The organism is Microvirga sp. GCM10011540, assembly GCF_042650665.1.
Lineage (GTDB): Bacteria > Pseudomonadota > Alphaproteobacteria > Rhizobiales > Beijerinckiaceae > Microvirga > Microvirga lenta.
Genome location: NZ_JBHSBQ010000135.1, coordinates 1 through 57,547, shown reverse-complemented (window position 1 = coordinate 57,547; position 57,547 = coordinate 1). Strand labels below are relative to the sequence as shown.

General features: G+C 67.1%; 47 protein-coding genes (1 of these 47 cut by a window edge). 32 read left to right on the top strand and 15 right to left on the bottom strand.

The window, feature by feature from the left end:
- The 4 genes from ACFOYU_RS20575 to pdeM form a co-directional block, all read left to right on the top strand.
- Positions 1-74, top strand: part of the annotated coding region (locus ACFOYU_RS20575; protein ID WP_377035048.1) for a hypothetical protein (this coding region is incomplete at its 5' end). The annotated region extends 117 nt beyond the left edge of the window; 74 of its 191 annotated nt are in view.
- A 49-nt stretch (positions 75-123) separates the two neighbouring features.
- A complete protein-coding gene (locus ACFOYU_RS20570) occupies positions 124-1,089 on the top strand; it encodes a methyltransferase domain-containing protein (RefSeq protein WP_377035047.1) in 966 nt (321 codons plus the stop codon).
- 66 nt (positions 1,090-1,155) lie between these two features.
- Positions 1,156-3,660 carry a ligase-associated DNA damage response DEXH box helicase gene (locus tag ACFOYU_RS20565; protein WP_377035046.1) on the top strand — a complete coding sequence of 835 codons (2,505 nt, stop codon included), beginning with the start codon at positions 1,156-1,158 and terminating at the stop codon, positions 3,658-3,660.
- Positions 3,657-4,358 (top strand): ligase-associated DNA damage response endonuclease PdeM, encoded by a 702-nt coding sequence (pdeM, locus tag ACFOYU_RS20560; RefSeq protein ID WP_226740103.1) that lies wholly within the window; start codon positions 3,657-3,659, stop codon positions 4,356-4,358. Before ACFOYU_RS20565 ends, pdeM begins: the two co-directional genes overlap by 4 nt.
- Positions 4,359-4,367: 9 nt before the next feature.
- Here pdeM and ACFOYU_RS20555 read toward each other — a convergent pair whose 3' ends face one another.
- The 4 genes from ACFOYU_RS20555 to ACFOYU_RS20540 all read right to left on the bottom strand — a co-directional run bounded on the left by ACFOYU_RS20555 (position 4,368) and on the right by ACFOYU_RS20540 (position 10,435).
- Positions 4,368-5,348 (bottom strand): nitrilase family protein, encoded by a 981-nt coding sequence (locus ACFOYU_RS20555; protein WP_377035045.1) that lies wholly within the window; start codon positions 5,346-5,348, stop codon positions 4,368-4,370.
- A 100-nt stretch (positions 5,349-5,448) separates the two neighbouring features.
- Positions 5,449-6,210, bottom strand: coding sequence for a TIGR02186 family protein (locus ACFOYU_RS20550; RefSeq protein ID WP_226740099.1), 762 nt, complete (start codon positions 6,208-6,210; stop codon positions 5,449-5,451).
- A complete protein-coding gene (locus ACFOYU_RS20545) occupies positions 6,207-7,136 on the bottom strand; it encodes a sulfite exporter TauE/SafE family protein (RefSeq protein ID WP_226740097.1) in 930 nt (309 codons plus the stop codon). Before ACFOYU_RS20545 ends, ACFOYU_RS20550 begins: the two co-directional genes overlap by 4 nt.
- Positions 7,137-7,240: 104 nt before the next feature.
- Positions 7,241-10,435 (bottom strand): hypothetical protein, encoded by a 3,195-nt coding sequence (locus tag ACFOYU_RS20540; protein ID WP_377035044.1) that lies wholly within the window; start codon positions 10,433-10,435, stop codon positions 7,241-7,243.
- Positions 10,436-10,816: 381 nt separating this feature from the next.
- Here ACFOYU_RS20540 and ACFOYU_RS20535 point away from each other — a divergent pair, with 381 nt between their 5' ends.
- The 7 genes from ACFOYU_RS20535 to ACFOYU_RS20505 all read left to right on the top strand — a co-directional run bounded on the left by ACFOYU_RS20535 (position 10,817) and on the right by ACFOYU_RS20505 (position 19,060).
- A complete protein-coding gene (locus ACFOYU_RS20535; protein ID WP_377035043.1) occupies positions 10,817-11,242 on the top strand; it encodes a MerR family DNA-binding transcriptional regulator in 426 nt (141 codons plus the stop codon).
- Positions 11,243-11,681: 439 nt separating this feature from the next.
- Positions 11,682-13,475, top strand: a complete 1,794-nt coding sequence (locus tag ACFOYU_RS20530; protein ID WP_377035042.1) for an acyl-CoA dehydrogenase C-terminal domain-containing protein — start codon at positions 11,682-11,684, stop codon at positions 13,473-13,475.
- Positions 13,476-13,602: 127 nt separating this feature from the next.
- Positions 13,603-14,811 (top strand): acetyl-CoA C-acetyltransferase, encoded by a 1,209-nt coding sequence (locus ACFOYU_RS20525; RefSeq protein ID WP_226740091.1) that lies wholly within the window; start codon positions 13,603-13,605, stop codon positions 14,809-14,811.
- A gap of 146 nt (positions 14,812-14,957) precedes the next feature.
- Entirely contained in the window at positions 14,958-17,165 is a 2,208-nt protein-coding gene (locus ACFOYU_RS20520) for an FAD-dependent oxidoreductase (RefSeq protein ID WP_377035041.1), read from the top strand.
- Positions 17,166-17,325: 160 nt separating this feature from the next.
- A complete protein-coding gene (locus tag ACFOYU_RS20515; RefSeq protein WP_377035040.1) occupies positions 17,326-17,835 on the top strand; it encodes a DinB family protein in 510 nt (169 codons plus the stop codon).
- Positions 17,832-18,380: a thioesterase family protein gene (locus tag ACFOYU_RS20510; protein WP_377035039.1), complete on the top strand. Its 549-nt coding sequence runs from the start codon at positions 17,832-17,834 to the stop codon at positions 18,378-18,380. The genes ACFOYU_RS20515 and ACFOYU_RS20510 overlap by 4 nt, the downstream gene beginning before the upstream one ends.
- Before the next feature lie 56 nt (positions 18,381-18,436).
- Positions 18,437-19,060 (top strand): 2-hydroxychromene-2-carboxylate isomerase, encoded by a 624-nt coding sequence (locus ACFOYU_RS20505; RefSeq protein WP_226740083.1) that lies wholly within the window; start codon positions 18,437-18,439, stop codon positions 19,058-19,060.
- A 3-nt stretch (positions 19,061-19,063) separates the two neighbouring features.
- Here ACFOYU_RS20505 and ACFOYU_RS20500 read toward each other — a convergent pair whose 3' ends face one another.
- Together ACFOYU_RS20500 and ACFOYU_RS20495 are read right to left on the bottom strand one after the other, a co-directional pair.
- On the bottom strand, positions 19,064-22,573 hold the full coding sequence (locus tag ACFOYU_RS20500; RefSeq protein ID WP_226740081.1) for a NahK/ErcS family hybrid sensor histidine kinase/response regulator: 3,510 nt from the start codon (positions 22,571-22,573) through the stop codon (positions 19,064-19,066).
- A gap of 75 nt (positions 22,574-22,648) precedes the next feature.
- A complete protein-coding gene (locus ACFOYU_RS20495) occupies positions 22,649-23,563 on the bottom strand; it encodes a LysR substrate-binding domain-containing protein (RefSeq protein ID WP_226740079.1) in 915 nt (304 codons plus the stop codon).
- Between the two features lie 105 nt (positions 23,564-23,668).
- Here ACFOYU_RS20495 and ACFOYU_RS20490 point away from each other — a divergent pair, with 105 nt between their 5' ends.
- From ACFOYU_RS20490 to ACFOYU_RS20470, 5 genes are all read left to right on the top strand, one after another.
- Positions 23,669-24,103, top strand: a complete 435-nt coding sequence (locus ACFOYU_RS20490) for a DoxX family protein (protein WP_377035038.1) — start codon at positions 23,669-23,671, stop codon at positions 24,101-24,103.
- A gap of 10 nt (positions 24,104-24,113) precedes the next feature.
- A complete protein-coding gene (locus ACFOYU_RS20485; RefSeq protein WP_377035037.1) occupies positions 24,114-24,644 on the top strand; it encodes a VOC family protein in 531 nt (176 codons plus the stop codon).
- A gap of 56 nt (positions 24,645-24,700) precedes the next feature.
- A complete protein-coding gene (gene mscL / locus ACFOYU_RS20480; protein WP_377035036.1) occupies positions 24,701-25,135 on the top strand; it encodes a large conductance mechanosensitive channel protein MscL in 435 nt (144 codons plus the stop codon).
- Positions 25,136-25,246: 111 nt separating this feature from the next.
- On the top strand, positions 25,247-26,449 hold the full coding sequence (locus tag ACFOYU_RS20475; RefSeq protein ID WP_377035035.1) for a pyridoxal phosphate-dependent aminotransferase: 1,203 nt from the start codon (positions 25,247-25,249) through the stop codon (positions 26,447-26,449).
- Between the two features lie 239 nt (positions 26,450-26,688).
- Positions 26,689-27,738, top strand: a complete 1,050-nt coding sequence (locus ACFOYU_RS20470) for an AbrB family transcriptional regulator (protein ID WP_226740069.1) — start codon at positions 26,689-26,691, stop codon at positions 27,736-27,738.
- Positions 27,739-27,741: 3 nt separating this feature from the next.
- Here ACFOYU_RS20470 and ACFOYU_RS20465 read toward each other — a convergent pair whose 3' ends face one another.
- Positions 27,742-28,614 (bottom strand): MurR/RpiR family transcriptional regulator, encoded by an 873-nt coding sequence (locus ACFOYU_RS20465; RefSeq protein ID WP_377035034.1) that lies wholly within the window; start codon positions 28,612-28,614, stop codon positions 27,742-27,744.
- A gap of 157 nt (positions 28,615-28,771) precedes the next feature.
- On the opposite strand from ACFOYU_RS20465, the gene ACFOYU_RS20460 reads away from it, so the two are divergent.
- The 5 genes from ACFOYU_RS20460 (at position 28,772) to ACFOYU_RS20440 (ending at position 35,149) form a co-directional block, all read left to right on the top strand.
- Positions 28,772-29,542, top strand: coding sequence for an N-formylglutamate amidohydrolase (locus tag ACFOYU_RS20460; protein WP_377035050.1), 771 nt, complete (start codon positions 28,772-28,774; stop codon positions 29,540-29,542).
- Between the two features lie 62 nt (positions 29,543-29,604).
- Positions 29,605-31,140 (top strand): amino acid permease, encoded by a 1,536-nt coding sequence (locus ACFOYU_RS20455; RefSeq protein ID WP_226740063.1) that lies wholly within the window; start codon positions 29,605-29,607, stop codon positions 31,138-31,140.
- Between the two features lie 62 nt (positions 31,141-31,202).
- Positions 31,203-32,573, top strand: a complete 1,371-nt coding sequence (locus tag ACFOYU_RS20450) for a glutamine synthetase family protein (RefSeq protein WP_377035033.1) — start codon at positions 31,203-31,205, stop codon at positions 32,571-32,573.
- A 9-nt stretch (positions 32,574-32,582) separates the two neighbouring features.
- Complete coding sequence (locus tag ACFOYU_RS20445; protein ID WP_377035032.1) at positions 32,583-33,977, top strand: aldehyde dehydrogenase family protein; 1,395 nt, start codon at positions 32,583-32,585, stop codon at positions 33,975-33,977.
- Positions 33,978-33,985: 8 nt separating this feature from the next.
- Positions 33,986-35,149: an iron-containing alcohol dehydrogenase gene (locus ACFOYU_RS20440; RefSeq protein ID WP_226740057.1), complete on the top strand. Its 1,164-nt coding sequence runs from the start codon at positions 33,986-33,988 to the stop codon at positions 35,147-35,149.
- Positions 35,150-35,216: 67 nt separating this feature from the next.
- Here the strand turns inward: ACFOYU_RS20440 and ACFOYU_RS20435 are convergent, their stop codons facing one another.
- Both ACFOYU_RS20435 and ACFOYU_RS20430 read right to left on the bottom strand, forming a co-directional pair.
- Positions 35,217-35,783, bottom strand: coding sequence for an NADPH-dependent FMN reductase (locus ACFOYU_RS20435; protein ID WP_377035031.1), 567 nt, complete (start codon positions 35,781-35,783; stop codon positions 35,217-35,219).
- Between the two features lie 244 nt (positions 35,784-36,027).
- Positions 36,028-36,687 carry an HAD family hydrolase gene (locus tag ACFOYU_RS20430; RefSeq protein WP_377035030.1) on the bottom strand — a complete coding sequence of 220 codons (660 nt, stop codon included), beginning with the start codon at positions 36,685-36,687 and terminating at the stop codon, positions 36,028-36,030.
- A 174-nt stretch (positions 36,688-36,861) separates the two neighbouring features.
- Here ACFOYU_RS20430 and ACFOYU_RS20425 point away from each other — a divergent pair, with 174 nt between their 5' ends.
- On the top strand, positions 36,862-37,629 hold the full coding sequence (locus ACFOYU_RS20425; RefSeq protein WP_226740050.1) for an ion transporter: 768 nt from the start codon (positions 36,862-36,864) through the stop codon (positions 37,627-37,629).
- Between the two features lie 3 nt (positions 37,630-37,632).
- Here the strand turns inward: ACFOYU_RS20425 and ACFOYU_RS20420 are convergent, their stop codons facing one another.
- From ACFOYU_RS20420 to ACFOYU_RS20405, 4 genes are all read right to left on the bottom strand, one after another.
- Positions 37,633-38,739 carry an ABC transporter ATP-binding protein gene (locus ACFOYU_RS20420; RefSeq protein ID WP_377035049.1) on the bottom strand — a complete coding sequence of 369 codons (1,107 nt, stop codon included), beginning with the start codon at positions 38,737-38,739 and terminating at the stop codon, positions 37,633-37,635.
- 5 nt (positions 38,740-38,744) lie between these two features.
- Positions 38,745-40,931, bottom strand: a complete 2,187-nt coding sequence (locus ACFOYU_RS20415) for an ABC transporter permease (protein WP_377035029.1) — start codon at positions 40,929-40,931, stop codon at positions 38,745-38,747.
- Positions 40,932-41,050: 119 nt separating this feature from the next.
- Positions 41,051-42,097 (bottom strand): ABC transporter substrate-binding protein, encoded by a 1,047-nt coding sequence (locus tag ACFOYU_RS20410; protein ID WP_377035028.1) that lies wholly within the window; start codon positions 42,095-42,097, stop codon positions 41,051-41,053.
- A gap of 162 nt (positions 42,098-42,259) precedes the next feature.
- Entirely contained in the window at positions 42,260-43,054 is a 795-nt protein-coding gene (locus ACFOYU_RS20405; RefSeq protein ID WP_377035027.1) for an inositol monophosphatase family protein, read from the bottom strand.
- A gap of 200 nt (positions 43,055-43,254) precedes the next feature.
- Here ACFOYU_RS20405 and ACFOYU_RS20400 point away from each other — a divergent pair, with 200 nt between their 5' ends.
- From ACFOYU_RS20400 to ACFOYU_RS20375, 6 genes are all read left to right on the top strand, one after another.
- Entirely contained in the window at positions 43,255-43,680 is a 426-nt protein-coding gene (locus ACFOYU_RS20400) for an NUDIX hydrolase (RefSeq protein WP_226740042.1), read from the top strand.
- 140 nt (positions 43,681-43,820) lie between these two features.
- On the top strand, positions 43,821-44,996 hold the full coding sequence (locus tag ACFOYU_RS20395) for a zinc-dependent alcohol dehydrogenase (protein WP_377035026.1): 1,176 nt from the start codon (positions 43,821-43,823) through the stop codon (positions 44,994-44,996).
- Positions 44,997-45,008: 12 nt separating this feature from the next.
- Positions 45,009-45,566, top strand: coding sequence for a cyclase dehydrase (locus ACFOYU_RS20390; protein ID WP_226740037.1), 558 nt, complete (start codon positions 45,009-45,011; stop codon positions 45,564-45,566).
- A gap of 15 nt (positions 45,567-45,581) precedes the next feature.
- Positions 45,582-46,028: a DUF488 family protein gene (locus ACFOYU_RS20385; RefSeq protein ID WP_377035025.1), complete on the top strand. Its 447-nt coding sequence runs from the start codon at positions 45,582-45,584 to the stop codon at positions 46,026-46,028.
- A gap of 67 nt (positions 46,029-46,095) precedes the next feature.
- Positions 46,096-46,638, top strand: coding sequence for an MOSC domain-containing protein (locus ACFOYU_RS20380; protein WP_377035024.1), 543 nt, complete (start codon positions 46,096-46,098; stop codon positions 46,636-46,638).
- A 280-nt stretch (positions 46,639-46,918) separates the two neighbouring features.
- The gene (locus ACFOYU_RS20375; RefSeq protein WP_226740031.1) at positions 46,919-48,730 is read left to right on the top strand and encodes an ABC transporter ATP-binding protein; all 1,812 of its coding nucleotides are present in this window, start codon (positions 46,919-46,921) and stop codon (positions 48,728-48,730) included.
- 54 nt (positions 48,731-48,784) lie between these two features.
- On the opposite strand, the gene hemN is transcribed toward ACFOYU_RS20375, so the two are convergent.
- Positions 48,785-50,122, bottom strand: a complete 1,338-nt coding sequence (hemN, locus tag ACFOYU_RS20370) for an oxygen-independent coproporphyrinogen III oxidase (RefSeq protein ID WP_377035023.1) — start codon at positions 50,120-50,122, stop codon at positions 48,785-48,787.
- Between the two features lie 141 nt (positions 50,123-50,263).
- On the opposite strand from hemN, the gene ACFOYU_RS20365 reads away from it, so the two are divergent.
- From ACFOYU_RS20365 to ACFOYU_RS20355, 3 genes are all read left to right on the top strand, one after another.
- Positions 50,264-50,776, top strand: a complete 513-nt coding sequence (locus tag ACFOYU_RS20365) for a GAF domain-containing protein (RefSeq protein WP_377035022.1) — start codon at positions 50,264-50,266, stop codon at positions 50,774-50,776.
- An 88-nt stretch (positions 50,777-50,864) separates the two neighbouring features.
- Positions 50,865-52,985, top strand: a complete 2,121-nt coding sequence (locus tag ACFOYU_RS20360) for an adenylate/guanylate cyclase domain-containing protein (protein WP_377035021.1) — start codon at positions 50,865-50,867, stop codon at positions 52,983-52,985.
- Positions 52,986-53,057: 72 nt separating this feature from the next.
- Entirely contained in the window at positions 53,058-54,356 is a 1,299-nt protein-coding gene (locus tag ACFOYU_RS20355) for an NAD(P)/FAD-dependent oxidoreductase (RefSeq protein WP_377035020.1), read from the top strand.
- A gap of 266 nt (positions 54,357-54,622) precedes the next feature.
- On the opposite strand, the gene ACFOYU_RS20350 is transcribed toward ACFOYU_RS20355, so the two are convergent.
- Positions 54,623-54,931: a hypothetical protein gene (locus ACFOYU_RS20350; protein ID WP_226740020.1), complete on the bottom strand. Its 309-nt coding sequence runs from the start codon at positions 54,929-54,931 to the stop codon at positions 54,623-54,625.
- A 704-nt stretch (positions 54,932-55,635) separates the two neighbouring features.
- On the opposite strand from ACFOYU_RS20350, the gene ACFOYU_RS20345 reads away from it, so the two are divergent.
- Positions 55,636-57,318, top strand: a complete 1,683-nt coding sequence (locus ACFOYU_RS20345) for a methyl-accepting chemotaxis protein (protein ID WP_377035019.1) — start codon at positions 55,636-55,638, stop codon at positions 57,316-57,318.
- The last annotated feature ends 229 nt before the right edge of the window (positions 57,319-57,547 follow it).

The window sequence follows — 57,547 nt, the reverse complement described above, 5'->3', positions numbered from 1 at the left end:
GGCGTCAGGCGGCGCAGCCGGGACAGGGGCCATACGGCGGCGGACAAGGACGCCAGCGGCGAATGGCGGGGTAGGGGCGGGGACCTGTGGGTTCCGCTCGCCCCGCATGGCGCGGAGACGTCATTGACAGCCCTGTCTCTCTCCCCCAATGGCAAGGCCATGCCGCTGACCTCGACCCACCGCTCCTCAGGCGATCTTCGCGCCGACCGCCGTTACGAATATGCCCGCGCCGCCTTCGACGAGAAGGATTTCGAGGCCGCGGCCGATCTGGCGCGGCAGGTGCTGGAGATCGCCCCGGACTTCGCGGCGGCCCACGCCCTGCTGGGGCGGGCAGCGGCCGCGCTGAGGCAGGACGGGGAGGCGGTCGCCGCCTTGCGCAGGGCGCTGGAACTGGAACCCGACGATGCCCTCGGCGTGCGCCTCGATCTCGCGAGGCTCGGAGCCCTGCCGCCCGACGAGGCGATCTCCGACGGCTACGTGCGGGCGCTCTTCGACGAATACGCCCCGAACTTCGACCGGCACCTGACCGGCAACCTGGCCTATCGCGGGCCGGAACTCATCGCCGATGCGCTGCGGCGGGCCTGCGCCGTGCGCACGCGGCCCTCCCGGTTCGGTCCGGCCCTCGATCTCGGCTGCGGCACCGGGCTCATGGCGCAGGCCCTGGAAGGGTCCTGCGAAAGGATCGAAGGCGTCGACCTCTCGCCTCTCATGCTGGAGAAGGCGCGCCGGACGAAGCTCTACGACGGCCTGCACGAGGGCGAGCTCGTGGCCTTCCTGGCGGGCCGGACGGATGCCGAAGCCGATCTCGTCCTGGCGGCGGACGTGTTCGTCTACATGGCGGCGCTCGATGCGGGGTTCCGGGAGGCGCGCCGGGTTCTGCGGCCGGGGGGCCTCTTCGCCTTCACGGTCCAGGCTCACGAGGGCGAGGGCTACGTTCTGGGCGAGGACGCCCGCTATGCCCACGGCCAGGCCTATCTGCGCGGCCTCGCGGCGCGAACGGGCTTCGCGGTCGTGCTGATCGAGAGCGTCTCGACCCGGCAGGACAGGGGCCGCCCCGTTCCCGGGCTTCTGGCCGTGCTGGAGCGCTAGGGAAGCAGTCCCGGCCGATCGCAGCCACATGGCGAAATGCCGAAAGCAGCCTATGTTCTAGGACGCATGTCCAAAGCGTCCGCGTCCCTCCCTGCCGTATTCCGCCACTGGTTCGAAAGCCGTGGCTGGGCGCCGCACAAGCATCAGCTCGAACTGCTGAAGAAGGCCCGGGGCGGCACGTCCGTGCTGCTCGTCGCCCCCACGGGCGCGGGCAAGACGCTGGCGGGCTTCCTGCCGAGCCTCGTGGAGCTGGCGGAGCGGGGGGGCGGGAAGGGGCGGGAGAAACGCGCGCTCCACACCCTCTACATCTCGCCCCTCAAGGCGCTCGCCACCGACGTCGCCCGCAATCTCGAAACGCCCGTCCAGGAGATGGGGCTGCCCATCCGCGTCGAGACGCGCACGGGCGATACCCCGGCCCACAAGCGGGCGCGGCAGATCGAGCGGCCGCCCGACATCCTGCTCACCACGCCCGAGCAACTGGCCCTGCTGCTCGCCCACCGGGAGGCGCGGGAGCTGTTCAAGGATTTGCGCCGGGTGGTGCTGGACGAGCTGCATTCCCTCGTCACGTCCAAGCGCGGCGATCTGCTCTCGCTGGGGCTGGCGCGCCTCTTCGCCATGGCGCCGCAGCTCACGGCCGTGGGGCTGTCCGCCACGGTTCGGGAGCCGGACGACCTGCGGCGCTATCTGGCGCCGCAAAGGGAAGGGGCGGACAACCTCGCCGATCTCGTGGTGGTGCAGGGCGGGGCGCGGCCCGACATCCGCATGATGGAGCTCGACGAGCGCCTGCCGCTCGCCGGCCACACGGCGTCCCTGTCGATGCCGGCGATCTACGATCTCATCCGGCGGCACAGGACCACCCTGGTCTTCGTCAACACGCGCCTTCAGGCCGAGTATACGTTCCAGGAGCTGTGGAAGCTCAACGACGACAGCCTGCCCATCGCGCTCCACCACGGCTCCCTCGACGTGTCGCAGCGGCGCCGGGTCGAGGAGGCGATGATCGCCGGAAAGCTCAAGGCGGTGGTCTGCACCGCCACCCTCGATCTCGGCATCGACTGGGGCGACGTGGACCTCGTGGTGAATGTTGGCGCGCCGAAGGGAGCGTCGCGCATCATGCAGCGCATCGGCCGCTCCAACCACCGCATGGACGAGCCGTCGAAGGCCTATCTGGTCCCGGCGAACCGCTTCGAGATCCTGGAATGCCGCGCGGCGCTGGATGCGGTGCACGAGGCGGCGCAGGACACGCCCGATGCCCGCGTGGGCGCCCTCGACGTGCTGTGCCAGCACATCCTCGGCATGGCCTGCGCCGATCCCTTCCGCCTGGAGGAGCTCTACGAGGAAATCCGCTCGGCCGCCCCTTATGCGAACCTCGCCTGGGAGGATTTCGAGGCCGCCGTCGCCTTCGTGGCGACGGGCGGCTATGCGCTGCGGGCCTATGAGCGCTTCGCCAAGATCGTGAAGGGCGAGGACGGGCTCTGGCGCGTGCGCGACGCCCGGGTGGCGCAGCAATACCGCCTGAACGTGGGCACCATCGTCGAATCCACCATGATCAAGGTCCGGGTCGGCAGCAAGCCGCGTGCGAGACCGGGAACCGTGCTGCCGCGCGGGCGCATCCTGGGCGAGATCGAGGAGTACTTCGCCGAGACGCTGACGCCGGGCGACACCTTTCTCTTCGCCGGCGAGGTGCTGCGCTTCGAGGGCATCCACGAGGACGAGGTGATCGCGACCCGCACCTCCGCCGGGACCGAGCCGAAGATCCCGGCCTATGACGGCGGCAAGTTTCCGCTCTCCACCTTCCTCGCCGCGAGGGTGCGCGAGCTTCTCGCCGATCCGTTCGAATGGGACCGGCTGCCGCCGCAGATGACGGAATGGCTCCTGCAGCAGCGCCGCCGCTCGGTGGTGCCGGGGCCGCGCGATCTCCTGGTCGAGACCTTTCCCCGGCAGAACCGCTTCTACATGACCTGTTTCCCCTTCGAGGGCAGGCCCGCGCACCAGACGCTCGGGATGCTGCTGACCCGCCGCCTGGAGCGGGCCGGGCTCAAGCCCCTGGGATTCGTGGCGAACGATTACGGCCTCGCGGTCTACGCTTCCGGCGACATCGCCGCCCGCGCCGCGCGCCGCCCCGATTTCATGGACGAACTCTTCTCGGAGGACATGCTCGGCGACGACCTGGAGGACTGGCTCGCCGAGTCCGCCCTGATGAAGCGCACCTTCCGGCAATGCGCGGTCATCGCCGGTCTCATCGAGCGGCGCTTTCCGGGCCAGGAGAAGACCGGCCGCCAGGTCACGGTCTCCACCGATCTGGTCTACGACGTGCTGCGCAAGCACGAGCCGGACCATGTGCTTTTACGCGCCGCGCGGGCGGATGCGGCAACGGGACTCCTCGACGTGAGGCGCCTCGGCATGTTGCTTCAGCGCATCCGGGGGCGAATCATCCACAAGCCGCTCGACCGGGTTTCTCCTTTGAGCGTCTCCGTCATGCTGGAGATCGGCCGCGAGCGCGTCTATAGCGACAACGCGGACGAGATTCTGGCCGAGGCGGAAGCAGCGCTTCTCGACGAGGCTTTGGCGTGACGGCTTTGCTCAAGAACAAACAGACAACATGCGAAATCGGGCTCTCGGGGCTCGCGGCGGTTCTCGATCTCACGGGAGCCATGTACGTCCCCGAGCACGATGCGCTGCTGGTCGCCGACCTTCATTTCGAGAAGGGCTCCTCCTTCGCGAGGCGCGGCATGATGCTGCCGCCCTACGACACGCGGGAGACGCTGAACGCCCTGTCCGAGGCCGTCCTCCGCTACGATCCGCGCACCGTCGTCGCGCTGGGCGACAGTTTCCACGACATCGGCGGCCCCGACCGCCTGGGCGACGAGGAGCGGGCGACGCTGGCAAAGGTCCAGAGCGGCCGCGACTGGGTCTGGGTCACCGGCAACCATGACCGGATCCTGCCCGAGAGCATCGGCGGCGAGGTGGTCGAGGAGATGGAGCTCGGGCCGCTCACCCTGCGCCATGAACCGATGGAGGGAGCCCGGGCCGAGATCGCCGGCCATCTCCATCCGGTCGGCAAGGTGGTGATGCGCGGCCGCTCGACCCGGCGCCGGTGCTTCCTGACGGACGGCGCGCGCTGCGTCATGCCGGCGCTCGGCGCCTATGCGGGAGGGTTGAACGCCTGCGACGCCGCGTTCAAGCCGCTCTTCCCCAACGGCTTCACGGCCCATCTCATCGGCACCGAGCGGATCTTCGCCATCGCGAAAGCGATGCTCTGCCGGGACTGAGCCGCCGCTTCAGGCCTTCGCCGGCTTCGCGACCGGGGCTACCGAGAACCGCGCCTGCCTCGGGGCGAGTTCGTGGCCCTGCGGCTGGGTGAGGAGGCCGTAGAGGTCGGGGCGGCGCCCGCGGATCCAGCGGCGGCCCGTGGCCAGCGGCAGGAGGCCGAGGTCGAGATCGGCGACGACGAGCATGTCCTGCGCCTTCCAGGTCTCGGCCACGATCCGTCCGTAGCAGTCGATGATCATGGCGTTGCCGGTGCGGACCTCGCCGTCATCCTCGCCGACGCCGTTGCTGAACAGCAGAAAATAGCCGTTGTCGTGCGCCCGGGCCGGGAGCCAGCGCATCAGCCATTCCCGTCCTTTCGGTCCGCGGAACTCGGCCTCGATGGCCTCCGGGTCCTCGTGCCGGTTCTCCCAGAGCGCGGGGTCGATCAGCCCCATGGCCTGGGGGCTGCGGGAGTGGCAGCCGCCGGTCTGGTGCGGGGCCATGACGATGTCCGCGCCCAGGAGCGCCGTGGCGCGGGCGTTCTCCACGAGGTTGTTGTCCCAGCAGATCAGCACCCCGACCCGGACGCCCCAGGGGGTGTCGAAGACCGTGTAGCTGTCCCCGCTCGAAATGTCGTCGCTCTCGAAGGCGTGGAGCTTGCGGTGGCGGTGAACCTCGCCGTTGGGCAGGCACACCACATAGGTGTTGAAGAGCCGTCCGTCCTCCGCGCGCTCGATCAGCCCGACCCCGATGGCCATGCCGTATCGGGCCGAGAGCCTGGCGACGGCCCGGGTGGAGGGACCTGACGGCACGGGCTCGGCCAGCTCTTCCAGTTGTCCCCGGCCGAGATTGCGCACATGCCAGTAGCCGGTCAGGCACATTTCCGGAAAGGCCAGGATCTTCACGTGCTGCGCGGCCGCCTCGCCGCAGAAGCGTTCCACCACGGACAGGTTGTAGGCCTTGTCGTTCGCCCTGTGATGGAACTGCACCGTCCCGCACGTCAACGTCATCGCACCGTCTTCCGCTCGGCCGTGCCGACAGGGCGGCAACCGGCTTCCGCCGAGAGGCTACAGGCGTTCGCGGCCGCCGTGAAGAGCGGCCGTCCGCGCCTCAATCCCTGCGGAAGATCACGTTCGCGCCCCATCCGAAGAACACCGCGAGGAGGGCGGTCGCGAGACCGTAGAACAGGCTCCAGTCGCGGGCGACCTCGCCGACCTGCTGCTCGAACCCGGTCTTCACCAGCTCGAAATTCGTGGTGGTGCGGGCCAGGATCACCGTATCGGCGAGGAGAAGGACCTCGACCTCGTAGTTGCCGGGCGGGGCCGTCGCGGGCAGGGGGATGCTGGCGCGGAAGATGCTCGGCGTCATGAAGGTCACGCCGCGCTCGTCCTCCAGATAAAGCCCTTCCTCCTCCTTGAGGCGGTAGAGCGCCTCGCGGAACGGCCGGTCCGCTCCTTCCCGGGTGTTGGTGAAGTCCGGCGCGCCGATGATGGCGTCCAGGCCGACCTTCTGGCGCTGGCGCAATTGCGGGCTCGTGATCTCCTCCACCGGCCGGGAGGTGAGGACGCTCAGATAGGACGGCGCCGTGGGAAACTTCTGCTGTTCCTGGTTGATCCAGACCGGCCCGATCGGCTCCTTTTCGCGGACGACGAGATACTGGCTCGGGCCGCGCACCGTCACCACCACGTCGTAGGGCGTGGCGCGGGCGACGGTCTGCGCATCGCGCTCGATCGCGCCGAACACGGCGATGGAGGTGCCGGTGTAGTTGGAATTGATCAGCACCCGGTGGTTGGACAGGGACGTGATCAGGGTCTCGGCCGAAGCGGGACCGAGGCCGAGGACGAGGAGCAGGAGACCGAGAAGCGCCCTCATTCGCGCGCCTCCTGCACGGCGATGGAGAAGAGCTCGTCGGGCTCGACCACCAGCTCCATGGCGAAGCGCAATCCCACCGCGAGGAGCAGCAGGGCGAGGAGGAAGCGGAACAGCTCGGCCCGCAGGTAGCGGCCCGCCCGCGCGCCGAACTGCGCGCCGAAGACGCCGCCCACGATGAGCAGGATCGCCAGGACGATGTCCACGGCCTGGTTGGCCACCGCGTGGAGGATGAGCGAGACGAGGGTCGTGCAGACGATCTGGAACTGGGACGTGCCGACGACGACACCGGTCGGCACGCGGAAGACGTAGAGCAGCGCGGGCACCAGGATGAAGCCGCCGCCGATGCCGAGCAGGGCTCCGGCGAAGCCGATGAACAGGGCCAGTCCCAGGATCGGGATCACGCTGGCATAGAGCTTCGAGCGGTAGAAGCGGATGCGCAGCGGCAAGCCGAGATAGGAGGCGTGTTCGCCCGCCTTGCGCCGCAGGCGCACGGACCCGCCCTTGCGCTTCGTCCAGAACTCCCTGACGCTCTCCTTCAGCATCAGGCTTCCGACCACGGTGAACAACGTCACGTAGGAGATGACGATGACGAGGTCGAGCTGGCCCGCCCGGCGGGCGGCCGCGAAGGACCAGACGCCCAGCGCCGAGCCGACGAGGCCCCCGGCCACCAGGATCCCTCCCAGCTTGAAGTCGAGGGCCTTGCGGCGCAGGGCCCCGAGCGCGCTGGTGGTGGAGGAGGCGACGATCTGCGCCGACTGGGTCGCCACGGCCACCGCCGGCGGGATCCCGAGAAAGATCAGGAGCGGCGTCATGAGAAAGCCGCCCCCGATTCCGAACAGGCCCGAGATGAAGCCGACCGCCGCACCCATACCTAGAATCAGGAGAACGCTCACGGGCATTTCGGCGATAGGCAAATAAATTTGCACCCCGGTTCCCCTATGGCCGGTGCAGCCGGTTCGTGTTCAGGACATCGTGTGACGCGACTTTAGAAATCGTGTCTGAATGAATGCTGACAACCTGTCCCACGTCGTCAGCTCTTGCTGCCGACGGCCGGGTCCAGCGCTGCCGTCTGCCCTCCGGCCGCAACGCTGCCGTTGGCGGAGGGGTCGACGAACCGGGGCTGCCAGCCTTCCAACGCGGCGGTGCCGGCGGCCAGCTCCTTGGGGTTCAGGCTCACGGCGATGCCGTCGCGCTTCTTTGCGGCCTCCGTGTCGCTCTGCGCGGCCGCGAGGGAAAACCACTTGAAGGCGCCCACGAGATCCGTCGAGGTCCCGATGCCGCGGGCGAGGAGGACGCCGAGATTGAACTGGCTGTCCCGGACCCCGGATTCGGCCGCCTCGCGGTACCAGCGCAGGGCAGCCGGGTAGTCGGGCCTTCCGTTGGCGCCGGAGGCGAGCAGGGTCGCCAGGTTGTGCATGGCCCGGACATTGCCGCCCTGGGCGGCGCGCTCGTACCATGTCGCGGCGAGCTTCGTGTCGCGCAGGACGCCCACGCCCTTCTCGTACAGCATCGCCAGCCGCTCCTGCGCCGGGGCGTAGCCCGCCTGCGCCGACCGCTCGAACAGGTGGGCCGCCAGGATCGGATCGTGGCTCAGGCCGCGGCCCTCCGAGGCCTGGGAGGCGATCTCGTAGATCGCCGCGGCGTCGCCCGCCAGGGCCGCCTCGCGCAAGATTGTCGGCACCTGCGCCGGGAGTTCCCCGACGGTGCTCGGATCGACGAGGAACTTCGCCGGCGTCAGCGTCGTCGCGGCGAGGCTGGTCGGCTGGAACAGGCTGTTCTCCACCTGGGGCGCAGGGGCGCTGGCGACGCTTGCCGCCGTCTGCTCCCGCGGCGCCTCGACGGCCGCCTGGCGGACCGCAGGCGGAGTCTCCTCGCCCGGTCCAACCGACAGGATCTGCGCCGCTCCGGCGGCCAGGACCAGGAAGGCGAGGCTGAAGAGGAGCGGACGGCGATGGGAATCGAAGCTGCGGCGGAGCCGTTCGATCAGGGACGGGGCCGACAGGGCCCCCGTCTCCGGCGGGAGGCTTTCGGGAGCCTCCGGTGCTGCGGCAGCCTCCTCGGCGGGCAGGGGATCTGCGGGAACGGCCTTGTCGGGGGCGCTCGTCTGCGCCGCGCGCCGGGCGGCGGCGATGAAGCTCGCACGCACGCTGCCGAGGTCCGTCTCCTGCGGAGAGAAGGACGCGGCGACGCTGCGCGCGGGTTCCTGCTCCGCCGGAGCCTTGAGCGGTTCCGCCTTGAGCGATGCCTCGGACGGGGCGCCCGACACCTCGGCGATCTGGGACAGGGCCGCGGCGTGGAGCCGGCGCACGGCCGCTTCCAGCCGGTCGGCCGAGGGCATCTCGCCCGGGGCTCTTCCGGCGGCGGGAGCCTGAATCTCTACGGATGGCGGTGTCAGGATGCCCCGCTCGGGATGGCGGGACACGAGCATTTCGAGGGCGTCGCGGACGGAGCGCAGGGTCTCCTGCGTTTTCCTGTCGGCTCGCGTCTGGAGCGCCTTCAGCTCGACGAAGCCCTGCTTCAGCGCATCGATGTCGTCGCTTGCGGGAGCGCTCGAACCGACGTCCTTCAGGGCGGTCCTGGCGGCGCGCTCGGCGATGAGGGCCGTCTCGTCCTGAAGCTTCCTGAGGTGACTCGTCGCCTCCTCGAAGGCCTGCCGGAACGGCTCGGCGGGCGTGCGGGCGAGCTGCTCGGTCATGGCCGCGATCTTCTGCTCCAGCCCGTCCAGGGCGGAGGGAGCGGCGGGCCGCTCGAACTTCTCGCTCAAGGTCTGCAGCATCTGCGCGACCCCCGAGGTATCGGCCTGCCGGCCCACCTGGCGCAGCTCCTCCTCGATCCGGTCGAACCGTTCCAGCAGGGGCTCCGGCGCGACCGGCGATCTTTCGGCCACCGACTGGACCTGCGCCGACAGGCGCTCCATCAGGGCCGCCAGGGTGTCGGTCTGCTCCAGGCGGGTGCCGGAGATCGAGGCCATGCGATCGGTCAGGACGGAAAGCTGCTCGGCGATGGGGTCGAGGTTGGCCGGTTCCGGATCCGGCCGGCTGGCGAGAACGTCCAGCCGCCTGCTCAGGCTTTCGAGCTGCTCCGGCACCGTGCTCGCCTCCTGGGCGGAGACGGTGCGGTTCAGGGCGTGGCAGACGTTTTCGAGCGAGGTCTTCAGGGCGGCGAAATCGCCGCGCCCCACCTGGTTGGAGCGCAGTTCGGCGACCTGCCGGCTGAGCGTGCCGACCTCGCCCGAAAGGCGCTCGATCTGCTGCGGCTCGGCCCTGTGCGCCAGGTCGTGGCGCAGATCTACGATCTGGCCGGCGAGGAAGTCGATGACGGAGCGGTCGATGCCCGAGCGGGCCGCGCTGTCGATCTTGCCCTTGATCTCGTCGATCTCGGAGGACAGGCGCCGGTGCACCCCGTCGGCGAGGTCGCCCGAGAGCGTCTGAACCTGTTGGTGAACGGCGGCCACCGATTGGGCCAGCGTCAGAATGTCCTTGTTGGGGCGGCCCTGTTCGATGTCCTTGGACAGGTCGCGCACGGCGCGGTCCAGGGCGGCGATCTCGTCGCGGGTCGCCAAGCCCTCCACGCTGGTCCGCAGGCGCTCGATCTCGTCCCGGATGCCGTCGATGGCGGGCGGCAGAACCGCGTTGATCGGCTGCTCCAGCCGCTCGGTCAGGCGCGACATGTCCGTGCGCAGGCCGCTCAGGGTGTCCGACAGGGGGGTGAGGGCCTTGATGGCGTCCTGGACCGGGAACTCGATGCGTGCCGGCACGGCGCGTTCCGACACCACCTGGCGCTCGACCTCGTCGAGGCGGTTCTTCAGCGTCGCGAGGGCCTGCGAGAGGGCGGACGCCATCCGGTCCTGCTGGTCGGCGGAGAGGCGGGCGCTCTCGTTCAGGCGCTCCTCCGCATGTTCGATCCAGCTCGCCATGGATTCGAGGGCGATCGCGGTGCGCGAGGCCTCGTCGCGGGCGTCCGGCTCGACGGGCCGCGGCTCGCCGCCGCTTCCGGCGGGGCGCTTGCGGGACGTCTCCATCATGCGGGCGATGATGCCGTCGAGCTCGTCGCCGGCGCGCCGGCGCTCCGGCTTGGCACGCGGCCCCTGGGTTCCGGCCCGTTCGGCGAGGGCTGTCGCCAGCCACTCCTCGAGGCTCAGACCGGACCGCCGCGCCATGGCTTCGGCGATGTCGCGTGCGTCGATGTCCAAGTCTTCCAGTGTCGGGAGAGCGTTTCGTCTCATGGCCGGACTCAGGGGGAACTGGGAACTCACCCGACCGGCCCGCCCCTTTATCGAGCCCCGTCGCGACGGTCCGGGAACCCGGTTCTGGCGAATCATGAAGCCATGCCGAATCCTCGTGCCGATGGCGAAGCTTTTGAGGAACGTAGTAAAAAACCCGTTAAGGACGTGGGATTTAGCTGGGGCCGGCCGAAGACGGGCGGCGCGCTTCCTTTCCGTCGCCTCCCGAAGGAGAGGGGCTTCTGACCCTCGGGCACACGCCTGTGTTGCAAAACACTTGCGATCGCTGTATCTTATGTTTTGTTATTTCATTACACGTGAATCGTGGTTCCCCCATGGGAGTTCGATTACGCAAGCAATTTGGAAAAATTAACGGGGCACGGCATGGATAAAGAAGCACTAGGATATTATTCGGTTGTTTCGGATGCAGGAGCGGTCGGCGAAGGCGGCAAGTCCTACACTATCGGTGACCTGGCCCGCGAGTTCGGCGTGACCCTGAGAACGCTCCGCTTCTACGAGGATCGGGGACTTCTCTCGCCCCGCCGCGACGGCACGGCCCGCATTTACGACGCCCGCGACCGGGATCGGCTCTCCGTCATCCTCAAGGGCAAGCAGCTCGGCTTCACCCTCACCGAGATCCGCGCCATGCTGGCGGAGGAGCGGATGGGCGACGGGCCGTCGGCCAAGCTCAAGCTGTCCCTGGACCAGATCGACGATCAGATCACCCATCTGGAGCAGCAGAAGGCCGAGATCGAAGAGGCTCTCGTCGAGCTCAGGACCCGCCGCGCCGGCATGGCGGTCGCGGCCTGATCCAACAAGATCCTGCCGCAGAGCAGGTTTGCCTGTCGAGCAGGCGGTCGAGGCTGCGCCCGGGGCATCTGGAGGGCGGCGCCCTCCAGCCTCTCGACAGGCTTTTCATTTCGGCGCGAGGCGCGTGACCGCGCGCTTTTTCCGTTCAGGCGCCCTCGTCGGCGGATGTCCCGTCCCTGAAAAGACCGGCATCTCCCTGGTCCGACGGCCCCTTCCGGCCCGGAAACCGCGGCCGCGCATGGGCTTTTAGCGTCAGCCCCGCCGCAGGCTGCTGCGGGCAGGATCCGCTCTCCCATCGCTCTCCGACCGGTACCGGAGGACTTTTCGCGCCCTACCTCTTCCCGATCGCGACCAGATAGTTTATATGTGAACTATCTTGATGCCGGCGCCGCGGTCCCGGACCGCCCCGCTGCCGGCTTTCCGATCTGGGAGGAGCTCCATGCCGGTTTACAAGGCCCCCGTCGAAGACGTGATGTTCCTGCTGAACGACGTCTTCCCCATCGAACGCTACAACAACCTGCCGGGCTTCGCCGAGGCGACGCCGGACATGGTGGAGGCGATCCTGGGCGAGGGCGCCAAGCTGTGCGAGGAGGTCTTCGCGCCCCTGAACCTCACCGGCGACCAGGAGGGCTGCAAGCGCAACCCGGATGGCTCCGTGACCACGCCGAAGGGCTTCAAGGAGGCCTACGAGGCCTATGCGGCCGGCGGCTGGATGGGCCTCGCCGCGCCGGAGGAATACGGCGGCCAGGGGCTGCCCTCGGCCCTCAACACCATCATGCAGGAATTCGTCTCCTCGGCGAACCTGGCGCTGGGCATGTATCCCGGCCTGACCCAGGGAGCCATCGCGGCGCTGCTGGTCCACGGCTCCGAGGAGATCAAGAAGACCTACCTGCCGAAGATGGTCGAGGGCGTCTGGACCGGCACCATGAACCTGACCGAGCCCCATTGCGGCACGGATCTGGGCCTGCTCAAGACCAAGGCCGTGCCCAACGGCGACGGCTCCTACGCCATCAGCGGCACCAAGATCTTCATCTCGGCCGGCGAGCACGACATGGCCGAGAACATCGTCCACCTGGTTCTCGCCCGCATCGAAGGCGCGCCCGCCGGCACCAAGGGCATTTCGCTCTTCGTCGTGCCGAAGATCCTCGTGAACGGGGACGGCTCCCTCGGCGAGGGCAACGGCGTCTCCTGCGGCTCCCTGGAGCACAAGATGGGCATCCACGGCAACGCCACCTGCGTCATGAACTACGACGGCGCCAGGGGCTGGCTCATCGGCCAGGAGAACCGCGGCCTCGCGGCCATGTTCGTGATGATGAACGAGGCGCGCCTGGCCGTGGGCGTGCAGGGCCTCGCCCAGTCCGAGGTCGCCTACCAGAACGCCGTCGCCTATGCCAAGGACCGCCTGCAGGGCCGCTCGCTCACGGGCGCGAAGTTTCCCGACAGGCCGGCCGATCCGATCATCGTCCACCCGGACGTGCGCCGGACGCTCATGTCCATCCGGGCCTTCAACGAGGCCGCCCGCGCGCTCGTGATCTGGACGGCGCTGAACAGCGACATCGCCCACCGCTCCTCCGACGAGGCGCAGCGTCAGTCGGCGGACGACCACATGGGCCTCATGACCCCGGTGGTGAAGGGCGTGCTCACCGATCTCGGCTTCGAGATGGCCGTGAAGGCCCAGCAGATGTTCGGCGGCCACGGCTATATCGAGGAATGGGGCATGTCGCAGTTCGTGCGCGACGCCCGCATCACCATGATCTACGAGGGCGCCAACGGCATCCAGGCCATGGACCTCGTCGGCCGCAAGCTCGGCAAGGACGGCGGCCGCGCCGTCATGGCGTTCTTCAACGAGGTCGCCGCCTTCTGCCAGGAGAATGCCGGCGACGAGAACCTGAAGGGCTTCATCGCCCCGCTCGAGCAGGGCCTCAACCATCTGCAGCAGGGGACCATGTGGTTCATGCAGAACGCCATGGCCAGGCCCGACAATGCGGGCGCGGGCGCCACGGACTACATGCACCTCTTCGGCCTCGTGGCCATGGGCTACATGTGGGCCAAGATGGCGAAGGCCGCCCATGCCAGGAAGGCTGAAGGAAACGGCGTCGCGGAGAGGATGGACGCGAAGCTGACGACGGGTCGCTTCTTCATGGAGCGCATGATGCCGGAGACCGCCGCGCGCCTCGCCTGCATCTCGGCCGGCGCCGACACGACCATGGCCCTGCCGGCCGAGGCTTTCTGATCGACGGACGCGATCCCGGCCCGAGCATGGCGACGGCCGGGATCGAACGACGCGTTGAGTGCCCTATTCTGACAACGATCCCGGTTCGCTCCGCGTCCGGGATCACGACACGCCCGGGAGGTTCTTCATGCCTGAAGCTTATATCTACGACGCCGTCCGCACTCCGCGCGGACGCGGCAAGCCGGACGGTTCGCTGCATGAGGTGCCGGCGGTCGACCTCGCGGTGACGGCGCTCGACGCCATCCGCCAGCGCAACGACCTCGATCCGGTGCTCGTCGAGGACGTGGTGCTCGGCTGCGTCGATCCGGTCGGCGAGGCGGGCGGCGACATCGCCCGCGCGGCGGCCCTCAAGGCGGGCTTCGGCAAGGAGGTGCCGGGCGTGCAGATCAACCGGTTCTGCGCCTCGGGCCTGGACGCCGTGAACCTCGCCGCCGCGCAGGTGATGGCGGGTATGAAGGATCTGACCATCGGCGGCGGCGTCGAGTCCATGAGCCGCGTCGGCATGGGCGCGTCCGGCGGCGCATGGCCGGTCGATCCCGGCATCGCCATCGCCAACTACTTCCTGCCGCAGGGCATCTCGGCCGACCTGATCGCCACGAAATACGGCTTCTCCCGCGACGATGTGGACGCCTATGCGGTGGAATCGCAGAAGCGCGCCGCCAAGGCCTGGGAGGAGGGGCGCTTCAAGAACTCCGTCGTGCCCGTGAAGGACATCAACGGCCTGACGATCCTGGCCAAGGACGAGCACATGCGGCCGCAGACCGACATGCAGTCGCTGGGCCAGCTCAAGGCCGCCTTCGTGCAGATGGGCGAGATGGGCGGGTTCGACGCGGTGGCGGTCGCGGCCCATCCGGACGTGGAATACGTCAACCACGTCCACCATGCGGGCAATTCCTCCGGCATCGTGGACGGCGCCTCCGCCGTGCTCGTCGGCTCGAAGGAGGGCGGCGCCAAGGCCGGCCTGAAGCCGCGGGCGCGGCTCAAGGGCTTCGCCTCCATCGGCTCCGACCTCGCGCTCATGCTCACCGGCCCCATCGACGTGTCGGAGCTCGCGCTACGCAAGGCCGGCATGACGAAGGACGACATCGACCTCTTCGAGATCAACGAGGCCTTCTCGGCCGTGGTGCTGCGCTACATCCAGGCCATGGATCTCGACCCGGCCAAGGTCAACGTGAACGGCGGCGCCATCGCCATGGGCCATCCGCTGGGAGCGACCGGCGCCATGATCCTGGGCACGGTGCTCGACGAACTGGAGCGCACCAACAAGCAGACGGCGCTGATCACCCTCTGCGTCGCGGCCGGCATGGGCACCGCCGCGATCATCGAGCGGGTCTGAGGGGAACGCAACGCGAGCATTCTCACCCTGAGGAGGCGCGAAGCGCCGTCTCGAAGGACGAGGATGCGGTTCAAGGGAACACTGGACCATCCTTCGAGACGCCCGCCATGCGGGCTCCTCAGGATGAGGCCTTCGGGAGAGTCACAATGACGAACTTCACCAATTTCCGCTTCGAGGTCGACGGCGACGGCATCGCGCTCGCCACCTGGGACATGCCGGAGCGCTCCATGAACGTCATCACCCCCGAGGTGATGCAGGAGCTGAGCGCGATCATCGACACGGTCACGGGCGACGAGGCCATCAAGGGCTGCGTCATCGCCTCCGGCAAGGAAGCGTTTTCCGGCGGCGCGGATCTCACGATGCTGCAGGGCCTCAGCGCCGAATATGCCCGGCTCGCGAAGGAGAAGGGCGAGGAGGAGGCCATGAGCTTCTTCTTCGAGGAATCGCGCCGGCTCTCGCTGCTCTACCGCCGCATGGAGACCTGCGGAAAGCCCTTCGCGGCCGCCGTGCACGGCGTGTGCCTCGGCGGCGCGTTCGAGCTGGCGCTGGCCTGTCACTTCCGCGTGCTCTCCGACTCGGACGCCACCCGCGTGGGCCTGCCAGAGATCAAGGTCGGCCTCTTTCCCGGCGCGGGCGGCACCCAGCGCGTGGCGCGCCTGATGCAGACCGGCGACGCCCTGCAGATGCTGTTCAAGGGCGAGCAGATCCGCGCGCTCATGGCGCGCAACATGGGCCTCGCCCATGCGGTCGCTCCCCGCGACCAGATCGTGCAGGCCGCGAAGGACTGGATCAAGCAGGGCGGCTCGGCCGTCGCGCCCTGGGACCAGAAGGGCTTCAAGCTTCCCTCCAACAAGGTCTATTCGGCGGCCGGAATGCAGATCTGGCCCGCCGCGAACGCCATCTACCGCCGCGAGACGCAGGACAACTACCCGGCGGCCTACGCCATCCTCGAATCCGTCTATCAGGGCCTGCAGCTTCCGATGGACCTGGCGCTGAAGATCGAGTCGCGCTGGTTCGCCAAGATCCTGCGCTCGAAGGAGGCGGCGGCGATGATCCGCACCCTGTTCATCTCCATGCAGGAGCTGAACAAGGGCGCGCGGCGGCCCAAGAACGTGCCGCCGACGACGCTGAAGAAGGTCGGCGTCGTCGGCGCCGGTTTCATGGGCGCGAGCGTGGCCTATGTCACGGCCAATGCAGGGCTCGAGGTCGTGCTGATCGACCGCGACCTCGAAGCGGCCGAGAAGGGCAAGGCCCATTCCCACAAGCTCATGTCCGACCAGATCATGAAGGGCCGCGCCAAGACGGCGGACCGCGACGCCCTGCTCGGGCGCATCACCGCATCGGACGACTATGCCTCCCTGGCCGATTGCGACCTCGTCATCGAGGCCGTGTTCGAGGATCCCAAGGTGAAGGCCGAAGTGATCCAGAAGGTCGAGGCCGCGATCGGCTCCGACTGCATCTTCGCGTCGAACACCTCGACCCTGCCGATCTCCGGACTGGCGAAGAATTCGAGAAATGCCGGCCAGTTCATCGGCATCCACTTCTTCTCGCCGGTCGAGAAGATGATGCTGGTGGAGATCATCATGGGCAAGGAGACGGGCGACAAGGCGCTCGCCACCGCCCTCGACTACGTGCGGGCGATCAAGAAGACGCCGATCGTCGTCAACGATTCCCGCGGCTTCTTCGCCAATCGCTGCGTGCTGGCCTACATCCTCGAAGGCCATCTCATGCTCACCGAAGGCGTGCCGCCGGCGATGATTGAGAATGCGGGCAAGCAGGCGGGCATGCCCGTGGGACCGCTCTCCCTCAACGACGAGGTCGGCGTCGATCTCGGCCTCAAGATCCTCCGGGCCACCAAGGCGCAGCTCGGGGACGCGGCGATCGTGCCCGAGCAGGAGCAGCTCCTGACCCGCCTCGTCGAGCAGGAAGGCCGTCTCGGCCGCAAGAACCGGAAGGGCTTCTACGACTATCCGGAGAACGGCCCGAAGCGGCTCTGGCCGGGGCTGACCGATCTGCAGCCGAAGCACCTGGAAGCCGAGTTCCTCGACATGCAGGAGCTCAAGCAGCGGCTGCTCGTGACGCAGGCCCTGGAGGCCGCCCGCACGGTGGAGGAGGGCGTCATCACCGATCCGCGCGAGGCGGATGTGGGCTCGATCCTCGGCTTCGGCTTCGCGCCCTTCACGGGCGGCGCCCTGTCCTACATCGACTTCATGGGCGCCAAGGCCTTCGTGGCTTTGTGCAAGGAGTTGCAGGGCAGCCACGGCGACCGCTTCGCGCCGCCGAAGATCCTGCTCGACATGGCCGCGTCCGGCGAGACGTTCTACGGGCGCGCCAAGGAGAAGAAGGCGGCTTGAGGCCGCTCGTGACCTGATAACCGATGGGTTCCCTTCCCCTCCGCTTCGCTCCGGCCGGGAATGACGACAGGGGTGCACCGCCCGCCCTTGTCATCCCCGGCGGCTCGGAGAGCCGGGGAGGGGATCCATCCTCGTCTTCCGACATTCGCAGGAGCCGATCATGAAGCCTCACTTCGCCATGCTGGCGGCCTACAATGCCTGGTGCAACCGGCGGCTCTACGATGCGGCGGCAACGCTGTCAGACGAGGAATACCGCGCCGATCGCGGCGCCTTCTTCAAATCCCTGCACGGCACCCTGAACCACATCCTCGTGGCCGACCGGATCTGGATGCGGCGTTTCACCGGCGAGGGCGAGGCGCCGAACCGCCTCGACGCCATTCTCTACGACGGCTTCGACGACCTGCGCGCCGCGCGCGAGGCCGAGGACGCGCGGATCGTGCGCTATCTGGATGCCGTGTCGGAAGAGACTCTGGCCGGACGGTTCCGTTACCGCACCATCGTGAATCCGGCGGATGTCGAGCAGCCGCTCGCACCCGCCCTCACTCACTTCTTCAACCACCAGACCCATCACCGGGGTCAGGCCCATTGCCTCCTGACCGGCTTCAGGCGCGATGCTCCGTCCTTCGATCTCGTGCTGTTTCAGCGCGAGACGCGCATGGGCCTGTCATGAATCTCTGGCTGCGCGTCCTGCACCTCATCGTCGCCTCGTTCTTCCGCGCAAAGCTCGATCCCGTGAAGGACGTGTCGCGCCTGTCGTTCCGGGTGTGGCCGCACGACCTCGACACCTCCCTGCACCTGAACAACGGGCGCTACTGGACCCTGATGGATCTGGGGCGGACCGACATCATGCTCCGCTCGGGCCTGTGGAGGCCCATCTTCAGGAACGGCTGGGTGCCCGTGGTGAGCGCGGGCCAGATCCGCTTCCGGCGCGAGCTGAAGCTCTTTCAGGCCTTCACGCTGGAGACCCGGATCGTCACCTGGTTCGAGGGCCAGGTGGTGATGGAGCACCGGCTGATTTCCAGGACACGGGACGGCAAGCCCGTCCTCAACGCCATCGCGCTGGTGCGGGCCGGGCTCTACGACTGCAAGGCGAGGGAGTTCGTGCCCATGAACCGGCTGCTCCAGGAACTGGGCACCCATGCCGACGCGCCGCAGGCCACGGCGGAGGTCGAGGCTTTCCTGGCCTCCGAGGAGGTCATGAAGCGGGCGGCTTGATCATTTCCGGTCGCGCGATACCTTCCTGACGCCCGTTCCAACCGCGAAAGCGATCCATGCCCCGCGTCATCGACTACTATTTCTCCCTCGTCAGCCCCTGGGCCTATATCGGCCATGCTTCCTTCATCGAGATCGCACGGCGACATGGGGTGGAGATCAACTACAAGCCCGTCTTCCTCGGCCGCGTCTTCGCCGAGACGGGCGGTCTGCCGCTGCCTCAGCGCCACCCGGTGCGCCAGCGCTACCGGATGCTCGAGCTGCAGCGCTGGCGCGAGAAGCGCGGGCTCTCGTTCAATCTCCAGCCGAAACACTGGCCCTTCGACGTCAATCTCGCAGACCGGCTCGTCATCGCGGTGACGGTCGGCGGCAAGGATCCGGACCCCTTCCTGCGCCGGGCCTACGCGGCGATCTGGGAGGAGGAGCGCGATCTCGCCAACCCGATCGTCCTCACCGAGCTGGCCGAGCAGGCGGGCCTCGACTCCACCTCCCTGATGGATGTCGCCACCGGCACCACCACGGAGGCGATCTATGCGCTCAACCTGGAGAACGCCATCGCCGGAGGCGTCTTCGGCTCCCCGGCCTATGTGCTCGACGGCGAGGTCTTCTGGGGGCAGGACCGGCTCGACCTGCTCGACGATGCGCTGACGAGCGGGCGCGCGCCCTACACTCCCGACGTATAGGGCTTACTCCGCCGCCACGCGCGTGGCGCGCCACTGGGTCAGGAGCGCGCGCAGGGCCGCCGGCTTCACCGGCTTGTTGAGAACGTGGACGTTCATCGCCGCCGCCGCTTCGCGCACGGCCGGCGTGCGGTCGGCGGTCACGAGAACGGCGGGCGTGTTGACCTGAGTCCTCCAGCGCAGGGCCTTGATGAGGTCCAGGCCGTCGCCCTCGTCCAGGTGGTAATCGGCGATGATCACGTCCGGCAGAACCTTGTGCGCCTTCAGGGTCTGCTGCGCGCTCTCCAGATCGGAGGCCGTCCAGACGTCGCAGCCCCACCCTGCGAGCAGGAGGCGCATTCCCTCCAGGATCGCAGGCTCGTTGTCGATCACGATCACATGCAGGCCCGACAGAACCGTCACGGGCGGCTGAGGCGGCTGAGGCGGCTCCGCACTGGCCGGAAGCGCCGCCACGACGGGCACGTCGACCCGGAAGACGGAGCCGCGCCCCGATTCCGATTTCAGCGTGACCGCATGGCCGAGAACGCGGCCGATGCGCTCCACGATGGATAGGCCGAGGCCGAGGCCGCGCGCGGCTTTCGCGCCCTGGTCCAGGCGCTGGAATTCCCGGAACACGATCCGCTGCTTCGACGGGGGGATGCCGAGGCCCGTGTCCCACACCTCGAGGACGAGATGCGTGCCCTTCCGCCGGGCGCCGACGACCACCCGGCCCGCGGGCGTGTACTTGATGGCGTTGGAAATGAGGTTCTGCAGCAGGCGGCGCAGCAGGCGACGGTCCGAGCGCACCGTGAGCGAGGAGGGCACGAAGGTGAGCTTCAGGTCCTTGTTCCGGGCGATGGGATCGAACTCGCGCTGGAGCTGGCGGAACAGCTCGTCGATGCGGAAGCTCGACCATTGCGGCTTCATGGCGCCGGTATCGAGGCGCGAGATGTCGAGAAGCGCGGTGAGGATCTCCTCGACGGCGTCGAGGGAGGCGTCGATGTTCTCGGCCAGCGTCACATCGCCGGCCTCCCGGTCGCGCTCCACGAGGGAGGTGACGTAGAGGCGGGCCGCGTTGAGGGGCTGCAGGATGTCGTGGGACGCGGCGGCGAGGAAGCGCGTCTTGGAGATGTTCGCCTCGTCGGCTTCCGCCTTGGCGCTGGTGAGCGCCTCGTTCAGGCGGGTCAGCTCCTCGGTGCGCTCCCTGACGCGCTGCTCCAGGGTCTCGTTCGCACGGCGGCTCTCCTCCTCGGCCAGGACGGTTTCCGTCACGTCCGTATAGGTCGTGACGATGCCGCCGTCGGGCAGCGGGTTCGAGCGGATCTCGATCACCTTGCCCGACGGATAGAGCCTCAGGCGCACCGGCTCCAGATCGTGCTGGAAGGAGTGGATGCGCGCGGCGATCAGCTCGTCCAGGTCTCCGGGGCCGTAGGAGCCGCGCTCGGCATTGAAGGCGACGATGTTGTCCATGCCGACGCCGACCCGCACGAGGTTCGGCGGCAGGTCATAGAGATCCACGAAGGCCTGGTTCCAGGCGAGCAGCCTCAGGTCCCGGTCGAGCACGGTGATGCCCTGCTTGGCGTAATTTATCGCGTGCTGGAGCAGGTCGCGGCTCTGCTGGATCGCGGCGGAAGCATCGTCGAGGAGCTTGAGGGCGGCCTTCGTCGACACGGTGCGCCGCCGCAGCAGGAGCGACAGGGCAAGGCGCGAGGAGGCCGTGCCGATGGCGGAGGCGAGCAGGTGCTCCGCATAGCGCAGGAGATGGATGTCGGCTTCCGCGCGCGCCTCCAGATGCTGGCCGCGGCTGTGGGCGAAGCCCTCGAAGGAGCGGGTGGTGCGCTCCTCGCCGAGATAGCGCGCCACCGTGGCGCGCAGCTCGTCCACGGTCACGCTGGCGCGGAACAGCCGGAAGTTCGGCGCGACGGAGACGGGCGTTTCGCCCACGAACACGTTGGCCTGGAGCTGCTCCATGGCGGTCGTCGGCCGCCAGAGGGAGAAGCCGATATAGGCGAGGATGTTCAGGGTCAGGCTCCAGACCACGCCGTGGGTCAGCTGAGGCAGGTCGACCCCGAAGAGGGAGGTGGGCTTGAGCGCCGTGATGCCGAAGGGGCCGGTGACGACCACGTCGGACCAGAACACGCCGTCCCAGATGAGGCTGGGCAGGAGCAGGGTATAGGCCCAGGTGAGGAAGCCGACCACGAGGCCGACGCTGGCGCCGAGCGCGGTGCCCCGCGACCAGATGAGCCCTCCGAGGAAGGCCGGCGCGACCTGCGCGATGGCGGCGAAGGACAAGAGGCCGATGGCCGCGAGGGCGGCCTCGCCGGACACCCGGTAATACGCATAGGCGAGAAGGATCACCACCACGATAGAGACCCGGCGGATGCCGATCACGAAGCCGCCGAGGTCGCCGCCCGCGAAGGCGCGGCGGCGCAGGACGATGGGCATCACGAGGTGGTTCGAGATCATGATCGCGACGGCGACGGAATCGATGATGACCATCGCCGTTGCGGCCGAGAAGCCGCCGAGGAACGCGATGACCGCGATCACGCCCGCATTGTCGACGAGCGGCAGGGCCAGGACGAGCATGTCCCGGTCGACGGTGCCCTCGGGAAAGACCGCCATGCCGGCGAGGGCGATGGGAACGACGAAGATGTTGATGAGCACCAGATAGAGCGGGAACAGCCAGGCCGCCTGCTTCACGTCGTCCATGGACCGGTTCTCGACCACGGTCATGTGGAACTGGCGGGGCAGGAGCAGGGCGGCGCAGGTGGAGAGCAGGATGAGCGTGATGTAGCTGCCGAAGCCGGAGGTGCGGCCCAGCATGCTCGTGCTGATGCCCTGGTCCTGGAGGCGTTCGACGATGGCGCCGTAGCCGTCGAACATGATGAACGTCACGTAGATGCCGACCACCAGGAAGGCGACCAGCTTCACCACGGACTCGACCGAGATCGCCATGATCAGGCCGTCCTGGTGTTCGGTGGCGTCCGTGTGGCGCGTGCCGAAGGCAACCGCGAAGCCGGCGAGCACGAGGGCGACGACGAGGGACAGATCCCCGAGGAACGGCACCTGCAGCGGAGCCGTCCCGTTGGCGGCCGTGAGGAAGACGTCCAGGGAGGACGAGACGGCCTTCAGCTGCAGCGCGATATAGGGGATGGAGCCGACGAGGGCGATCAGGCTGACGATGGCGGCGACCCGCTCGCTCTTGCCGTAGCGGGCGGCGACGAAGTCGGCGATGGAGGAGATGTTCTGGGTCTTGGCCACCCGGACGACCCGGGCGACGAGGACATGGCCGAGGCCGATCACGAGGATCGGCCCGATATAGATGCTGAGGAAGTCGAGCCCGGACCGGCTGGCGAGGCCCACCGACCCGTAGAAGGTCCAGGACGTGCAGTAGACCGCGAGGGACAGGGCCGCGATGGTCGAGCGTGCGCGCCCCTGAAGGAACCGCCGTCCGCCGTTGTCGCCCCAATGGGCCACCATGAACAGAAGGCAGAGATAGACCAGGGCCGATAGGATAACCGCCCAGCTGGCGACCATGTGCAATCCTCGCGCGAGAGCCGGATCAGATTTACCCGCTCGGCGCCGGGAATGCCACTCTTCCACCCCCGGCGGCTAGAGCCCCCGGTCCCATTCCGGCTCGGGGCCGAAGCGCTCGGCCAGGAACTCCACGAAGGCGCGAACCTTCGCCGGCGCCTGGCGGCCCGAGGGGAGCATGGCGTGAACGCCGAGTTCCAGGGTGGGAAGCCCGGGCAGGACGCGCACCAGGCTCCCGTCGCGCAGGGCATCGCCCACCAGGAAGGTCGGCTGGTAGATCAGCCCCTGTCCCGCGACCGCCGCCGCCAGCAGGGCATCGCCGTTATTGGCGCGCAGGTTGCCTCTGACCGGGACGACGCGATCCCCCTCGGCGCCGAAGGCCCAGCGGTTCGCCCCGATGGCGCTCGGCAGGGTGTAGCCGAGGCAGTTGTGCCCGGCCAGATCGTCCAGGCTGCGGGGGACGCCGCGGGCTTCCAGATAGGACGGCGCGGCGCAGACGATGGTCCGGCAGGGGGCGAGCCGTCTCGCCACGAGGCTCGAATCCTTGAGCCGGCCGATCCGGATCGCCAGGTCCCAGCCCTCCTCGATCAGGTCCACGTACCGGTCGGCGAGGCCGAGATCGACCTCCACGGCCGGGTAGAGGCGGCTGAACGTGGCAAGGGCCGGGACGATCCGGCGAAAGCCGAAGGTCAGGGGCACGTTGAGGCGCAGGGTCCCGCGGGGCTCGACCCTGTCGAGGCTGGCCGAGGCTTCCGCCTCCTCGATATCGGCCAGGATGCGCTCGCAGGAGGCGAGGTAGCTGCGCCCCGCCTCCGTGAGGACGAGCCTGCGGGTCGAGCGGTGTAGCAGCTTCACGCCGAGCCGGCTCTCCAGGGCGACCACATGCTTCGTGACCATGGTCTGGGACAGGTCGAGGGAGCGCGCCGCAGCCGAGAAGCTCCCCAGCGCGGCAACCCGAACGAAAACCTGCATGCCGGTGACGCGGTCGAGCACGGGTGCCTCACTCCCTGGGTGTGAATTGATATTCCAATTGGCGGGATTATCCCATTGATCGAAGGAGGCCACAATACGGGACATTGCTCACACAGGAGATCTTCCATGATCGACACCCGCACCGCTCCCTATGCCGCCCTGATCCTGCGCCTCGCGCTCGGCGGCCTCTTCCTGGCCCATGCCGGGCTCAAGCTCTTCGTCTTCACGCCCGCCGGCACGGCGCAGTTCTTCGGCAGCCTCGGCCTGCCTCCGGCCCTGGCCTACCTGACCATCCTCGCCGAGGTCGTCGGCGGCGTCGCGCTCATCGTCGGCTTCCATGCCCGCTGGGCCGCGCTGGCCCTCGTCCCGGTCCTCGTCGGAGCCATCGTCCTGGTGCACGGCCCCGCCGGCTTCTTCTTTTCCAATCCCAACGGCGGCTGGGAATTCCTGGCGTTCTGGATCGTGGCCCTTCTGGCCCAGGCCCTTCTGGGCGATGGGGCCTATGCCCTGCGCGGCGGATCGGCGACAGTGCCTGGCCGGCTTGCAGCCCGCTCAGCCTGATGGAACAGCCATGACCTCACCTGTCACTCCCCTGGATCCGCCCGTCACCCTGGCGGCGAGGCCCATCGATCCCGGCGTTCGGATCGGGCACGTCCATCTCAAGGTCGCGGATCTCGACCGGGCCCTCGGGTTCTATTGCGGCGTGCTCGGCTTCGAGCTGATGCAGCGCTACGGGACCCAGGCCGCCTTCGTCGCGGCGGGCGGGTATCACCACCATATCGGCCTGAACACCTGGGAGAGCCAGGGCGGCTCCCCGCCGCCTCCCGGCACCACCGGCCTCTACCACGTGGCGATCCTCTACCCCACCCGGGCGGCGCTCGCCGATGCGCTCGTCCGGCTGGCCGAGGCGCGCATCCCCCTCGACGGGGCGAGCGACCACGGGGTGAGCGAGGCGCTCTACCTGCGCGATCCGGACGGGAACGGCGTCGAGCTCTACTGGGACCGGCCCCGGGATCTCTGGCCGAAATCGCCGGACGGGCACCTGCAGATGGTCACCCGCCGCCTCGACCTGCAGGACCTGCTGGCCGCCCGCGAAGCTTGACGGAACATCCCGGCCGGACACATTTCGCTTATCGAAAGAGCAAAAGGTGTCCGGTCATGTTGAACGAGTTCAAGCAATTCGCCCTGCGCGGCAATGTGGTCGATCTGGCCATCGGCGTCATCATCGGCGCCGCCTTCAGCAAGATCGTCGATTCCCTGGTCGGCGACATCTTCATGCCCATCATCGGGGCGATCACCGGCGGGCTCGACTTCTCGAACTACTTCACGCCCCTGGCCGAAGGCGTCACGTCCCAGACGCTGGAGCAGGCCAAGACGCAAGGGGCGGTCCTCGCCTGGGGCAGCTTTCTCACCGTCACGCTCAATTTCGTCGTCGTGGCCTGGATCCTGTTCCTCGTCGTGAAGGGCATGAACAGGCTGCGGCGGTCCGAGGACGCCAAGACCGGAACCGCCGACAAGCCCCCGGAGGTTCCGGCGGACGTGAAGCTCCTGTCCGAGATCCGCGATCTCCTGAAGCAGGGGCGGACGGCGTGATCCATCACCGGATTCGATGGGTCGTTTCGTTTCTTTTCATGGAACCTGGGTTAGCGCTTGCCTTGGCCCGGCGGGCGCGCCATGCCTGTTCGCCGGCTTGAGGAATTTTCCATGAACGCATCCGTTTCGATCCCGTCCCTTCTGAACCTTCGCCCGGAGGCCGAGCAGGCCCCGACGAGCGGGATCGTCGATGTGGCGAATTACGGCCGCAACCGCGAGGGCATCATTCCGCTCTGGGTCGGGGAGGGCCACCTGCCGACCCCGTCCTTCATCTGCGATGCGGCCACGCGCTCCCTCGCGGCCGGTGAGACCTTCTACACCTATCAGCGCGGCATCCCGGATCTGCGCCAGGCCATCGCCCGGTACCACGAGCGGGTCTACCGCAAGCCCTTCGACCCCGAGCGCTTCTTCGTCACCTCCGGCGGCATGCCGGCGATCCAGATCGCCATCCGCATGCTCACCGGAACGGGCGACGAGGTGCTGATTCCGACCCCGGCCTGGCCCAACTTCGCGGGTGCGATCACGATCGCCGGCGCCCGTCCGGTCGGCGTTCCGATGAACATCGACGAGCACGGCTGGAGCCTCGATTTCGAGCGGCTCGAGAAGGCCATCACGCCCAACACCCGGGTCATCGTCATCAATTCGCCGGCCAACCCGACGGGCTGGACCGCGAGCCACGACGACCTGCGGACCGTGCTCGACATCGCCCGCCGGCACGGGCTCTGGATCATCGCCGACGAGATCTACAGCCGCTTCGTCTACGATCCGGCCCTGACGGTGGACGGGCGCACGCCCTCCTTCCGGGACGTGATGACGGAGGAGGACCGCATCCTCTTCGTGCAGACCTTCTCGAAGAACTGGGCCATGACCGGCTGGCGCCTGGGCTGGATCGAAGCCTCGCCGGCCCTCGGCCAGATCATCGAGAACCTGGTCCAGTATCAGACCTCCGGAACTCCGGTCTTCGTCCAGCGCGCCGGCGTCGCCGCCATCGAGCAGGGCGAGGATTTCCTGGCCTACCAGATCGAGAACGCGCGGGCGGGGCGGGACATCGTGGACCGCCTGGCGGAGACCGGGCTCGTGGAGCTGCCGCCGCCGAGCGGGGCCTTCTATGCCTTCTTCAAGATCAAGGGCGCGACGAACTCGAAGGAGCTCGCCTTCCGGCTCATCGACGAGGCCAATGTGGGCCTTGCGCCCGGTTCCGCCTTCGGCGAGGCCGGGGAGGGATACCTTCGGCTGTGCTACGCCCGCAAGGCCGAGGATCTGGAGGAGGCCGTCCGCCGCATCTCGGCCGCCCTGCCGAAGCTGGTCGCGTAAGCGATGCCAGCCGCGGGCTTCTTCCCCCGACCTCGGGTCGAGGGAAGGGGCCATAGGTTGATATCTTGATTCAAGATTGACCGTTCGGCGGTCCCGACGTGAAGCTCCCGCCGTGCAGAGGGAGCGTCATGCAAAGCGGGCTCGATCATGCTGGAGCGGTCGGAACGATCTCGAGACCTGTGGGCGATGGGCCGGACCGCCCAACCGTTCGCGGCTTTCGGCCCTGCTCAGTTGCCATCATGCGTCTCATCCTCGCTCACCTCGCCCAGATCCTCGTTGCCTGCCTCGGCGGTCTGGCCCTCCACTGGCTCGGAGTTCCGGCCGCCTGGCTGTCGGGCGCCGCGGTTGCGACCACGCTCTGGGGGCTGACCGGCTGGGCCGTCTCCATGCCTCGCGCCCTGGCCGATGCGGCCATGCTGGTCTCGGGCGCCGCCATGGGGGCTGCGGTCACGCCGGCCGCGATCGCCGCCATGGGGCGCTATCCGGGCAGCCTCGTCCTGCTGGTCGTCGCCGTCTTCGCGATCTGCGCCGCCTCCACGCTCTGGCTGACCCGGGTCTCCGGCTGGCGCCGGGCGGATGCGGTGCTTGCCTCCGTTCCGGGGGCGCTCTCGACGGTGCTTGCGGTCGCGGCCGACCGCAAGGCGGACGTGGCCTCCATCGCCATTGCGCAGAACCTGCGTCTCTTCGTGCTGATTGCGCTGCTGCCGAGCCTCGTCGTCTTCACCGGAGGAGGAGAGAATATCGGCGCCCTGATCGGCGAGGGGCAGCCGGTCGCGTCGCCTGCCGGCATGGCTGCGGTCCTGTTCGGAGGCCTCGCCCTGGGGGCGGTGTTCAAGGTCCTGAAGGTTGCCGCGCCGGTGCTGCTGGGCGCCACGGTCGTGAGCACCCTGAGCCACGCCACGGAGGCGGTGACGGGGGTCATTCCCCCGGTGATCGCGACGGGAGGCCTGGTGCTCATCGGCATCTTCATCGCCGAGCGCTTCCGCACCATCCAGCGCTCGACCCTGCGGCGGGCGCTGACGGCGGCGCTCGGCTCCTTCCTGGTCGGCATGGCCGTCGCGACGCTCTTCGCCGCGCTCGCCGCCCTGCTCGCGGGCGTGAGCTTCGCCGACAGCCTCGTGGCCTTCGCGCCGGGAGGGCTCGAAGCCATGACGGTGCTGGCTCTCGTCCTGGGGCTCGATCCGCTTTACGTCGGCATCCACCACCTCGTCCGCTTCCTCGGCATCGGCCTCGTCCTGCCCTTCGTGATCTCCTGGCTGCAGAAGGGCGGCACGCCGAAGGCGCGGTAGGGCTCAGGCCTTCTCGTTGCGCAGGCGCTCGACGGCCTCCATGCGGGGCTTCGCCGTCTCCCACAGGCGCTTCGTGACGGCGGCGACGACGGCCTCGGTCAGCAGGAGAAGGCCCGCCGAGGAATCCCAGTTCGACGGCGCGACCACATGGGCGGGCAGCACGTGCCGCGCCACGCGGGCGATGGGCGACAGCCACGGATCCGTCAGCAGGACCACCGTCGCGCCCTGCTTCGCGGCTGTCTCGCACAGGGCGATCACGTCCTCCTGGTAGCGCCGGATGTCGAAGGCCACGATCACGTCCCTGCGGCCGATCTCGATCATCCGGTCGCGCCAGAGGGCCGGCTGCCCCTCGATGTAGTCCACATGGCTGCGCACGATGCGGAAATGGCTCTCCGCATAACGCGCCAGCGCTCCGGTGAAGCGCCCGCCCGTGAAATGGATGTGGCGGCGCGAATCGCTGAGCAGGGTCACGACCGCGTCGAATTCGGCGGGGGCGATGTTCTCCACCGTCGCCCGCAGGTTTCCGATCACCGCATCGGCGAACGAGGACAGGGCAGGTGCGCCCTGGCCCTTGTCGGAGGGGCTCGCCTTGGCCAGCGGGGACAGGAGCTGCGCCTCCAGCTCCTCCCGCAGGTGCTTCTGGAAGTCCGGAAAGCCCCCGAACCCGAGCCGGGTAACGAACCGAAGGACGGAGGGCGCGGAAATCCCGGCTCGGGCGGCGAATTCCGCCACCGTGTCGAGGCCCGCGAAGGGATAGTGGCTCAAGAGGAGATGGGCGGCGCGCTTCTCGCTCGGCGTGAAGGCATCCATCTCGTGCCGGATGCGCTCGGCGAGGCTCGGCTGATCGGCGGGAGAGTTGCTTCGTGACTTGCCCATTCCCGAACGATCCACAGCCCCGCCTTGACGCCCTGCGAAAGCTGTATCAGAAATTTCAGAACCGGAAAAACAAGAATGAACGTATCAAACGTTCAAGAGGGGTTACAGGCTTGCGTCCCGCAAGCGAACGGAGGACCGCATGGCGCATGCGAGCCGGATGCCCGTGGATGCAGAGCCTGAGGTCGAGGCTCAGGAGCCTGTGGCTCGCATCGAGAACGCGCAGGGCCGGTCTCCCATCCTCCTGATCTGCGAACATGCCTCCAACCATCTTCCGCAGCGTTATGGCAGTCTCGGGCTCGGACCGGCGGAGCTCGAAAGCCACATCGCCTGGGATCCGGGCGCGCTCAGCGTGGCCCGGGAGCTGTCCCGGCTCCTCGACGCCCCGCTGATCCACGCGACCGTGTCGCGCCTGGTGCTGGATCTCAACCGCGATCCCTCGGCGCCCGATTCCATCTGGACCCTGAGCGAGCGCACCACGATCCCCGGCAATCTCGATCTCGACCCCACGGAGCGGGCCCGGCGCGTCCGGGAGGTCTACGAGGCCTTCCACGGGGCGGTCGATGCTTTCGCCGATGCCCGCAAGGCGGCCGGGCAGGTGGGGGCGGTCGTGTCGATCCATTCCTTCACGCCGACCTACCGCGACGTCGAGCGGCCCTGGGAAATCGGCCTCATCTTCGACCGGGACGAGCGCTTCGCGCGCAGCGTGGAAGCCGGTCTCCGGCAGGATGAGGCGCTGATCCTGGGCATGAACCAACCCTATTCACCGGCGGACCGGGTGTTCCACACCCTCGAACGCCATGCGGAGAGGCGCGGACTCGCGCCCCTGATGATCGAGATCCGCAACGACCTGATCCGCACGGAAGACGGACAGGCGGCGTGGGCTAGACGTCTTGCACCCTTGTTGAGGGAGGGGGCGCGGACGCTGTGACGACGACCATGGCGCGAGGTGTGCCATGGCTCCAGAGGCAGACTATTCTTGGAGGAAGAGTTATGTCAGTCGGACAAGAGAGTACGGGCGTTCCCGCCCCGCCGCTCGGCACGCAGAGCGTCGCCGGCATCACCTACACCACCGTTGACCAAACCTATTTCGAGGCACGGCGTCTCAAGCGTCACGCCCGCGTCTGGTCGCTCTGGGCGCTCGGCGTCGGGGCGGTGATCTCGGGCCATTATTCCGGTTGGAATCTCGGCCTGACGCAGGGCTTCGGCTCGATGTTCTTCGCGACCATCATCATTGCGATCATGTATCTCGGCCTGACCTTCTCGCTGGCCGAGATGTCCCCGGCGCTCCCCCACACGGGCGGCGCCTATTCCTTCGCCCGGACCTCCATGGGACCCTGGGCCGGATACATCACGGGAATCGCGGAGAACATCGAGTTCGTGCTGACCCCGGCCGTGATCGTGTTCTTCATCAGCTCGTATCTCTCCGCGATCTTCGAAACGGCGCCGGCCTTCCAGCCCGTCTACTGGGTCCTGTGCTATGCGCTCTTCGTGGGGCTCAACATCGTCGGCGTCGAACTCTCGTTCAAGGTGACGGTGACGGTGACCCTGATGGCGCTCGCGGTGCTCGCGGCCTTCTACGTCTCGGTGCTGTTCTCGGGCCAGCTGGACTTCTCCCGCTGGGCGCTGAACATCGGGGCCGACGGCGCCGAGCTGCCGGAAGGAAACGGACCGTTCCTGCCGATGGGGATCGGCGGCATCTTCGCGGCGCTTCCCTTCGCGGTGTGGCTGTTCCTCGCCATCGAGCAGCTGCCCCTGGCGGCGGAGGAATCCCACGATCCGCAGCGGGACATGCCGAAGGGCATCATCGCGGGCATCCTCACGCTCATCGTCTCGGCCTTCCTCGTGGTCTTCCTGAACACGAGCATCGCGCCGGGCGCGGCGGGCCTGGCCAAATCGGGCGAGCCGCTGCTGGACGGGTTCCGCACCCTGTTCGGCTCTGACATCGCGAAGATCCTCGCCGCCATCGCGGTGATCGGCCTCATCGCCTCGTTCCACACCATCATCTTCGCCTTCGGGCGGCAGATCTACTCGCTCTCGCGGGCGGGCTACTTCCCGAGCTTCCTCTCCATCACCCACGGCGAGCGCAAGACGCCGCACGTGGCGCTGATCGCGGGCGCCGTGGTCGGCCTCCTGGTGATGCTGATCATCTGGTTCTCGGTCGGTGCCGAAGCGGGCGCGAACGTGATCGGCGGGACGCTGCTCAACATGGCGGTGGCCGGCGCGATGCTCGCCTACTTCATGCAGGGCATGTCCTACATCGTCCTGAAGAGGAAGTTCCCCGAGATCCACCGGCCCTACAAGAGCCCGTTCGGGGTCGCCGGCGCGGCGATCTGCATGATCATCGCGGCGATCACGCTCTACTTCCAGTTCGCGGATCCGGTGTTCCGGGTGGGCGTGATGGGCGTGGCGATCTACTACGCCGTCATGATGACCTACTTCCTGGTCCACGGGCGCCACAAGCTCATCCTCTCGCCGGAGGAGGAGTTCGCCCTCACCAAGGGCAGGGGCGAGTACAAGTCCTACTGACAAGATCGTGGGAGCGCGCATGTCGCGCGCTCCCTTCTCCCTCACCTTCAGGTTCTCCCCGCATGGATTCTCCCAAGATCAAGACGGCCGCCGATGCAGCGGCTTACGTGCGCAGCCGCGACCTGCCGTTCGTGAAGGTCGGCATCACCGATGTCGACGGCATCATGCGCGGCAAGTACATGGCGCGCGACAAGTTCGAATCCGCCCTCGAGAAAGGCTTCGGCTTCTGCGACGTGGTGCTGGGCTGGGACTCGAACGATCAGCTCTACGACAACACGAAGCTGACAGGCTGGCATACCGCCTATCCGGACGCGCCGGTGCGGGTGCTGCCCGAGAGCATGCGGCTCATTCCTTTCGAAAACGATCTGCCGTTCTTCCTGTCCGAGTTCGACGGCTATGCGGAGGATGCGTGCCCGCGCGGCGTGCTGCGGCGGGTTCTGAGGAAGGCGGAGGATATGGGCTTCGCCGTATCCGCGGCCGCGGAATTCGAGTTCTTCCTCTTCGAGGAGACGCCCCGTTCCGTGCGCGAGAAGAACTACCGGGACCTCAAGAACATCACGCCGGGCTTCTTCGGCTATTCCGTGCTGCGCTCCGGCGTTCACGCCGACTTCTACCATGAGCTCCTCGACCTCGCGAACAAGATGGATTTCGAGATCGAGGGCCTGCACACGGAGACCGGACCGGGCGTGTTGGAGGCCGCGATCCGCGTCGACGACGCCCTGAAGGCGGCGGACAAGGCGATCCTGTTCAAGACCTTCACCAAGATCCTGGCGCAGCGCCGCGGCTGGATGGCGACGTTCATGGCCAAGTGGTCCCGCGACTGGCCGGGCCAGTCGGGGCACCTGCATGCATCCTTGCGCGACATCGAGACCGGCAAGGGCGCCTTCTACGATGCGGATGCGCCGCATTCCATGTCGGACACCATGCGCTGGTTCGTGGGCGGCCAGCAGCAGCTGATGCCCGAGCTCCTCGCCATGGTGGCCTGCACGGTGAACAGCTACACCCGGCTCATTCCCGGCTTCTGGGCGCCGACGGATTCGGCCTGGGGCGTGGAGAACCGCACCACGGCGCTGCGCGTCATCCCGGGATCCGAGAAATCCCAGCGGGTCGAGTACCGGGTCGCCGCAGCCGACATCAACCCCTATATCGCACTCGCGGCCGCCATCGGCTCGGGGCTGTGGGGCATCGAGAACAGGATCGAGCCCGGCGAGCCGATCCAGGGCAACGCCTACGAGGTGAAGCACCCCGCGGAGCGGGCCCTGCCGCGCTCGCTGGGCGAGGCGGCCGAGCGGCTGAAAGGGTCGCAGGCGGCGCGCCAGCTCTTCGGCGATACTTTCGTTGACCATTACGCGGCAACGCGCGAATGGGAGGAGCGTGAGGCCCGCAAGGCCATCACCGACTGGCAGCTCGCCCGCTATTTCGAGATCATCTGAAGCAGGATCATGGCCGACACCGATATCGTCTGCATTTCCCCGATCGACGGGCGCGAACTCGTTCGCCGGCCGATCATGTCCGAAGCCGCCATCGGTGCCGCCGTCACCGCGGCCCGCGAGGCGCAAAGGGAGTGGCGCAACGCGCCCCTGCCGGAGCGCGCCAGGAAGGTGGAGGCCTTCCTCGATGCGCTGCTCGCCATCAACCAGGAGGTGGTGCCCGAGATCGCCCAGATGATGGGCCGTCCCGTGCGCTACGGCGGCGAGTTCCGCGGGGTCGAGGAGCGGGCGCGCTACATGATCCGCATCGCGGAACAGAGTCTCAGGCCCATTCCCGCCGACGACGAGAAGCCGGGCTTCCGCCGCATGATTAAGCGCGAGCCGGTGGGGCTCGTTCTCGTCATCGCCCCCTGGAACTATCCGTATCTCACGGCCATCAACACCATCGTGCCGGCCCTCATGGCCGGAAATGCGGTGCTCCTCAAGCACGCCTCGCAGACCCTGCTCGCGGGCGAGCGCTTCCAGATGGCGATGGACCGCGCCGGAATGCCCAAGGGCCTGTTCCAGAACCTCGTGCTGAGCCACGACCAGACGAGCCGCATCCTGGGCGCAGGACTCGTGGATCACTGCAACTTCACCGGCTCCGTCTCCGGCGGGCGCTCCATCGAGCGCGCGGCGGCGGGCACCTTCACGTCGCTCGGGCTCGAGCTCGGCGGCAAGGACCCGGCTTATGTGCGCGAGGATGCCGATATCGACCATGCCATCGAGAATCTCGTGGACGGCGCGTTCTTCAACTCGGGTCAGTGCTGCTGCGGCATCGAGCGGATCTACGTGCACGAGAAGCATTACGATCGGTTCGTGGAGGGCGCGGTCGACCTCGTGAACAAGTACGTTCTCGGCAATCCCCTGGAGGAGGCGACGACCCTGGGGCCGATGGCGCACAAGCGCTTCGCCGATCTCGTGCGCCAGCAGAATGCGGAAGCGGTGGCCAAGGGTGCGAAGGCGCATATCGACGCCAAGGCCTTCCCGGCGGATGTGGGCGATACCGCCTATCTCGCGCCGCAGGTGCTGACCGGCGTGGACCATTCCATGAGCGTGATGCGCGACGAGAGCTTCGGACCGACCGTCGGCATCATGAAGGTCGCGGGCGACCAGGAGGCGATCCGTCTCATGAACGACTCGCCCTACGGCCTGTCCGCCGCCATCTGGACCTCCGACGTCGATGCGGCTGAAGCCATCGGCGACCGGCTTGAAACCGGCACCGTGTTCATGAATCGCTGCGACTATCTCGATCCCGCTCTCGCCTGGACCGGCGTGAAGGATACCGGCCGCGGCGCGAGCCTGTCACGGCTGGCCTACGAGTCGCTCACCCGTCCCAAATCCTACCACCTGCGCCACGCGCTTTGAGTTCAACGATGACCGCTTCTCCTCGCTCGAATTGGAACTACCCGACCCCCGTGCGCTTCGGCGCCGGCCGCATCTCGGAGCTGGCCGAAGCCTGCCGCGCGGTGGGCATGTCGGCCCCGCTCGTGGTCACCGACCCGTTCCTGGCGACGCAGCCGATGACGAAGGCGGCGCTCGACCAGCTCACGGCCGCCGGCCTCAAGGCGGCGATCTTCTCGGACATCAAGCCGAACCCGGTCGAGACGAACGTCTACAAGGGGCTCGAAGCCCTCAAGGCCGGCAGCCATGACGGCGTGGTCGCCTTCGGGGGCGGCTCTGCCCTCGATGCCGGCAAGGTCATCGCGTTCATGGCGGGCCAGACCCGTCCCATGTGGGACTTCGAGGATATCGGCGATTGGTGGACCCGCGCAGATCCCAAGGGCATCCTGCCGATCATCGCGGTGCCGACCACGGCGGGCACCGGCTCGGAAGTGGGCCGTGCCGGCGTGATCACGCAGGAGGCCACGCATACCAAGAAAGTGATCTTCCATCCACTGATGATGCCGAAGATCGTGATCTGCGACCCCGAGCTCACCGTGGGGATGCCGCCCCACATCACGGCCGGCACCGGCCTCGATGCGCTCGCCCACTGCATCGAAGCCTATTGCGCGCCCGGCTACCATCCGATGGCGGACGGCATCGCGGTCGAAGGCATCCGCCTCGTGAAGGAATACCTGCCCCGCGCCTACAAGGACGGCAAGGACATCGAGGCCCGCGCCAACATGATGTCGGCCGCCGCCATGGGCGCCACCGCCTTCCAGAAGGGGCTCGGCGCCATCCACGCCCTGTCGCATCCGGCGGGCGCGCTCTACGACACCCATCACGGCCTCACCAACGCGGTCTTCATGCCCTATGTGCTGGTCTACAATCGCGAGGCCATCGAGGCGAAGATCGAGCGGCTCGCCGCCTATCTGGGGCTGGAGCCGTCGTTCCAGGCCTTCCTCGACTGGGTGTTGAAGCTGCGCAAGGATCTCGGCGTGCCGCACACGCTGGAGGGCATCAAGATCGACAGCGCCCGCTTCGACGAGATGTCCGCCATGGCTCCGGACGATCCGACGGCTGGCGGCAATCCGGTGCCGATCACGAGGGAGAGCGCCCGCAAGCTCTACGAGAACGCGCTGGCGGGACGCGTCTGACACGCTCCTGAGGCTGCATAACAGACGGCACCGTCGGCGTCGGCGGTGCCGTTTTTTTTCGAGCGGATCAGCCCCGCATCGGCTTCAGCGCCTCGGCCCAGCGGTGGAGTTCGTCCAGCATCGGCTTCACGGATCTCTCGACCAGCTCGTTGGGCCTGAAGTTCTTCTCCTCGTCGAGGAACTGGGCATAGTTCGGGATCGGAATGCCCTCCGTCATCGGCATCATCTTGAGCGCCGTCACCACCTGTTTCGACATCTGGACCGAACGAAGGCCGCCCGAGACGCCGCCATAGCTGACGAAGCCCGCAGGCTTGTAGTTCCACTCCTTGTAGACGTAGTTCAGGGCGTTCAGGAGGGACGGCGGCGAGCCGTAATTGTATTCCGGCGTCACGAACACGAAGGCATCGGCGGCGTGAACGCTGGCGCTCCAGGCCTTCGTATGGTCATGCTCGTATTTCTGCAGCCGCGGATGATGGGGCTCGTCCAGGAGCGGCAGGTCGAAATCGGCGAGGTCCACCAGCACCGGCTCGAACTTCCCATGTTCCACAGCCTTTGCATGAAACCACTCGGCGATCATGGGCCCGGCCCGGCCGGGGCGCGTGCTGCAGATGATGGTGTGAAGCTTGAGCGTCATCGGTTTTCCTGAATTTGCGTCCGAGAGGAGGAGATTCCAGGCCCGCCTTGCAACAATGCTTCGTCGAACTCGGTTTCGCCATAGGCTTCATGGGCACTTTTCAGCGCCCAGATCGTGGTCCAACTCGGAGAAGGTCCGAACCGTTTCAACGAAATCGCAAGCGTGTTGCTGACGGGTGGGCTGCAATGGCGCCCGGAAAGGCCGTGCCGGGCACGGCCACCGAGCGACAATGGATGCGTGTCGTTCAGGCTGCCACCCGGCGCTCCAGAATCTCCCAGAGGGCCGGGTCGTGGAAATCCGCGATGGACCGGTCGGCCCCGAAGCCCTTCATCTCCTCGGCCGTCAGGCCGGTGAGGACACCGAAGGAGAAGAGGCCGGCAGCCTTGGCCGCCTTCATGCCCGAAGGGGAATCCTCGAAGGCGATGGCTTCCTCCGGGCCAAGCCCCAGCCTCTGGAGGGCGGTGAGATAGGGCAGGGGGTCGGGTTTGCCGCGCTCCACCTCCTCGATGGTGATCTTGACGGAGAAGCGCTGGGCCAGCCCCAGCACGTCGAGCATGTGGGTGGCGTTGAGAACCGGGGCATTGGTGACGAGGGCGATCCCGATCCCGCGCGCCTCGGCCCAGTCGAGGAGATCGACCAAGCCGTCCAGGGGCTTGAGGTCCAGGGCCATGCGGCGGAAGGCGGCCTCCTTGCGGTCGGCGAAGACCACATGTTCCTCCACCGTCCGGTGGGGCAGCAGGGACGCGAAAATCGCCTCGTTGGTGCGGCCGATGATGGAGGAGCGGTACAGTTCCTCGTCGATCACGACGCCTTCCGGCCCCAGGATCTCGGCAAACGCCTCCAGATGCGTCGGGTCGCTGTGCACCAGAGTGCCGTCCATGTCGAAAATCAGAGCTTTGAGCATCGTCGTCCCGTCAGTCGCGTTGGGGCCATCCGTGCGGACGGCCGAGCTTGTTCGAGGCCCCTGTTGGAATCCCGCCTCTGCCTTATAGATAAATCGCCAGCCGATAAACCGTTACCGAGCGTCGCCCTTGCCTATCGCCCAGGACATTCCCCGCCCGCCACGCGAGTTCCCCCCATGCGGGTGATCGAAAAGCTGAGGGCTCTCTACGAGGGCGACACGCCCGAGGCGCATCGCTTCCGTTACGGCCTGCTGGTTTTCGACCTGACGACGATCCTCTTCATCGTCGTCTCCTCCTTCCTCCCCCGCACGATCGTGCTGGAGGTGGTCGATGTGGTCATCGGCCTCATCGTGCTGGCCGATTTCTCCGCCCGCATCGCCATCAGCCGCAACCGGTGGAAGGACTTCGCGCATCCCGTCACCCTGGCCGACGTGGCTGCCATCGTGTCGTTCCTCGCGCCCGTCGCGGGGGAGGGCATCGGATTCCTGCGCATCCTCCGCACGGTCAGGCTCCTGCGCACCTATCAGTTGCTCGTGCGCCTGCGCGCCGACAGTCCTTTCTTCCGCCGGAACGAGGACCTGATCGTCGCGACGGTCAATCTGGGGGTGTTCATCTTCATCATGACGGGCTTCGTCTATGAGACGCAGCATTGGTCGAACCCGAAGATCGGCAACTACGTCGACGCGCTTTATTTCACCATCGCGGCGCTGACCACCACCGGCTTCGGCGACATCACCCTCACCGGAACCCTCGGGCACCTGCTGTCCGTGGCCATCATGATCTTCGGCGTGACCCTGTTCCTGCGGCTGGTCCAGGTGTTGTTGCGGCCCAACAAGGTGCGCCACCCTTGCCCCGTCTGCGGATTGCTGCGGCACGACAGGGATGCGGTCCATTGCAAGGCGTGCGGAACGATCCTCAACATTCCGGACGAGGGAGCGGTCTGACCCTCACGCGCCCGGAACGATAGCGACGCCGCGCTGCCGGTCGAGGGAGATGGAAACCGCCGTTCCCGGGGCGATCGGCTCCTTGCGGCCGTACTGCACCACGAACAATTCGCCCATGGGGCTTGCAACCTCGTACTCGATCTGAGTGCCGAGATAGGAGGCTTTTTTGACCTGACCGGAGACCTCTCCCGGCCCGGCCGCCCCCTCGTTCAGCAGAACGGCATCCGGCCGCACGGCGAGCTTGACGGGGCCCTGCATTACGCCGCGGTGGGGAAGGTCGATCTTCAATCGGTCGATCTGCACATGGGCCCGGAGCCCGGCCAGCTCCACGACCGTGCCGTTCAGGATGTTGGCGTCGCCGATGAAGTCGGCCACGAAGAGATCCGCCGGTTCCTCGTAGAGTTCGCGCGGGGTGCCGGTCTGGGCGATGCGGGAATTCGACATCACGATGATCCGGTCGGAGACGGCCAGCGCCTCCTCCTGGTCATGGGTGACGTAGGCCACGGTCAGGTTGAGGTTCTGCTGGAGCTCGCGGATATCCTCGCGCACGCGCCGCCGCAGCTTGGCGTCCAGGTTCGAAAGCGGTTCGTCGAAGAGCAGGACCTGCGGTTCGAGCACGAGGGCGCGCGCCACGGCCACGCGTTGCTGCTGTCCTCCCGACAGCTCCGACGGAGCGCGCTTTTCGAGACCGGTCAGGCCCACGAGGGCGAGCTTCTCCATCGCCATCGCCTGCGCGTCCTTCCTGGATGCGCCCTGAACGGACGGACCGTAGGCGACGTTCTCCAGCACGGACATATGCGGGAAAAGGGCGTAGGACTGGAACACCATGCTCACGTCCCTGTCCGCGGCCGAGAGGTTCGTCACGTCGCGGCCGCCGATGAGGATCTGTCCGGCACTCACCATCTCGAGACCCGCGATCATGCGCAGCGTGGTGGTCTTGCCGCATCCGGACGGCCCGAGCAGCGTGACCAGCTGGCCGGGCTCGATGGTGAAGGACACGTCGTCCACGGCCGTGACGCTGCCATAGCGCTTCGTCACGTTGCGAAATTCCACCGAAGCGGCCTGCTTGCCGGAGGCGGTGGGGCGGGTCAGGGTGGAGATGGCTGTCATCTGGTTCATGGCACTGCTTGGACGGCGACGGGAGCGGCATTGGCGGCGGCGGAGCGTCGTCCGAGGCGCCTCTCGCCGACGGCGAGCTGGATCATGACGATGGCCAGCAGCATGACGAGGATGAGAACGGTGGAATAGGCGATCGCCAGGCCGAACTCACCCGCCTCGACCCGGCCGACGATATAAGTCGTGGCCATGTTGTACTCCGCCGTCACCAAGAAGATCACGGCGCTCACCGCCGTCATCGCCCGCACGAAGGAATAGACCAGGGACGCGACCACGGCAGGCCGGAGCAGGGGAAGCACCACGCGCCGCATGGTGGTGGCGGAGCGGGCTCCGAGAGTGAGCGACGCCTCATCGAGGCTCTTGTCGATCTGGCTCAGCGTCGCGATGCCCGCGCGCACGCCCACCGGCATGTTCCGGAACACGAAGCACATGACCAGGATGAAGCCTGTCCCGGTGATCTCGATGGGAGGCACGTTGAAGGCGAGAATGTAGGAGACGCCCACCACGGTGCCGGGAATGGCGAAGCTGAGCAGGGTGCCGAACTCGAAGGCGCGCTGCCCGGAGAAGCGCTGGCGGGTCAGGAGATAGGCCGTGAGCAGGCCGACCGCCGCCGTCAGCGGCGCCGCAAGCGCCGCGACCTTCACGGTGGCGAAGAACGAATCCCAGGCGGAGCCCGAGAAATGCAGGCCCCATTCCGTGTTCTCGATGCGGAAGGCGGTCAGGAGATGGTCGAGGGTGGGCGTGTAGTCGCGGCCCATGGAGCGGACGAAGCCGCCGACGACGATGATCGCATACACCACGAGCGTGAAGAGCGCCCATGGAATGGCGGTGAGATACGAGGCCGCCGCGACGCGCCGCGGCAGGGGGAGGGGGATGCCCGCATCGCCCTTGCCGGTCACGGTCGTGTAGACCTTCTTTCCGAGCCAGGCATGCTGGAGCCAGAACGCGCCGAGGGTGAAGGCCAGAAGGATGATCGAGAGCACGGCCGCGCGCCCCTGGTCCTGCTGCGCGCCGACGACGGCAAAGAAGATCTTGGTGGACAGAACCTCGTAGTTCCCGCCCAGCACCAGCGGGTTTCCGAAATCCGCGAGGCTTTCCACGAAGCCGAGGAGGAAGGCGTTGGCCAGTCCCGGCCGCATGAGCGGGAGGGTGATGGTCATGAAGGTCGTCCAGCTCTTGGCGCGCAAGGTCTGGGACGCTTCCTCGAGAGTCGGGCTGATGCCTTGCACCACCCCGATGAGAACGAGGAATGCGATCGGCGTGAAGGCCAGGAGCTGGGCGATGAAGATGCCGGGCAGCCCGTAGATCCAGCGCGAGCGCGGAATTCCGAACCAGTCCCACAGCACGGCGGACAGAGCGCCGGAGCGCCCGAACAGCAGGATGAGCGCGAGACCGATCACGAAGGGAGGCGTGATGATGGGCAGAACGCTCATCACGCGCAGCAGCTTCTTGTAGCGGAAGGCGGTACGCGTGGCGATCAGCGCGAAAGCGAGGCCCAGGGCCGTGGTCCCGAAGGCCACCAGAACCCCGAGGAACAGGGTGTTCCAGGCCACGCCGCAGCGTAGGTTGCTCGTGAGGCAGTCGAGCCCCCAGATGGACTGGTCCGTGAACTTCGCGGCGAATTCGGCGGGCGCGAAGTTGCCGTCGTTGTCGGCGAAGGCGCTGGCGAGAATGGTGCTGACGGGAAAGAACACGAAAACGATGATCAGGGCGATCACCACGCCGATGGACGAGGTCACGAAGGCGTCGCCCCGGCACCACCCGCGAGCGGCGAAGCCATGGCACAGAACGATCAGAAAAGCCGTCAGCGTCAGCGTCGCGCCGTAGCCGATGCCGTCCTGAGTGGGGCCGGGTTCGCCGAAGAGGACCTTCAGGACCTCGAAGGTCCAGCCGTTCATGCCGATGGCGAAGCCCTGCAGGATGACGAGCCCGAGACCCAGCAGGCCGGAGGCGATGAGCCACGTGCCGTCGGATTCCCGTGAGCCCGCGAAGGCAGGACGCAAGCCCATGACGAGCGGCAGCAGAATGGGCAGGAGCCACCAGGCGCCCGTCAGCCCGTGCACGAGGCCCGACCTTCCCACGAAATAATCGCCTATGGATGAAGCGGCTCCGTCCAGGCCGTACCAGGGCAAAAGGGCGTAGCCGATCCAGCCCAGCACGATCCAGCCAAGGGTGGCTCGTGACATGTCAGTTCTCGCCTGAGTTCGAAGCGGGTCCTTGCGGGAGCCCGCCCCTCGATGATCGATAGGCCGATATGCCCCGCGAAGCGACGTGGCTTCGCGGGGGCGGCGGTTTCAGGTCCGAACTACTTCGGCAGGTTCTTCACCTCGTTGTCCCACTTTGACAGGAGGCGCCTGCGCTCTTCCGACGAGCCGTACTTGGCGAAGTCGAAGTTGATCAGCTTGATCTCGTCGAGCTTCGGCGCCTGCGGCGGCACCGGCGTATTCTTGTTGGAGGGAACCTGATAGGACTTGGCTTCCGCGCCGAGCTTCTGAGCGGCCGGGGTCAGGGCCCAGTCGTAGAATTTCTTCGCGTTCTCGAGGTTCTTGGCGCCCTTGATGATCGACATCGAGCCGATCTCGTAACCCGTGCCCTCGCAGGGAGCCACGACCTTCACCGGCGCGTTGTCCACCACCATCGTCACCATGTCGTGCATGAAGACGATGCCGACGGTGGTTTCTCCCAGCGCCGTCGCCTTGGCCGGAGCCGCGCCTGACTTGGTGTACTGGTTGACGTTCTTGTGCAGGGACTTGAGGTATTCGAAGCCCTTCTCCTCGCCCATCAGCTGAACGATGGTGGCAAGGAGGGTATAGGCGGTGCCGGATGAATTCGGGTCCGCGACCTGCACCTCGTCCTTCAGGTCCTCATTGAGGAGGTCGGCCCAGCACTTCGGCTCCTTGATCCCGTTCGCCTTGACGAGCTCGGTGTTGTAGCCGAAGCCGAGAGCGCCCGAGTAGATGCCGACGGTGCGGTTCTTCGACTGCTCCCACTGGCGCACGGCCCAGTCCTGCAGCTCGCCCAAGTTCGGCGACTTGTATTCCACGGTCAGCCCTTCCTCGGCCGCCTGCATGTGGGGGTCGCCGGTGCCGCCCCACCAGATGTCGGCGCGAGGGTTCTGAGCTTCCGCCTTCACCTGCGCATAGATCTCGCCGGAGCTCTTGCGAGTCATCGAGACCTTGATGCCGGTCTCGCGCTCGAAGGCGCTTGTCATGGCGCGGCACCATTCCTCCTGCACGGCGCAGTACATGACGAGCGCGCCCTGTGCCTGGGCTGCTCCCGTGGACATGAGGGAAAAGGCGGCGGCCGTACCCGCCAGCATCGTGGCGGCAAAAAGGCTGTTTCGACGTGTCATAGGCATCCTCCCGTTCGGCTTGTGAATTTTTTTCTTGGTCGGCTAAGCTCCAACCATTGGGCGGAGAGGTCAAGACGTTTGCCGAAAGTTTTGCCTTCGGCTTTCAGGATGATCGAGCCGCGCCCGCACGGGCCGACGGAGAAACGCCGGGCGATGGAGCGATCAGGGCGCCTTGGCGATGCCCGTCGCCGCGACCAGCCGGTCAGCCAGTTCCGCCGTGCAGGCCAGAACCGGATTGCCGTTCCGAAGCCCGTCCCCGGCCAGGAAATCGTTGGTCCAGCCCCCGGCCTCCTCCACGATGAGGAGGCCCGCGAGGGCATCCCAGGAATTGATGTGGAGTTCGCAATAGGCGTCGATCCGTCCGTCCGCCACATAGGCGAGGCCCAGGGTGCCCGACCCTGCGCGACGGACGTTGGCGCCCGCCGCTTTCAGGTTCTTCACGAGGTCCACATAGACCTCATGGGTGAGGCGCGGCGACCATCCGGCTTCCACCGTCGCGTGCTGGATTTCGGCCAGGCCGCTGGTGCGGATCGGCAGGCCGTTGAGGCTGGCGCCGGCCCCGCGCAGAGCCGTGTAGAGCTCGTCCTGCATCACGTCGTAGATCACCCCGATCTCCACCCGGTTGTCGCGCACGAAGGCGATCGAGATGGCGAAGTGGGGGATGCCGCGGGCGAAGTTGGCGGTGCCGTCGATGGGATCCACGACCCAGACATCCCGCTCGAAGGAGCCGCCGCCTTCTTCGCCGAAGAAGGCATCGTCGGGAAAGAGTCCGTGGAGCCGGGTTCGGATGAGCTCCTCGACTTCGGCATCCGTGACGGTGAGGAAGTCCTGGTGCCCCTTGAAGTCCGGGAGCTGGGAGCGCGGCCTCTCGTGGAAGCGCCGGCGGGCCAGCATGCTTGCCTCCCTGGCAATGGCGCAGGCCGCCGCCAGCCTCGTCTCCAAACCGTCTCGTGTCATGGCCCCCGCTCGCCTCTCAGGATCAAAATGCTTGCTGCTACGTTGTCAGGCATTCATCATCGATTGCTCGAATGCCGTGGAACGGCTCCCGTCAGGAAAGGCCATGTCTCCAAAGCACATCGAATTGATCCTTTATTAGCCGGCTCCAATCAACTAGGCTTTGCAGGAACGCTCTCGGAATCCCCATCCTTCACGGTCGAATGCCCCGAACCTCCAAAGAACGACTGAGTCAGGTCGCAGCGCTTCCCTTCCGGGTCAGGGAAGGCAGGGTCGAGGTGCTTCTCGTAACGTCACGGGAAACCAGGCGGTGGCTGATCCCCAAGGGCTGGCCCATGAAGGGCAAGAAGCCTCACAAGGCGGCGGCGCAGGAGGCGGTCGAGGAGGCCGGCGTCAAGGGCGAGATCAAGCAGAAGCCCCTCGGGCATTACGATTACTGGAAGCGGCGGGCGACACATTTCGACCTGTGCCGGGTCGACGTCTATCCGCTCGAGGTGTCCAAACAGCTCAGGTCGTGGCGGGAGAAGGGCCAGCGCGATGCGCGGTGGTTCGAGGTCGAGGAGGCAGCCCACCAGGTGCTGGAGCCCGCTCTCGCCCAGCTGATCCGGAGCCTTCCCGAGCACCTCTAGGTCCGCCTCCTTGGGAGTAAGGCTCCGTTTTTTTGGGCCGGCCAGGGAACGCAAAGTCCCTCTAGAAGTCTTTTCCTTTACGGCATCAGACGAGGGCGCGAGCTTGGCTTTTTGCGCCTTGTCCCAAGGGGAGAACTTCCATGAAAGCTTTGCGCTGGTACGGAAAGGGTGACATTCGGTGCGAGTCGGTTCCCGATCCCGAGATCGAGGATCCCCGCGACGCCATCATCAAGGTGACCAGCTGCGCCATCTGCGGCTCCGACCTCCATCTCTACGACCACTTCATGCCCGGCATGAAGAAGGGCGACATCATGGGCCACGAGTCCATGGGAGAGGTGGTCGAGGTCGGATCGGCGGCGAAGAGCTCCCTCAAGGTCGGCGACAGGGTGGTCATCCCCTTCACCATCATCTGCGGCGAGTGCGATCAGTGCAAGCGCGGCAACTTTTCGGTCTGCGAGCGGACGAACCGCAACGGCGAACTCGCCGCGACCGCCTTCGGCCATCCCACCGCCGGCCTCTTCGGCTACACTCACCTCACGGGCGGCTATCCCGGCGGACAGGCGGAATACCTGCGCGTTCCCTATGCCGACAAGACGCATATCAAGGTGCCGAACGGAATTCCCGACGAGCAGCTTCTCTTCCTGAGCGACATCTTCCCGACGGGCTGGCAGGCCGCCGTTCAGTGCGACATCGAGCCGACGGACACGGTCGCCATCTGGGGCGCGGGGCCCGTGGGTCAGATGGCGATCCGCAGCGCCCTTCTCCTCGGCGCGAAGCAGGTCATCGCCATCGACCGCCTGCCCGAACGCCTCAGCATGGCAGAGGCGGGCGGCGCGATCACGATCAACTTCCAGGAGGAGAGCGTGATCGAGCGGCTGAACGAGCTCACCGGCGGCAAGGGTCCCGAGAAGTGCATCGACGCGGTGGGCCTCGAGGCCCACGTCTCCATGACCCATCCCGATACCATCCTCGACCGCGCCAAGCAGGCGGTGATGCTGGAGAGCGACCGTCCGCACGTCCTGCGCGAGATGATGTATGTGTGCCGGCCTGCCGGCGTGCTGTCCGTCGCGGGCGTCTATGGCGGGCTTCTCGACAAGATCCCGTTCGGCGCCGTCATGAACAAGGGCCTCACGATCCGCACCGGGCAGACCCATGTGAACCGCTGGACGGACGACCTCCTGCGCCGGATCGAGGAAGGACAGATCGACCCGTCCTTCGTCATCACCCACACTGTCGGACTGGACGACGGTCCGGAGATGTACAGGACCTTCCGCGATAAGAAGGACGGCTGCATCAAGGTTGTTCTCAAACCCTAACGAGGTGCTGTCATGGCTCATCATCGCTCAGGTTCCCGCCAATCGGCCGATGCGCTCGCCCGCGGCCTCGGATGGTTCAGCATCGCCCTCGGCGCGGTCGAATTGTTCGGCGGCAGAAGCGTCGCCCGCTGGCTCGGCATGGAGCGGCACGAGAGGCTGATCCGGGCTTACGGCGTGCGCGAGATCGTGACGGGCGTGGGCATTCTCGCGTCCAAGGATCCGACGCCGTGGATCTGGGGACGCATCGGCGGCGATGCCCTCGATCTCGCGACGCTCGGCAAGGAGCTGAACGAATCCGACGCCGATCGGGATCGCGTGGGGATCGCCATGGGCGCCGTGGCAGGCGTCACCGTACTCGACGTCATGTGCGCCAATGCCCTGACCGGACAATCCATGCAGGAGCGCGCGCGGCGCTGGGACTACAGCGACCGCAGCGGCCTGCCGCGTCCGGCGGATCAGATGCGCGGCGCAGCGAGCGATTTCCAGACGCCGCGCGACATGCGGATTCCCGATGCCCTGCGGCCCTACAAGCAGCCGCAGCTGCAGGGGCGTCCGCAGCCGTCGATGTAGGACCCCCGTTCCTGCATGAGCAAGCAGGTCTTCACGATCGGATACGAGGGAGCGGACATGGACCGCTTCCTCACCGTTCTGCAGGATTCGGGCGTTTCGATCCTCGCGGACGTGCGCGCGGTGGCGCTGTCGCGCAAGCGCGGGTTCTCCAAGTCCGCCCTGAAGGATGCTCTGGCCGGCCGGGACATCGGCTATCAGCATTACAGGCAACTCGGCACCCCGAAGGAAGGGCGCCAGGCCGCACGGGCCGGCGATGGGGAGCTGATGCGGCGCATCTATTGCCAGGAGGTTCTCGACACTCAGCCGGCTCAGGATGCCCTCGAAGAGCTGACGGTGCTCGCCGAAAGCCGTCCGGTCTGCCTGCTCTGCTTCGAGCGCGATCCTGCCAATTGCCACCGGCGCGTCCTGGCGCAGCGGCTTGCAGCCAAGGGGCTCGAGATCGTGGATCTCTCCGTTCCCTGAACGGTGTTGACAGATCGCGCCGCACGGGCTCCGCTGGCCCCGGATTCGGACGGAGCATTTGAGACGAATGAGCGCCATCATCACCGCCGTGAGCTGCAGTGCCTCGCACTCGTTCAGCAAGTCCAACCGCTCCGGCATCCGCCTTCTGGCCGGGCTGGGGGTCGAGGGCGATGCCCATGCAGGCCGGACCGTCAAGCATCGATCCCGCGTGACCAAGGATCCGAGCCAGCCCAATCTGCGCCAGGTTCATCTGATCCATTCCGAATTGTTCGAGGAATTGCAGGGCGCGGGATTCTCCGTTGCTGCGGGCGAGATGGGCGAGAACATCACCACGCGCGGCATCGATCTCCTGGCCCTGCCGACGGGCGCGCGGCTGCATCTCGGCGACGACGCAATCATCGAAGTGACCGGCTTGCGCAATCCCTGCGTTCAGATCGACCGGTTCCAGAAGGGCCTGATGAAGGCGGTCCTCGGCCGCGACGAGGAAGGAAACCTCATCCGCAAGTCCGGCGTGATGGCGGTCGTCCTGCAGGACGGAGAGGTGAAACCCGGCGACACGATCCGCGTTGATCTTCCGCCGGGACCACATCGGCCGCTCGATTGCGTGTGACGCAGTCGAGAACGGGGCGAGAGGTTGCCAAGTTTGTCTGAATACTGTATTTCCCTGTCAGTTTTGCTTTCAGAGAGGGAGGAGTGCATGGCCTTTAAATGCTTGCTCAACAACCCTCCCGCATCCAAGCTCTAGGCTTGACGACGCGGGACCGCTGGGTCCTGCACGCGCGACCCTCCACCATTTTTCGACGAGCGAATTCCGACGCGCCCTGAGTCCGTCGTGAGAGATCGCTCCGTGCTTTCGAGGAAAGGCCTGCCTTGCGCGGCCTGTTCATCTCATGACCCGAGACACCAAGAGCGGGGATGCGACCCGCGACGTTCTGCGATTCACTTTCCGGCACTGGCGCGGCCAGCCGGGCTATGTCGGCCTGATCGTCGGGACCATGATGGCGTCCACGCTTGCGGACGTGTTCATGCCCGTCTTTGCCGGCCGCCTCGTCGACGCCATCACGGTGGGCGAGGCCGACCGTGACGCCGCGCTCCACGCGGCTCTCGTGGCCTTCGCCCTCATGACCGGGCTCGGCCTCGTCACGATCGTCATGAGGCATCTGGCCTTCTACGGCATCGTCGAGCTGACGCTGCGCGTCATGAGCAGCGTGGCGCAGGATGCTTTCGCGCGCGTGCAGCGCTTCTCGACGGACTGGCATGCCAACAGCTTCGCCGGATCGACCGTGCGCAAGATCACGCGCGGCATGTGGGCTCTCGACCTGATGCACGACACGCTCCTTCTGGCGCTCCTGCCGTCCCTCGTCGTGCTGGTCGGATCGATGGTGGTGCTCGGGCTGCACTGGCCCGTCATGGGCCTCGTCGTCGCCGTGGGCACGGCGGCCTTCATCGTCATGACCGTGCTGCTTGCCACGCGCTATGTGGCTCCGGCCGCACGGCTTGCGAACGCGTGGGACACGAAGGTGGGCGGCACGCTCGCCGATGCCATGAGCTGCAATGCGGTGGTGAAGGCCTTCGGGGCCGAGGAGCGGGAGGACCTGCGCCTCACGCGGGTGCTCGACAAGTGGCAGAGCCGCACCCGTCGCCTCTGGCAGCGGGGGACGAACAGCGGAACCGTGCAGTTCATCGCCCTGCTGGCCATCCGGGCGGCCATCATCGGCACGGCGTTGTGGTTGTGGTGGAGCGGCGATGCGACGCCCGGCGACCTCGCCTACGTGCTCACGACCTATTTCGTGATCCACGGCTATCTGCGCGACGTGGGCATGCACGTGAACAACCTGCGCCGCTCCGTGAACGACATGGAGGAGCTGGTGGCGATCCACCGGGAGCCCTTCGGCGTGGTCGATCGTCCCGATGCGCGCCCGATCCGGATCGGGCGGGGCGAGATCGCCTTCGAGCATGTGGACTTCCACTATGCCGGCCATGCGACCCCGCTCTACCGGGACCTGTCGCTCGTCATCCGGGCAGGCGAGCGCGTCGGTCTCGTCGGGCCGTCGGGATCGGGCAAGACGACCCTCGTCAAGCTGATCCAACGCCTCTACGACCTGAACGGCGGCAGCATCCGCATCGACGGGCAGGACATTGCCGAGGCGCAGCAGGCTTCCCTGAGGGCGCAGATCGCCATCGTCCAGCAGGAGCCGATCCTGTTCCACCGCACCCTCGCGGAGAACATCGCCTATGCCCGTCCGGGCGCGACCATGGCGGAGATCGAGCGTGCGGCACGCCTGGCCAATGCGCACGACTTCATCACGCGCCTCCCGAAGGGATATGGCACCCTCGTGGGCGAGCGCGGCGTGAAGCTGTCGGGCGGGGAGCGCCAGCGGGTGGCGATTGCCCGCGCCTTCCTGGCCGATGCGCCGATCCTCATCCTGGACGAGGCGACCTCCGCCCTCGATTCCGAGTCGGAGGTGCTGATCCAGCAGGCCATGGAGCGGCTCATGGAGGGGCGCACCTCCATCGTGATCGCCCACCGCCTCGCGACCGTGAGGGCTCTCGACCGGATCCTCGTGTTCGACAAGGGGCGGATCGTGGAGGAGGGATCCCACGAGAGCCTGTACCGCCAAGGGGGACTCTACCGCCGCCTCTGCGACCACCAGGGACTGGAATTCGCAAAGGACGACCGGTTCGGACTGGCCGCGGAATGAGAACAGGCGGGCCGTGAACCTCACGGCCCGCCTGTGTTGAATGGATGGCAGCCGTCACACGGCGGGGCTGAAACGCGCCACGTCGGCAGCGCGGAACCTGTCGAATGCGGAGGCCGCGAGGCGAACGAAGGGCCGGCCGGCTTCGGTCACGGCGACGGTTTCGTCCTCCAGCGTGATCAGGCCGTCCTCGGCCAGGGGGCGCAGCAGGGCCAGCTCGTTCGTATAGGCGCCCCGGTCTGCGTGAGTGCTCAGATCCACGCGGAAATTGCACATCAGGGTCTCGATGATCGAGCCCCTGGCCCGGTCGTCCGAGGTCAGGCGGTAGCCACGGACGGAGGCGAGCCTGCCTTCGGCGATGCTGCGCATGTAGGTGCCGATATCGGCGACGTTCTGAATGTAGCCTTCGGGGAGCTGGGAGATGGCCGAGGCGCCGAAGCCGATCAGAACCGGCCGGTCGTCGTCGGTGTATCCCTGGAAGTTGCGATGGAGCTGCCCTGAGCGGCTGGCGGCGGCGAGAGGGTCGTCCGGACGGCCGAAATGATCGAGCCCGATGGCGACATAACCGTTGCCGGTGAACTCCTCGGCCACGGCCTGCGACTGCAGGAAGCGCTCCTCGGCTCCGGGCAGGGCCGCTTCGTCGATGAGGCGCTGCTGCGCCTTGCGCCGGGGCATGTGGGCATAGCCGTAGCAGGCGATGCGCTCGGGCCGAAGGGCCAGAACCTTGGCGCAGGTCGCCCGGACCGATGCGACCGTCTGGTGGGGCAGGCCGTACATCAGGTCGAAGTTCAGGCGCTCGATTCCGGCGGCGCGCAGCAGGCCGGCCGCTTTCTCGACGGTCTCCAGCGGCTGCACGCGCCCGATGGCGAACTGGACCTGCGCATCGAGGTCCTGAACGCCCAGGCTGGCCCGGTTGACCCCGATGGCGGCAAGCCCCTGCGCCAGCGTCTCGTCCACGTAGCGCGGGTCGAGTTCGATGGCATGTTCGAACCCGTCCTCGAACACGGCGTGCCGCGACAGCACGTCCATGACGGATACAAGACCGTCGGGCCCGAGAATGCTCGGCGTTCCTCCGCCCCAGTGCAGCCGGGCCACCCGGAGGCGCCCCTGCAGATGCCGGGACGCGAGCGCGATCTCGGCCTCCAGGCTCTCGCGGTAGCGCTGCACCACCTCGTCCCGCCGCGCCACCTTGGTGTGGCACCCGCAATAATGGCAAAGCTGGCGGCAATAGGGGACGTGGAGATAGACCGACACGCTCTCCCCGAGATCGAGCCGCCGCAGCCAGCCCTCGTGGTCGGATGCCCCGACCTCCGGCGAGAACTCGGCGGCCGTCGGATAGGAGGTGTAGCGCGGCACCGGCAGGCTGCCGTAGCGGCGAACGAGATCGTTGGACATGACTTGCCTCTTGTTCATGACCGGGGCGACGCCGGACGGCACCCGGCATAAGCCGCCGCCTGCCCGCAAGCCTTGATCACGATCAATTCCCGGCGCTCCGCGGCCCTGGACAAGGGGGCGGCGGACCCATAAATCAGCCCCATGTTCACACCGACCGCCCTTCCCGTGTCCGGCAGCAAGCAGGACTTCTACGCCTCCCTCGCCCAGCAGCTCTCCGGCCTGCTCCATGGCGAGCCCGATGCGATCGCCAATGCGGCCAACATGTCGGCCCTGCTCTACGATCTCATGCCCGACCTGAACTGGGCGGGGTTCTACTTCATGCGGGGAGGGGAGCTCGTCCTGGGGCCGTTCCAGGGCAAGGTCGCCTGCGTGCGCATCGCCGTGGGACGCGGGGTCTGCGGCACCGCCGTGGAGCGGAAGGCCTCGGTCGTGGTGCCCGACGTTCACGCCTTCCCGGGCCATATCGCCTGCGACAGCGCCTCCCGCTCGGAGCTGGTCGTGCCTCTCGTCAAGGATGGCCGGGTTCTGGGCGTCCTCGATCTGGACAGCCCGAACCCGGCCCGGTTCGACGAGGAGGACCGCGAGGGCTGCGAGAGGCTCGTGCGGATCTATCTCGAAGCGTCGGATATCGCAGACGGCTCTTTCGGTCTCTGAGAAGGGCGCCCGGACTTTCTCGGATCGGGAAAGGCATGTTACTGGTGCTGCCTGCCTTCGCGGCGATCGAAGCTCCCGGGGATGAAGGGTGAAACAGCGCGCAGAGCGAAAACCGTTCCTCTGGTCTCTGCAGGCCCTGCTCGCCCTCGTCTTCACGCTCGTCGTGCTCGCCATCTCCGCCGCGCTGATCGGGTTCAACCACCACCAGCTGACGGCGCTCACGATCCGCGACGCCGAGGACGACTTCCAGCGCATCGCCAGCAATGTGCGGAACGAGCTCGCGGGCAGTCTCCGGATTGCGGGCTCCGTCCTCGATACCGTCTCCATCACCATCGATCCCGAGCTTCCTTCCGAGCAGCTGGTCGTGACCCTGACCGCGGTGTTGAAGGAGCTCGATGAGGTTCTGCCGGCTGCGACGGGGGTCTTCCTGGGCCGCAGCGACGGGAGCCATGTGGTCGTGCAGACGATCAGCGATGCACGGCCGCCCGAAATCGGCCCGGAATCCCACGACGGGGCCTACGTCTTCATGATCGTCGAGCCGGCGACGGATGGGCCGTCGGCACGGTGGATCGTCGTGGACGCGCAGGGCAGGGAGTTGCGGCGGATTGGGTCTCGGCCGACCGCCTTCGACCCCCGGAGGCGTCCCTGGTATGCGCCCGCCCTGGCCAGCGGCGATGTGATCCTCACGCCTCCCTACCGTTTTGCCAGCGTGCCCGAGGCCGGAGTGACGCTGGCGCGGCAGGCGCGGCAGACACCCGGCGCCGTCTTCGGCATCGACATGACCCTCGCCAGTCTCGATCTTTACCTGGAGCGCCTGCGCTTTCCGCCGGATCTGGAACTTCTCGTCTTCGACGCGGCCGGCACCCTGATCGCGCATCCGCGCGGAGGCTCGTACCGGATGATCCGCCAGGCCGACCGGAACAACAGGCTCCTCACGGTCGACGATCTCGGCTCTCCGCTGCTCAGCGGCATGTACCGAACCTTTCAGGAGGCGCCCGGCCGAAAGGAGCGGAGCGCGTCCTTCACGGTCGGCGACGAGAACTATTTCAGCCGCACCGAACAGGTCGGCGAAGGGTTCGACAACCTGTTCATCAGCCTTGCCATTCCCTTCGACACCATGATGGGGCCGGCGGAGCGGATCCGCACCGGGCTTCTCGTGATCTCCGGCATTTCCGTCGCCGTCACTCTGCTGATCGTCCTGCTCGCGGCCCGCTACCTGGCGCGCCCCCTGCGTCTGGCGACGGACGACATTCGCAGGATCATGAAGTTCGAATTCGGACATGCGCGCCGGTCGCAGTCCCACGTGATGGAGGTCAGGGAGCTCTCGCGTGCCATCGACACGCTCGAACTCGCCCTGAGCAACTTCATGCGCTACGTGCCGAACGCCCTGGTGCGCGGCATCATCGGCCGCAAGATGTCGTCCGAGCTCGGCGGCAAACGCCAGGCGATCACCGTGCTGTTCACCGACGTGGCCGGCTTCACGCCCATGGCGGAAGGCCTCGATCCCGAGGAGGTGATGGCCAAGACGTCCCGCTATTTCAGCGAGATCGGCGGCGAACTGGTCCGTTCGGGAGCCACCATCGACAAGTATATCGGCGACAGCATCATGGCGTTCTGGAATGCGCCCGAGGAGCGGGAGGATCACGTCGCTCTCGCCTGCCTCGGCGCCCTGCGCGCCGCGCGCCGCCTCGACCGGCTCAACGAGGATTTCGTCGCCGAAGGCGGTGCGCCCATGCAGACCCGGTTCGGCCTGCATACGGGCGAGGCCGTCATCGGCAATGTCGGCTCGGTCGACCGGATCAACTACACGGCCCTCGGCCACACGGTGAACATGGCTTCCCGGCTCGAGAAGCTGAACAAGCGCTACGGCACGACGATCCTCGTCAGCGAGGACGTCCAGCGTGCGACGGCGGGCGAATACGTGTTCCGCTTCGTCGACCGGACGGTGCCGGAGGGGGCGCACCGCCCGATGATCATCTACGAGCTTCTCGGCGCCGCGGGAGACGACGAGAGCGAACTGGCGCCCGATCCGGACCGGTTGCGGACCCTCGAGGATTGGGAGAGGGCGCGGGCCAGCTACGAGGCCGGCGACTGGCCGAAGGCGGCGGCGCAGCTCGAGGCCCTGGCTGCCGCCGCGCCCAATGACCGCCTTTTCCAGGTTTATCTGCATCGCTGCCATGCTAGTCTCCAGCCGTCCCGGACCGGGTGAGAACCCAAAGCCTGGCGGGCACCCGCTCGAACGGAGCTTTCGCCTTCCTTCCGCCCCCTGCCAGTCACGGACATGACCTCCTCCTACATCGACAGCTACTACAGCCGGACGCTCGCCACGTCCGAGACCTATCCGCAGGCTCGGGGCCGTATCGGAGCCGACATCTGCATCGTCGGCGGCGGTCTTGCGGGACTGACGGCGGCGCTGAAGCTGGCGCGGAGCGGCCGGTCCGTCGTGGTTCTCGAAGCGCAGCGCATCCTGTGGGGAGCCTCAGGCCGCAACGGCGGCTTCGTGTCGGCCGGATACGCGACGGGATTGTCCGCCATCGAGCGCCGGGTCGGCCCGGACCAGGCCAAGGCGCTCTACCGCCTCTCCATCGAAGGCGTCGATATCGTGAGCGACCATATCCGGGACCTCGCCATCGGAGAGGCCAGGCCCGTTCCCGGCATCGTGAAGGCGTTGCGCTACGACTCGCGCGGGGCCCTGCGGGCCGCCCGGGACAGGATGGAGCGCGAATTCGGCCTCGAACAGCGCTACCTGCCGCGGGACGAGGTCAGGGCGATGTTCGTTTCTCCCCGGTATCAGGAGGGGCTTCTCGACGGGAGGGCCTTCCATTTCCACCCCTTGAACTACGGGCGCGCCTTGGCCCGCGCCGCTGCCGGGCTGGGGGCAGGGATCCACGAGAACTCGGCGGTGGTCTCGGCGGAGCTCGACGGGCCGAGGAAGATGTTGCGCACGAAGGACGCGGAGATCGAGGCCGAGCATGTGCTCTTCACGACCGGCGGCTATACCGGCGGAGTTCTGCCGGCATTACGGACGGCGTTCCTGCCCGTCGCCACCTACGTGCTTCTGACGAAGCACGCGCCGGATCTCGTCCGCAATGCCATCCGCACCTCTGCCGCCGTGCTCGACGACCGCAGGGCCGGGGACTACTACCGCCTCGTCGACGATGGGAGCCGCATCCTCTGGGGCGGGCGGATCACCACGAGGACGACCGATCCGGCGGATATCGCCGCCCTGCTCCGGCGCGAGATGGTGGGCACCTATCCGCAATTGGCGGAGCTGAAGGTCGAGGTGGCCTGGTCGGGCCTCATGTCCTATGCCCGGCATCTGATGCCGCAGATCGGCCGGCTGCGGCCGGGCGTGTGGTTCTGCACGGCCTTCGGCGGCCATGGCATGAACACGACTGCCATCGGCGGAACGGTCGTCGCCGAGGGCATCGCCGGCGAAACCGACCGCTACCGCTTGTTCGAGCCTTTCGGCCTGGCCTGGAACGGAGGACTTTTCGGGCGGGCGGCGGTGCAACTGACCTATTGGGGCTATCAGGCTGCCGATGCGGCCCGGGAATACCGCTTCCGCCGAGGCTCCTGACCGAAGGGGCTGGGCGGACCGGCCCGCTCGTCAGAGCCTGACGGCCGATACGGCAACCCAGAGGAAGCCTAAGCCGACGGACAAGCCGACCCAATCCATGATGCGCGCCAGCGGGTCGCTGGCCGGGTGGCGTCGCTTCGGCTCATCCATCAAGTTCCTCTCAGGCTTGAACGGGGACGGGCAGAACAACGCTTAAGCTTGGGTTTGGTTCTCTCCTTGCGGGGGATGGGCCTTCAGGGCCCCCGAATGCCGCTTCTCGTGCGGGGTCAGTGCATGTTCTCTTTCTTGCTGGATTCGAGCGGGAAGGGAGGGGCGTCGACCTGCTCCTTCACGGCTTTCAGCTGCTTGACCCTCTCGCGGAAGTGCAGCGCAATCGCCTCGGACACGCGGGCCGTCGTTTCGGGCGTCGGCGTCTCGTCCTGCGACGAGTGGATCATCGCGATGGCGCTCATGACGCCGTCGTAGATCTCCCGCTCGCTCAATTCGAGTTTTCCGTCCTTGATCGACGCATCCAGGATAGCCTTGAAGCAGCCCTCGCGGACCCGCTTGGCGTATTCCTCGTCGAATTCTTTCATCTCGGGTACCCTCCTCACGGACCGGTGAGGCTTTACTGACTGACTAGTCTCCTCGACTTTGACCCCGGCGCGAAGCCAAACCTTCTCGGAAGGTTAAGGCTGCGCAAGAGTGTCGGCGTCAAACGGCGTTCCGTCGCGGTGATGCTGCCCTCGCGGTCGACAGGCGATCCTCGGTTCCGGCCCACGTCGAGACAGGTCGTCCGACTTCTATGTTAATTTAATGGCGTAGCTGGCCCGAGTCTCGTCCGCGTTGTGGAAATAACGGGGTGCCGCGGCCGACCGTACGGAGGTTTTGCCTCCCGGAACGTCCCGGCTCTCCCCGCAGGAGTGCCGCCAGGCACGACGGAACGTAAACCGTCGTTAAGACGAGATGATAAAATCTGGATCTTTTGCCAAGTTGACGCTGCTGTCTGACAGATGAAGCGAGGCGTTTGTCATTTCTCTTGCTCCGTACCGCGGAACAACACTTGGGAATTGAAAGCAATAATCAAAGTTTAACCGAGTTATGCTGAAGTTCCTCGTCTCCAGAGGGATCTGTGGTTCATAGGCGATACTCTGTTTCGGAAAGGCTTCCGTTACGCCCTGAATGCCCATCGGCCGCCTTGGCCGTTCGGGCATCCGCGCAGGAAGCCGTCCTCGAAGCTTGGCAATATCGCCCGCGGGCCATCGCTCCCCAATACAAAGCCGGAAAAAACGAGGAAGCTATGCGCCTGAAGCTCGGGATCACGACGAAGATCCATTCAATCACCCTGACGGCCCTGATCGGCATCGCCGCGATCATCGGCCTTTCGCTCTACCAACTCCGCGAGGAGATCGTCTCGGCCCAGGCCGTGAAGACCCATCATGTGGTCGAGGCCGCCTACGGCATCCTGTCGTACTACGAGGCCGAGGAGCGCGCCGGCCGCATGAGCCGCGCGGACGCCCAGAAGGCGGCCATGCAGGCCGTGAGAGGCCTGCGTTACGACAAGCAGGAGTATTTCTGGATCAACGACATGCATCCGCGCATGCTGATGCACCCGATCAAGCCCGAGCTCGAAGGTCAGGACATGACCGAGAACAAGGACCCGACCGGAAAGCGGCTCTTCGTGGCCTTCGTGGACACGGTGAAGCAGAGCGGAGCAGGTTTCGTCCCCTATCTCTGGCCCAAGCCCGGCGCGGAGCAGCCCGTCGGCAAGATTTCCTACGTGAAGGGCTTCCAGCCCTGGGGGTGGATCATCGGCTCGGGCGTCTATACGGACGACACGGCCGCCAAGGTCTGGGACACCGCCATGAAGCTGATGGCCGGCGTCGCCCTGATCGTTCTCGTCATCGCAGGCGTCGCGGCGCTGATCGGCCGAGGCGTGACGCGCCCGATCCTGGCCCTCAGCCAGGCGATGCGCGCCCTCGCCGAAGGCGACAAGCAGGTCGACGTGCCGGCCCAGAACCGCGCCGACGAGCTGGGCGAGATGGCTCATGCGGTCCAGGTGTTCAAGGGCGTCCTGATCGCCAAGGACGAGGCCGAGGAAGCTGCCGCTCTCGAGGCCGATGCCAAGTCCCGCCGCGCTCAGCGCCTGGACGAGATCGCCAAGCGTTTCGAGGCGAACGTGTCGGCTCTCACCCAGGGCCTGTCCACCGCCGCCCTGAGAATGGAGGCGACGGCCCAGACCATGGCGGCGACCGCCGAGCAGACGAACCATCAATCGACATCCGTCGCCAGCGCGGCCGAGAAGACGGCCGCCAACGTTCAGACCGTGGCGGCCGCGACCGAGGAGCTGTCCATCTCCACCCGCGAGATCGCGGCTCAGGTGGCGCACTCGACCCAGATCGCCGGCACCGCCGTCGAGGGCGCCAGGCGCACGGATGCGACCGTGCAGGCTCTCGTCACCACGGCAGAGCGCATCGGCAGCGTCGTGGCCCTCATCAACACCATCGCGGCACAGACCAACCTGCTCGCGCTCAACGCCACCATCGAGGCTGCCCGGGCCGGCGAGGCCGGCAAGGGCTTCGCCGTGGTGGCCTCCGAGGTCAAGGAACTGGCCGGCCAGACCACGAAGGCGACGGAGGAGATCAGCGCCCAGATCGCCGAGATCCAGCAGGTCACGCAGGAGGCCGTGAGCGCCATCCAGAGCGTCGGCAGCACGATCGGGGAGATGTCGAGCGTCTCGACGGCGATTGCGGCGGCCATCGAGCAGCAGGGCGCGGCCACCAGCGAGATCGCCCGCAACGTGCAGGAGGCAGCCCGCGGCACCGAGGCCGTCAGCGGCAACATCGTCGATGTGCAGCAGGGAGCCGGCCAGACCGGCGCGGCGGCGTCGCAGGTGCTCGATGCCGCCCAGGAACTGGCACGCCACTCGAACGATCTGAGTCAGGAGGTTCAGGCCTTCCTTGCCAGCGTCAAGGCGGCCTGAGGAGAGCCGAAGACACGCAATCCCGTCGGTGCGGCGGTCAAGGCCGCGGCACTGCGGGTTGCGCTCCCCGCAGTGCCATATGGGACTGGCGTGGAGGGTTTGGATTTCCTATATGGGGTTTGTCGGGTTTCGACCCGGCTATGACCGTAGAGGCTTTGTGGCATAGGCGTTTAGGACGCGGGTTCAATTCCCGCCGCCTCCACCACGAGCAGACGAGGGAGGCCTGGTC

Bases quoted from the DNA above. Each gene is read 5' to 3' on its own strand.
- ACFOYU_RS20565 (WP_377035046.1), top strand. From the start codon at position 1,156: ATGTCCAAAGCGTCCGCGTCCCTCCCTGCCGTATTCCGCCACTGGTTC.
- ACFOYU_RS20555 (WP_377035045.1), bottom strand. From the start codon at position 5,348: ATGACGTTGACGTGCGGGACGGTGCAGTTCCATCACAGGGCGAACGAC.
- ACFOYU_RS20550 (WP_226740099.1), bottom strand. From the start codon at position 6,210: ATGAGGGCGCTTCTCGGTCTCCTGCTCCTCGTCCTCGGCCTCGGTCCC.
- ACFOYU_RS20540 (WP_377035044.1), bottom strand. From the start codon at position 10,435: ATGAGACGAAACGCTCTCCCGACACTGGAAGACTTGGACATCGACGCA.
- ACFOYU_RS20535 (WP_377035043.1), top strand. From the start codon at position 10,817: ATGGATAAAGAAGCACTAGGATATTATTCGGTTGTTTCGGATGCAGGA.
- ACFOYU_RS20530 (WP_377035042.1), top strand. From the start codon at position 11,682: ATGCCGGTTTACAAGGCCCCCGTCGAAGACGTGATGTTCCTGCTGAAC.
- ACFOYU_RS20525 (WP_226740091.1), top strand. From the start codon at position 13,603: ATGCCTGAAGCTTATATCTACGACGCCGTCCGCACTCCGCGCGGACGC.
- ACFOYU_RS20520 (WP_377035041.1), top strand. From the start codon at position 14,958: ATGACGAACTTCACCAATTTCCGCTTCGAGGTCGACGGCGACGGCATC.
- ACFOYU_RS20515 (WP_377035040.1), top strand. From the start codon at position 17,326: ATGAAGCCTCACTTCGCCATGCTGGCGGCCTACAATGCCTGGTGCAAC.
- ACFOYU_RS20510 (WP_377035039.1), top strand. From the start codon at position 17,832: ATGAATCTCTGGCTGCGCGTCCTGCACCTCATCGTCGCCTCGTTCTTC.
- ACFOYU_RS20505 (WP_226740083.1), top strand. From the start codon at position 18,437: ATGCCCCGCGTCATCGACTACTATTTCTCCCTCGTCAGCCCCTGGGCC.
- ACFOYU_RS20500 (WP_226740081.1), bottom strand. From the start codon at position 22,573: ATGGTCGCCAGCTGGGCGGTTATCCTATCGGCCCTGGTCTATCTCTGC.
- ACFOYU_RS20490 (WP_377035038.1), top strand. From the start codon at position 23,669: ATGATCGACACCCGCACCGCTCCCTATGCCGCCCTGATCCTGCGCCTC.
- ACFOYU_RS20485 (WP_377035037.1), top strand. From the start codon at position 24,114: ATGACCTCACCTGTCACTCCCCTGGATCCGCCCGTCACCCTGGCGGCG.
- mscL (WP_377035036.1), top strand. From the start codon at position 24,701: ATGTTGAACGAGTTCAAGCAATTCGCCCTGCGCGGCAATGTGGTCGAT.
- ACFOYU_RS20475 (WP_377035035.1), top strand. From the start codon at position 25,247: ATGAACGCATCCGTTTCGATCCCGTCCCTTCTGAACCTTCGCCCGGAG.
- ACFOYU_RS20470 (WP_226740069.1), top strand. From the start codon at position 26,689: ATGCGTCTCATCCTCGCTCACCTCGCCCAGATCCTCGTTGCCTGCCTC.
- ACFOYU_RS20465 (WP_377035034.1), bottom strand. From the start codon at position 28,614: ATGGGCAAGTCACGAAGCAACTCTCCCGCCGATCAGCCGAGCCTCGCC.
- ACFOYU_RS20460 (WP_377035050.1), top strand. From the start codon at position 28,772: ATGCCCGTGGATGCAGAGCCTGAGGTCGAGGCTCAGGAGCCTGTGGCT.
- ACFOYU_RS20455 (WP_226740063.1), top strand. From the start codon at position 29,605: ATGTCAGTCGGACAAGAGAGTACGGGCGTTCCCGCCCCGCCGCTCGGC.
- ACFOYU_RS20450 (WP_377035033.1), top strand. From the start codon at position 31,203: ATGGATTCTCCCAAGATCAAGACGGCCGCCGATGCAGCGGCTTACGTG.
- ACFOYU_RS20445 (WP_377035032.1), top strand. From the start codon at position 32,583: ATGGCCGACACCGATATCGTCTGCATTTCCCCGATCGACGGGCGCGAA.
- ACFOYU_RS20440 (WP_226740057.1), top strand. From the start codon at position 33,986: ATGACCGCTTCTCCTCGCTCGAATTGGAACTACCCGACCCCCGTGCGC.
- ACFOYU_RS20435 (WP_377035031.1), bottom strand. From the start codon at position 35,783: ATGACGCTCAAGCTTCACACCATCATCTGCAGCACGCGCCCCGGCCGG.
- ACFOYU_RS20430 (WP_377035030.1), bottom strand. From the start codon at position 36,687: ATGCTCAAAGCTCTGATTTTCGACATGGACGGCACTCTGGTGCACAGC.
- ACFOYU_RS20425 (WP_226740050.1), top strand. From the start codon at position 36,862: ATGCGGGTGATCGAAAAGCTGAGGGCTCTCTACGAGGGCGACACGCCC.
- ACFOYU_RS20420 (WP_377035049.1), bottom strand. From the start codon at position 38,739: ATGACAGCCATCTCCACCCTGACCCGCCCCACCGCCTCCGGCAAGCAG.
- ACFOYU_RS20415 (WP_377035029.1), bottom strand. From the start codon at position 40,931: ATGTCACGAGCCACCCTTGGCTGGATCGTGCTGGGCTGGATCGGCTAC.
- ACFOYU_RS20410 (WP_377035028.1), bottom strand. From the start codon at position 42,097: ATGACACGTCGAAACAGCCTTTTTGCCGCCACGATGCTGGCGGGTACG.
- ACFOYU_RS20405 (WP_377035027.1), bottom strand. From the start codon at position 43,054: ATGACACGAGACGGTTTGGAGACGAGGCTGGCGGCGGCCTGCGCCATT.
- ACFOYU_RS20400 (WP_226740042.1), top strand. From the start codon at position 43,255: ATGCCCCGAACCTCCAAAGAACGACTGAGTCAGGTCGCAGCGCTTCCC.
- ACFOYU_RS20395 (WP_377035026.1), top strand. From the start codon at position 43,821: ATGAAAGCTTTGCGCTGGTACGGAAAGGGTGACATTCGGTGCGAGTCG.
- ACFOYU_RS20390 (WP_226740037.1), top strand. From the start codon at position 45,009: ATGGCTCATCATCGCTCAGGTTCCCGCCAATCGGCCGATGCGCTCGCC.
- ACFOYU_RS20385 (WP_377035025.1), top strand. From the start codon at position 45,582: ATGAGCAAGCAGGTCTTCACGATCGGATACGAGGGAGCGGACATGGAC.
- ACFOYU_RS20380 (WP_377035024.1), top strand. From the start codon at position 46,096: ATGAGCGCCATCATCACCGCCGTGAGCTGCAGTGCCTCGCACTCGTTC.
- ACFOYU_RS20375 (WP_226740031.1), top strand. From the start codon at position 46,919: ATGACCCGAGACACCAAGAGCGGGGATGCGACCCGCGACGTTCTGCGA.
- hemN (WP_377035023.1), bottom strand. From the start codon at position 50,122: ATGTCCAACGATCTCGTTCGCCGCTACGGCAGCCTGCCGGTGCCGCGC.
- ACFOYU_RS20365 (WP_377035022.1), top strand. From the start codon at position 50,264: ATGTTCACACCGACCGCCCTTCCCGTGTCCGGCAGCAAGCAGGACTTC.
- ACFOYU_RS20355 (WP_377035020.1), top strand. From the start codon at position 53,058: ATGACCTCCTCCTACATCGACAGCTACTACAGCCGGACGCTCGCCACG.
- ACFOYU_RS20350 (WP_226740020.1), bottom strand. From the start codon at position 54,931: ATGAAAGAATTCGACGAGGAATACGCCAAGCGGGTCCGCGAGGGCTGC.
- ACFOYU_RS20345 (WP_377035019.1), top strand. From the start codon at position 55,636: ATGCGCCTGAAGCTCGGGATCACGACGAAGATCCATTCAATCACCCTG.